Origin of the sequence: Acinetobacter haemolyticus, from assembly GCF_003323815.1 — a bacterium.
Taxonomy (GTDB): Bacteria; Pseudomonadota; Gammaproteobacteria; order Pseudomonadales; family Moraxellaceae; genus Acinetobacter; species Acinetobacter haemolyticus.
The window spans coordinates 2018498-2076168 of record NZ_CP030880.1 but is presented as its reverse complement, the minus strand read 5'-3'; the positions used below and the strand labels follow the sequence as shown (position 1 = coordinate 2076168).

Sequence of the window (57671 nt, the reverse complement as noted above, 5' to 3'; positions counted from 1 at the left end):
CATCAAATTAACCGCAGTATGATGATGAAAAAAGTTTTGTTGATTGCAATAGGTTTGGTCTTGGTTGGATGTGCAGACAAAAAGCCATTAACGCCAGAAGAGAAATGGCATGGTTTTTGTGTTAGTGTAGGTAATGCCGCGCGTTCAATTACATTAGATCGTCAAAATGCAATTGAGAAACAGCAAGCAATAGAACATGCGGGAAAAATTGAAGATAAAACCATTCATAAATTCATCTTGCAGATCATAGATGAAGTGTATGAGATACCAGTTGATCAATTGAAGTCTGATCCGAGCGCAATTCGTGATGAAATGAAGCAAAAGTTCACAGAGCAGTGTTTAGCGACACCACACGATGAGCTTCCAAACTATAAATCATTTTAATGTGTTCACCGAAAAGACAACACCAGTTGTCTTTTTTTATGGGTCTAATTTATTGTTTTACTGGACTTTGATCTAATACCAAAGCGGTATTTAAAAGGGTGCAACATTTCGCTATAAAATAATGGTCATCACGTAGATATACGGCAGTTGCATTAACTTTTATTGCGAAGTCTAGTAAAATTTTGCTGTCCACATTACTTGTAAAGCTTGTAGAAAGCTGGAACTTACAAGTAATTTTTTAAAGAAGAGGAATAACACTGTGCTAGAAGCTTACCGCCAACACGTTGAAGAACGTGCCGCACTCGGAGTCCCACCGAAGCCACTTGATGATGCTCAAACTGCTGAACTAGTCGCATTATTAAAAAACCCACCAGCAGGTGAAGAAGCATATTTAGTTGACTTGCTTGAAAACCGTGTTCCAGCTGGTGTTGACCAAGCTGCTTATGTAAAAGCTGCTTTCTTAGCTGCGATTGCAAAAGGCGAAGCGACCTCTCCACTTGTAACTAAAGAGCGTGCCGTATACTTACTTGGTACGATGCTTGGTGGTTATAACGTAGCACCGCTAGTTGAACTTTTAGACAATGCTGAACTTGCAGAATTAGCTGCTGAAGCGTTGAAGAAAACACTTCTTGTATTTGATGCCTTCCATGATGTTGCTGATAAAGCAAAAGCTGGCAATGTAAATGCAAAAGCAGTATTACAATCATGGGCTGATGCTGAATGGTTCACAAGCCGTCCAGACGTTCCAGAAGAAATCAAAATCACTGTGTTCAAAGTAACAGGTGAGACTAATACTGATGACTTGTCTCCAGCGCAGGATGCTTGGAGCCGTCCAGATATTCCGTTACACGCTAACGCAATGTTGAAAAACGAACGTGATGGTATCAATCCTGAAAAACCAGGTGAAGTTGGTCCATTAAGCCAAATCAAAGAATTGATCGCGAAAGGCAACCAAGTTGCTTACGTGGGTGACGTTGTTGGTACAGGTTCTTCTCGTAAATCTGCAACTAACTCTGTACTTTGGTTCTTCGGTGACGAACTTCCACACATTCCAAACAAAAAAGATGGTGGTGTGTGCTTAGGTTCTAAGATCGCTCCAATTTTCTTCAACACAATGGAAGATGCAGGTGCATTACCTGTAGAAATCGACGTTGCCAACATGAACATGGGCGACGAAGTTGTATTGAAAATTGATCACACTGCAGCAAAAGTTACAGCGTTCAAAGACGGTGCTCAAATCGCTGAATCTGAACTTAAAACACCTGTACTTCTAGACGAAGTACGTGCTGGTGGTCGTATTAACTTGATCATTGGTCGTGGTTTGACTGCGAAAGCGCGTGAAGAATTAGGTCTTGAGCCTTCTACTTTATTCCGTACGCCAGTACAACCTGCTGACACTGGCAAAGGCTTCACTCAAGCTCAGAAGATGGTAGGTCGTGCATGTGGTCTTCCTGAAGGTCAAGGTATCCGTCCAGGAACTTACTGTGAACCTAAGATGACGACTGTTGGTTCTCAAGATACAACTGGTCCTATGACTCGTGACGAGTTAAAAGACTTAGCGTGCTTGGGCTTCTCATCTGATTTAGTGATGCAGTCTTTCTGTCACACAGCTGCGTATCCAAAACCAGTTGACGTAACAACTCACCATACATTACCTGACTTCATCATGAACCGTGGTGGTGTATCTTTACGTCCTGGTGACGGTATTATCCACTCTTGGTTAAACCGTATGTTACTTCCAGATACAGTAGGTACTGGTGGTGACTCACATACTCGTTTCCCAATTGGTATTTCATTCCCAGCGGGTTCAGGTCTTGTAGCATTCGCAGCAGCTACTGGTGTTATGCCACTGGATATGCCTGAGTCTGTACTTGTTAAGTTCAAAGGTAAAATGCAGCCTGGTATCACTTTACGTGACCTTGTACATGCGATTCCTTACTACGCGATTCAAGCTGGTGACTTAACTGTAGAGAAGAAAGGTAAGAAAAACATCTTCTCTGGTCGTATCCTTGAGATCGATTTAACAGAAATGGAAAATGACTTGACTGTTGAGCAAGCATTCGAACTTTCTGATGCATCTGCTGAACGTTCTGCTGCTGGTTGTTCTATCACGCTTTCTGAAGAGAAAGTTGCTGAATACCTACGTTCTAACATCACCATGTTGAAGTGGATGATCGCTGAAGGTTATGGCGATGCTCGTACACTTGCTCGTCGTGCTGAAAACATGCAGAAGTGGTTAGATAACCCAAGCTTGTTAAAAGCTGATGCTGATGCTGAATATACGAAAGTATATGAAATCGATCTTGCTGATATCAAAGAACCTATTCTTTGCTGCCCGAACGATCCAGATGATGCAAAACTTCTTTCTGACGTTCAAGGTGACAAAATTGATGAAGTATTCATCGGTTCTTGTATGACGAACATCGGTCACTTCCGTGCAGCGGGTCAATTGTTAGATAAAGTACCAAGCGGTTCATTGTCTACTCGTTTATGGTTGGCTCCACCAACGCGTATGGACGAGCATCAATTGATGGAAGAAGGCATGTACAACATCTATGGTCGTGCTGGTGCGCGTACAGAGATGCCGGGCTGTTCATTGTGTATGGGTAACCAAGCACGTGTAGCACCGAACACAACATGTGTATCAACTTCTACTCGTAACTTCCCGAACCGTTTAGGTCAAGGTGCAAACGTTTACTTAGCTTCTGCTGAGCTTGCATCTGTAGCTGCTGTTCTTGGTAAATTACCAAGCCCAGAAGAATATCAACAGTACGCGTCGCAAATCGACAGCGCTTCTGCTGACATCTACAAATACTTAAACTTCGACAAGATGAGCGAATATACAAAAGAAGCTGATCAAGTTGATACTAAGAAAATCCAAGCTGCTCAATTGACTTAATGAGCTAGGATTAAGAAAAGCCGAAAGGCTTTTCCCTAGCGCAAAAACAAAGCTATGCTTTGTTTGAGCAGAAAGCTAAAATAAGGGCTGAAGATTCAGCCCTTATTTTTTATAAAATGAAAAGCATCTTAAATTTAAAAGACAATATCCTTGAGTTAGAAAATATTTTTTATAAAGAGCAAAATCTTGAGGAGTTAAAAATCTCAATCCAACAATTATTTTCTAAGATATTAAAAGCGTATCCGTATCTAAAACCTCCAACGTTTTCAATTATTCCTACTAAAAGTTTAGAATTTATCGTTTGGTATCAAGATCCGAATGCTGTTACTGAGACATTGTTAATCGAGCAAAATGGTTCAGATGCATATATATGGAAAGGTGCTGATCAGAAATGGTATTTGGATGATTTTTATTCTGAGCCACATCAAATTGCCTGCAAATTAATAGAAATTATGCCTGTATTTCATTCTCTTCCTGAAAATCCTAGAGAGGTAAAGCATCTACTTGAAATAGGTATAATGGATTTTGATGCTAATTTTTTTCCAAAGTTTTCAGAAAGAAAACTAGAAGATGATAGGGAGGTTCTTACATGGGATGATCGTTTTTTGTTGGTAGGAACTCAGCTAGAAAATCTTAAAATTTATAGTCATAAGCAATGGAACGATTTAGTTAATCGAGAAAATTATTATTCAGAGTAAGGTAGTTGTTTATGGCATTTACACATGATTTTGTTTTATTGAATAAAAATGAATTCTCTTACGATGAATGTTGTAAGCTTATAGGGAAGAATCCTTATTTTAAGTTAGAGAGGAACATTCCTATTCGCATAGAATGTTCCTCAATTTTAAATTACCAATAACCCAACACTTTCCACCAAAGTCCGCCAATCACCACAAAGATGATGATATTGACCACACTCATGACAAAGCCAGCTTTCCACCATTCACCCAGTGTGGTGTAGCCTGAGCCAAACACCACAGGCGATGTACCCGTTGCATAATGGGTCAAGGTCATCATGATACTCGAAGCAGCGGCCATCATTAAGGCAAACAACATCGGTGGCGCACCCAATGCGAGTCCAGCCGTATAAAAAGCTGCAAACATGGCAGTGATATGTGCCGTGGTACTAGCAAACATATAATGAGCATATAGATAAGCAAGCATCAATAACAAGCATGCAGGCATCCAGCTTAAACCTAGAGAGCCAATACTATTTTCGAGTACACCTGAGAACCAAGCGATCAAACCAAGTTTATTCAAATAAGTCGCCATCATCACCAAAGCGGCGAACCAAGTGATCGTATCCCATGCACTTTTTTGCGTCAGAATATCTTCCCAAGTCAGTACACCAGTGATCAGCAGCAGGCCTAAACCAATAAAGGCTGTTGTGGTTGGATCAACTGCCCAAGCAGAACCAAAGAGCATAGCTGGAATACCAGCCCATAACAGCAGCAAGATACCGAATACGCCGAGCATAATGATTTCATTTCGACTGACTGAACCCATTTCTGTTAATTTATCTTTTGCAAACTGAGCAGCATTCGGTGTTTCTTTAACTTCAGGTGGGTACATCCAATACATGATCAATGGCATGATGATTAACGCAATTAAACCCGGTAATAACATCGCCAATGCCCATGTACTCCAACTCAATGAAATTTCACTGTTGGTTGCCTTTGCCACGAGATCAACGACCAATGGGTTCGGTGCGGTTGCGGTAATAAACATCGCGGAGGTAATTGGGTTCGCTTGGTAATTGACCAGAGATAGAAATTTACCCATACGACCTTCAGTGCCTTTGGCAGGATCAGAGTCATAACTGGTAGAAATTGCACGTACAATCGGGTGAATAATCCCGCCACCACGTGCGGTATTACTTGGGGTCACAGGTGCAAGAATTAGTTCGGAAAGCACCATGCTATAACCAATACCAATGGTTTTCTTGCCCCAAACGGCGATAAATAAATAGCCTAAGCGTGCGCCCAATCCTGTTTTTTGTAACCCTTTAGAAATCATGATGGAAATACCAATCAACCAAATCAATGGATTACCAAAGCTGCTAAGCGCATCTTGAATCGCACCACTTGGACTATCATTGGTGACACCTGTCACTGCAACTAAGGTAATAGCAATAATAGCGATTGCACCGATTGGCATTGCCTTGCCAATGATGGCGGCAATAACACCAACAAACATAGCCAATAAATGCCACGCTTCAGGTTCGACACCGCTTGGCACAGGAATAACGAACCAAATAATGAGAGCAATAGATATAGCGATAAAAGTAGGGAGAGTTTTGAATCCCATGTGTTGTTTCCCCTTGTTGTCATGGGTTTAATCAAATTTATAGTTCTTTATGAATGAATCTTTAAAGAAATAACCGTTAAGTCATAATTATCGATGACTAGAGATCGGTAATTCAAAGAGTATTTTGTTGATTGCTTGTGATATCGTTCATTCAATCACCATATTTATTTTAGATCGCTGGTAATACAGCAAGAGTGATAGAAATTTTTATTAAATTCTGATCTAACATGCTACATTTTGAACTTGCTTGATAAAACTATAAGTACGGTATGACACAACTAAGACGTTTTGTGTATTGCACACTGCATGATGATGACTATCAAACTACGTTTAGCCGAGGCGTTAACTACTTTCTTATATTTTTGATTGTGGCAAATGCTATGGCAGTCATGCTGGAATCAATCGACTCTATTTTTTATCCAAATCAGATGTTATTTGAAACATTTGAGAATATTTCGATCGTTATTTTTTCGGTTGAGTATCTGTTGAGGGTATGGAGTATTGCCGAAAAAGATCCACAGTCACCAGCATGGCAGCAACGCTTTGCTTGGATGAAAAGTGGTGGAGCAATTATCGACTTGCTTGCAATTCTTCCTGCGTATCTCAATTTCTTTGTCAATATCGACTTACGTGTTCTCAGAATTTTACGCTTATTACGATTGCTCAAATTGACGCGCTATTTCGTATCGTTGCAGATATTATTACGCGTGATTCATCGAGAAAAAGGTTCTTTTCAGGCTGTTATTTTTATCTTAATTATCATGATTGTAATGACGGCATCTGGTATTTATGTGGTTGAGAATCAAGCTCAACCAGAAGAGTTTAGTTCGATACCAAAGGCCATGTGGTGGGCGGTGGTGACGTTAACCACAGTCGGCTACGGTGATGTAACACCAGTGACTAACATGGGTAAGTTTTTAGGGGCGATGATCACTATTTTAGGGGTCGGGATTGCAGCACTTCCAGCAGGTATTTTGGCTTCAGGCTTGGCTAATGAATTAAACTTACGCAATCAAAAGCTAGAACAAGAATTTCGCGAAGCTTTACAAGCAAGGGGAATTGACTTGTTACATGATCAACGTGAGATTGAAAATATTCGTTTAAAAGTAGGATTACCTAAAGAGCAAACTCATGAAATTATTATGCAATTGGTGAAGGAAAAAATTTTAGAAGATCAAGAGCAGGCTACTCAGCATAAACCAAAAAGTTTTTGTCCACATTGTGGTGAAAAATTATCTGAGTAAATATCAATTTTATTGTAATAATCAATAAAAAGTTGAGAGAGTTAACTGTTATAGTAAGTGAAAATTTGAACAAATGAATTATTTTTCTATATGAGTTTACTTACTTTTTTCTCTTTTATTGTGTATTCAACCGTTACTTCAATTACACCTGGCCCAAACAATATTATGTTGGCTGCTTCTGGCTTGAACTTTGGCTTAAAGCGAAGTATTCCTCATATTTTAGGAATTGGTTTTGGCTTTGGTGTCATGGTAATTCTAGTCGGTTACGGGATTGGTGCGGCACTAGGTTCTTCGCCTTTGCTTTATGAAATTCTAAAAATCATAGGGATTAGCTACTTATTGTATTTAGCCTATAAAATCTATCGAGCGGGTAGTATTAAAACCGATACCAAAGTTGATAAGCCATTAAGTTTTATGGGCGCTGCTTTATTCCAATGGGTCAATCCGAAAGCATGGATTATGGCAATGGGAGCAATTACGACTTATAGCTCAGCAAATAGTCGATTGGTAGAATTCGTTTTTATCGGTGTGATCTTCGGATTGGTGAGTATTCCAAGTGTTGGGGTGTGGGCGTATATGGGCGAAAAGTTGAAAATGATTGTAAATCATCCGAGGAAAGTTCAATTGTTTAATACAGTGATGGCGTTGTTATTGGTCGCATCCGTTATCGTTCCGATTAAAGATTCAGTTAAATTTTTTATCCCCTAAAGATATTAAATGTTGTCATAGCATTACCCATACTTTCTTGCGTATAACCTAAAAACACCTTGCTTTGTTGATAAGTTTTAGTCATTTGACTGGACTTATCAAAGAGTAAGGAAGCTTACTCTGTCCCAGCCTAATATTTTCAGCTACACAATGAATGAAAATAATATTTAATATAACTTAAAGTTGTTATAAGCAGGTTTAGCAAATATTAAAAAAAGATAACAATAATAATTATCATTTATGATACTTTCTTATTTGATGTTTATTGTAATTTTTAAGCATTTTTTAAGGTTGTTTATTAAATGAAATTCTCCCGCCATGATTAAACGGCGCTATTTACTGGTTTTACTCATACCTTTGGCTTTGATTTCCTTGTTTGTTGGTGTAGGGGATATGAGTCTTGAAGGATTGATTGCAGGAAATCCACAAGATTGGCAACTCTTTTGGACGAGTCGATTACCACGCCTGATGGCGATTGTTGTTGCAGGTGCTGGGTTAAGTGTCTGCGGTTTAATTATGCAGTCATTAAGTCGAAATCGCTTTGTTTCACCAACCACAGCGGGTTTATATGACTGTGCACGGCTGGGCGTTTTAATTTCGATTATTTTGCTTCCAAGTGCTTCTATTTTTGCCAAAACTGGATTTGCGATTATTGTCACGCTGATTGGTGCGATGACATTTATGAGTATTCTTGCCACTTTAAAGCACCGAGATACGGTATTTGTGCCACTCGTTGGGATGATTTTTGGCAGCATTATTTCTGCATTTACGACTTTTATTGCTTTGCAACTTGATTTGTTGCAGAACTTAGCAGGGTGGTTGCAAGGCGATTTCTCAACCATTTTGAATGGTCAATATGAATTGATTTATTTAAGTATTCCCGTTCTCGCCTTGATTTATTTATTTGCCAATCGTTTTGTCTTGGCCGGCTTGGGTGAAGACTTTGCGACAAATCTAGGTTTGAACTATAAACAGACACTTTTCTTAGGTTTGCTGCTGGTCTCAGTAATTACTGGTGTAGTGATTGTGACTGTCGGCGCAATTCCTTTTCTCGGTTTAATTGTACCAAATCTAGTCAGCCTTTATTTAGGCGATCATATTCGCAAGACGCTTTCACATACGGCACTGCTTGGTGCGTTGCTGGTCTTACTGTGTGATGTTTTTGGTCGAGTGGTGATTTATCCCTATGAGGTTTCGGTCAGCCTGATTATGGGTGTAGTCGGTAGTGTGATCTTCCTGTGGTTATTACTCAGGAGGTATCGATATGCATAATACGACGAAGCTGGTTGTGCTTGCGGTTGCTGTATTGGTCAGCATTGGATTATATCTCGGTTGGAATCTCGGGGTAGCGTGGCAGTATGCACTGGGACTGCGTTTAAGAACGGTCGCTGCAATTGTTGTTGCAGGTGTTGCAGTTGGTGTTTCAACCTTGGTTTTTCATACGATTGTGAATAATCGCGTAGTCACGCCGCAAGCTTTAGGTTTGGATAAATTATACGAACTATCTAAAACTGCGATTATTTATTTCTTTGGTGCGAGTACGTTGTTGTCGCTAAACTTTGTGACTGATTATTTGATCAGTTTGTTGTTAATGGTGACTTTTGCTTTATTACTTTATCGCTTCATTTTCCAAAAAGTAGCGCAACAAAATATTTATTTCTTACTCTTGGTTGGTCTGATTTGTTCGACTTTATTTGACAACATGACCACCTTTTTTCAGGTGTTGCTCGATCCTGATGAGTTTCAAGTCGCTGCATACGCAGGCTTTGCAAGTTTTAATGTAGTGAAGTTGGAAACGGTCGCGCTATCGCTGCTAACCATTCTCCCGATTCTTTTTTATAGTTTTAGACATTATCACATATTGAATGTGATGGCGTTGGGACGAGATCACGCGTTAAATCTCGGATTGAACTATGACAAAACCAGCCGCTTGTTACTGATCCTCGTGGTATTGGCACTAGCATCTGCAACAGCCCTCGCAGGTCCAATGATGTTCCTTGGCTTATTGGTACTCAATATTACGTTGGAACTGTTTAAAACCCATCATCATCATATTTTACTGCTCGGTATTGTTTTAGTGAGTGTGCTTTGTCTCATGCTCGGTCAATTTATCGTATTACATGTACTGAATTTCAAAACCACATTGAGCGTGATTATTAACTTTGTCGGTGGAATTTATTTCTTCTGGATATTATTGAAGGAAAATAAAAAATGGCAATAGAGCTGAAGAATTTACGAAAAAGCTATCATCAACAGTGCGTCGTCAATCAAGTCTCAGTCACGATTGCCAAAGGAAAATTTACCGCATTTATTGGACCTAATGGTGCAGGTAAAAGTACGGTACTTTCGATTATGAGTCGTCTGATTGATGCAGATCAGGGACAGGTATTGTTGGATGGTCAAGATTTACGTGACATGAAAAGTGCGGATATTGCCAAAAAAATGGCGATTTTAAAGCAGTCCAATCATACCGAATTACGGCTTAGTATTGAAGATCTGGTGGCATTTGGAAGGTTTCCATATTCTCAGGGGCGTCTGACCCAGCAAGACCAGGACATTATTGATCGTTCAATTGCTTATATGGATTTGCAATCAATGCGTCATCGTCAGCTAAGTGAGTTGTCTGGTGGGCAGCGACAACGCGCCTACATTGCGATGATTCTGGCACAGGACACCGAATATATCTTATTGGATGAGCCGTTGAATAACTTAGATATGAAGCATTCTGCTCAAATTATGCGTGTGCTGAAAGATCTTGCTGAAAATCATGGCAAATCCATCATTGTCGTGATTCATGACATTAACTTTGCCTCTGTGTATGCCGATCACATTATTGCAATGAAAAATGGTGAGTTGGTCTATCAAGGGCATCCGCAGCAGATTATGAATGAAAGCACTTTAGAAACGATTTTTGATTTTCATATTCCGATTCAACAAATTCAGCAACACAAATTAGGTTTGTATTTTATTAGTTAGGAGTTCGTTATGCTGTTCAAAAAGACGTTGCCGATCATGATGTTGAGTGCAGTATTGGCTGCATGTGGTCATTCAAATGAACCTTCTGCGGCGCAGGAAGGAACTACAAACAGTCATGAAATGAAGAGTTTTAACAGTAAAGCAGGTCAGATTTCGATCCCATCGAACTTGTCTCGTATTGCGGTATTAGATACGAATGCATTGAATACCATTCATACGCTTGGGGCAGATGATAAAGTCGTTGCTTTACCCAAAGGAACACCATTGCCTGACGTGCTAAAGAACTTCAATAATGGTCAATATCTGGATGTTGGCACAGTCAAAGAGCCAAATCTTGAGAAAATTGCAGGGAGTCAGCCTGAGTTGATCTTGATGAGTGGGCGTATGGAAAACCTAGTGAATCAGATTAAACAAATTGCACCAACTTATTTTGTAGATGTGGATTATAACGATCAGTTTAATTCGTTTAAACAACAAACCTTGAATATTGCAGAAATGGTCGGCAAAAAAACTGAGGCAGAACAGCAATTAAAAACCTTGGAGCAAGACATTGCAGCGCTAAAACAAAAAACCAAAGGTAAAACTGCATTGGTGATCTTGGTAAATAACAGCAAGATTGCAGCCTATGGTTCAGGTTCGCGGTTTGGTAATATCCATGATTTATATGGTTTTACCCCTGCAGATGCTTCGATTAAAGTGGGCTTACATGGGATGGCTATTTCACATGAGTTTATTGCCCAGAAAGACCCAGACTATTTATTCGTAATTGATCGTGGTGCTGCAATCACGGGTAATCAAGAGGGTGCAAAACGAGTATTGAGTAATAATATTATCAATCAATCTAAAGCGGCCAAAAATGGCAATATTGTTTATTTGGATTCGAGCAATTGGTATCTAATGAATAACGGTTTAGGTGGTATGCAGGCAATGGTAAAAGAAGTCGCTGATGCTGTGAAATAGCTTCAGCCATGATAGCGAGGTGTGCGCACGAAGCAGAATCTGTCGTTAAGCGACGACAGATTCTTTGTTAGCTGAGTATTTTGCGTAAGCTAAAGCGATTAATAGTACAATTAAACCACCTAAGCTTAAAACGAAACCCACCCAAATTGGGGCTAACCAGCCCATATTATGGCTCAGTACCCATCCACCTAAAAAAGCACCAAGGGCATTGGCTAGGTTGAAGGCTGAGTGATTCAATGATGCCGCCAAAGTTTGAGCATCCCCAGCAATATCCATCAAATGGGTTTGTAAGGCACTACCTAAACCAATCACCGTAAAGCCAATCAAAAATAAAGCAGCAATCGCTGTATATAGATTCGCCATCATAAAACTGGCGAGTACGAAGGTGAGTGCGGAACTGATTAAAATACCAATCATGGTTTTAAATAAATGCCGATCTGCAAGCCAACCCGCAACTAAACCACCAATGACCATACCCACGCCCCAGATCGCCAACGCAATCGGAACAACAGAAATATCGGCATGTGTATATTCAGTCAAGATCGGGGAGACGTAACTATAAACGGAAAACATACCGCCAAACCCGATTGCGCCAACGGCAAGTGTTAACCACATATTAATATTTTTTAAGCCTTTCAATTCAGCCCGAATACTTGCGGCTTTTTGTGGGCGAATATTGGGCACAAAAAGACCGATGCCGATCAAGGTAATAAAGGCAATGACAGCAGAAAATTCAAAACCAGTTTTCCAGCCGAATTGTTGACCGAGCCATGTGGCGATGGGTACACCAATCACATTCGCGATAGTCAGTCCCATCATCACTTGAGCAATTGCAATCGCTCGGCGTTGTTTACCCGCTAGCTCTGCTGCAACTAAAGCCGCTACGCCAAAGTAAGCGCCATGCGGAAAACCTGCAATAAAACGAGAGACTAACATGGCTTCTGAGCTTGTTGCTAAGGCAGTGGCAGCATTTGCTAGGCCATAAAACAACATCAATGCAAGTAGCAATGTTTTACGAGGAACTTTGGCACCCAAGATCGCAATAATGGGAGCACCAACCATAACACCAAGTGCATAGGCACTAATGAAATATCCAGCATGAGGGACACTGACATTTAAATCAGTCGCAATTTCTTGAATTAGTCCCATTGCAACAAATTCAGTTGTACCGATACAAAAACTACCAATCGCAAGTGAAAAAATCACTAGAAATAAAGAATAGTTTTTTGATGGGGAGCTAAGCGAGGGAGCGTTTGGGGAGGACATAGGGTCTCGAAGCAAATTAAGCGAAGATATTATATCGGGCAGATCACAGAAATGTGAAAAAGAGCACAAATTTTATAGATGTCACCTAAATTTGCAATCGTAAATTAGCATGATAATACTAAATCTTTATGATAATTATTTTCATTTATGTATAATGCAATGCATAAAATAATTGGCTAAACCACTACGCTTAATCAATGAGTATGTGGGGGAAAGGATGGGAAACAATTGTGAATAAATTATTGATAGCATCATTGGCACTGATCTCAGGTTACAGCACAGCACACGAACCTTATGTTGCACCAATAGCATATCAAACTACCAACACGCAGGTTGCAATTTTGGCTGGTTATGCTGAAGAAGCTTTGCATAGTGAATATGCATTAAAAAGTCCGAAGTTTGAAATCACCGATCCAAAACAAGTTAAAAGCACTGTAGAACCAGACTCAAAACTGGGAACAGCTACGGTATTTGATTTGAAATTACCTGAAGCGGGTACTTATCGTGTGCAAACCACAGCAAGCTATCCGTTGAAGTATGTGCAAGATCAAAAAGAATGGAAATTGTTCTTTGATATGGCAGCGGATAAAGCACCTGCAAAATCTGAACGAGATTATCTGATCCCTGCCGATCTTAAAACTAAGAAAATTAATCCTGTAGAAGTCACCCGTGAATGGACCTTATTGACCTACGTGACAAAGGAAAAAGCTTCACCTGTACAGCCAATCGCAGCGCCGATTCAAGTTGAGTTTTCAACACATCCGAATGAATTAAAAGCTAATCAGCCTACAAAAGTAAAAGTTGCGAAAGCAAATCAACCTTTAGCCAATGCAGAAGTTGTAGTCCGTGCTAAGGGTGCAACGGATGAACAAGCGCAAACACTAAAAGCAGGCACTGATGGATCTGTAGATTTAACATTTCCACGCGCAGGTGAGTATCTAGTAGAAGTTACAGAGTCGGTTGATAGCAAGAAAAAACCAAGTAATCAGTTTTATAGCATTATTAGTTTATCTGTAAATTAACCCTGATCATAAGCTGATCTATATATGTATGGATCAGCTTATTCATTTTATTCATCATCCATCGCATTGCTGTAAAATTTTACACCCAATTTAATGCGATCACGTCCATTACTCATACGCCAGCGATTGGTGTCTCTTAACGAGTAAACACAACCACAATATTCTTGTTGATAGAATTCTTCTCTTTTACTGATTTCTAGCATACGTACTGCACCGCCATGCTTGCGCCAATTATAATCCCAGTATTCGATATTTGGATAATGTGCAGCGGCGCGGAGACCACAGTCATTGATTTGCTGCATATTCTTCCAACGAGAAATACCCAATGAGCTGCTAATCAAGCTAAAGCCATGTTCATGGGCATATAATGCGGTTCTTTCAAAACGCATATCAAAACACATCGTGCAATGGATTCCTTTTTCAGGTTCATTCTCCATGCCTTTCGCGCGAGAAAACCAATTATCGGTATCGTAATCACAGTCGATAAACGGAATATTATGTTTTTTTGCAAAACGAATGTTTTCTTCTTTACGAATCAAATATTCTTTGACTGGATGGATGTTTGGGTTATAGAAAAAAATCGAAAAGTCGATACCAGATTCGATGAGGGTTTCCATGACTTCGCCAGAACAAGGTGCGCAGCATGAATGTAATAATAATTTATCGTGACCTTCAGGCAGTGTAAGCTTTTGGCGTTCAAGAGACATGGCAAACGAAGATAAATAAGTGAATAATCTGCTATTGTAAAAGTTTTAGGTGACACAAAACTCTGAATTTAGTGAAAGTTTTTCAGCATAAAATGAAATTAATTTAACTTAAAAAAATGCAAAAAGTTCAAAATATTTTCTCGTGTATGCGCTGTTTAATATGTGAATGATAAAGTAAAGTCATATTGAGGTAAGCTAATTAATTTTATGTTAAGATGAAATAAATTCAATTTTGGTTTTGGTCGTGTTAGAGCTTCGTCATTTAAAAACACTGATTGCTTTACGAGAGCATGGTTCATTGGTTGCTGCTGCAGCGGATTTATGTTTAACGCCATCCGCGATTTCTCATCAACTTAAAGAATTGGATCATTGGTATGGGGTAGAGGTGGTAAATCGTCGCAGTCGTCCCGTGACTTTTTCCAATGTCGGACAACGCCTACTCAAGCTTGCAGATGATATCTTGCCGCAAGTACAGATAGCCCAAACGGATATTACTCGGATTGTGCATGGGCAGACAGGACGTATTATTTTTTCTTCCGAATGCCATAGCTGTTTTGACTGGTTGATGCCGTTATTGAATCAATACCGTCACCAATACCCAGATGTGGATTTGGACTTTGCAGCAGGTTTTGAATCCAATCCACATGAATTGTTGCAAAATGCTGAATTTGATTTATTGATTACAGCTGATCCTATCGCTTTAAAAGGGATCGAATATTTCCCAATTTTTGAATATGAATCGCGTTTAGTGTTATCCAATACACATCCACTTGTGCGAGCCGAACAAGTTACAGTGCAGGATTTAGCTGAGCAAACCTTGATTACTTATCCAGTTGATAAACATCGTTTGGATATCATGGCGCACTTGTTTATTCCTGAGAATATTCAGCCTAAACATATACGGACAACAGATTTAACCCAAATGCTTATTCAGTTGGTTGCCAGTGGGCGGGGCGTAGCGGCTTTGCCTGATTGGGTCGTCAATGAATATGAACAAAAAGGGTGGGTTGTTAGTCGCCGCTTGGATTGTGTTTCACCGCAAGGTCTAAGACGTACACTGTATGCGGGCTATCGAACTGAAGAAAAAGAGAAAAATTATTTTGAGGGCTTTTTAAAGCAATTAGAAAAATTTTCAAAAAAACGTACAGTATATTACGAACGCTAATGTATGGTGGTGCTAAGCAGATCACTTAGAAACTCTAGATCATTTCTAGGTTCTAGGTGATTTTTTGTTTTTTTCGGTATATTTATTGACTGTTAAATATTGGTCAAGACTTCCCAATCAAAAGTGAAAGGATACCTGCTGCGATCAAAGGACCTACAGGTACACCACGGAGTAATGCAACCCCTGCAACTGTACCAATCAATAGGCCTGCAATGACATCGGGTTGACTGGTCATGAGCTTCATTCCACGACCGCCCAGCCATGCAACCAATAATCCTATGGCAATGGCGATTAAAGACTTCACACTGATGAAAGACTTTAAAATATTATCGCCACTGATCTTGCCACTCGCAATCGGCGCGAGGACACCAATGGTTAGAATAATAATTCCAATATTTAAACCATGTTGCTGGATATAAGGGAAAAATTGGTCTAAAGGTGTGAGTTTCACCACAATCAATACAGCGGCAGCTATCGTAACCGCCGTATTGTGACTAAAAACGCCACAAGCAAGTAAGATGATGAGTACCAATAAATTAACATCAAGCTGAGAAAACATATTGAGAAGAAAAAGCAATAAAGTTGAATTGTATCGTAATTTGTGAAGCTACTTTCCAATAATTTACATGATGGTAAAACAAGCAGGTTTCCTGATCTACTTTGTCTATGCTGTCATTAAGATTCTATGCGTGATAATTATGCATTTTGGCTTGATAAAGTTGATCAAACGCGTATGCAAGGTCAGCAAGTGTCGTTGCTTTTAATTTTGCTAAAAGAATATCTTGTGCTTGTTGCATCGCATCTTCTAAGGCCGCATTTACAACACGTTCAACACCGCATTCTGGATTTTCTCGTTCATTACCGATTGCAAAAATGGTTGGTTCGCCTACTGCATTATAAATATCTAATAATGTTGTTTTTTCTAAGTCAGCTATAAGATGCCAACCTCCTTTGGGTCCCTTTACCGATTGTATAAAACCTGCATTTTTTAATCCTGCCATTGTACGTCTGACGACTACAGCATTGGTTGAAAGCATATGTGCAATTTCTTCTGAAGTGAAAATCTTGTTTTGACGTGCCATATGGAGTAGCACATGGAGCATTCGAGAAAGTTTGCTGTCGGTACGCATAGCATGTAGGGTGATTTAAGGTTGGATATTAATGTAACATCAAAAGTTGCAAATATAAATAAAAAGTACTAGTGTAACTTTAAAAGTTACTTATTGGTGTGTGAAAATGAATTATGATGTGGTAATCATTGGTGGTAGTTATGCCGGTCTGGCAGCAGGCTTGCCACTGGGTCGTGCAAGAAGAAAAGTTGTAATAATAGATGCAGGGCAACGTAGAAATCGCTTTGCAGATCACTCACATGGTTTTCTAACACAAGATGGTACGCTTGCGAGCGAAATCGCACAGATCGCCAAGCAGCAATTACTTCAATACCCAACAGTGGACTGGATTGATGGGCAGGTAAAGCGGTTAGAAAAAAAAGATGATCTTTTTCATATTTGTATTGATGGTATACAGGCGGTAAGTGCGAAAAGAATCATCATTGCAACTGGTGTACAAGACCAACTGCCTGAGATCAAGGGGCTTAAAGAACGTTGGGGAAAAAGTATTTTTCATTGCCCTTACTGCCATGGTTTTGAGTTAAATCAAGGAAAAATTGGGTTAATTGCAAGTTCTGAGCATTCAGCCCATATGGCAATGTTATTACCCGAATGGGGGAGCGTGACCTACTTTTTGAATGGCCAGCCTTTAGCCGCTGAAGTAGAAGCACAGTTGATTGAAAGAAATGTCGTGATTGAAAAAAGGCCTATTGCAGAAATTATTGAACACAGCACAGTTGTGCTGTCTGATCAAAATCATATTACTTTTGAAGGGATATTTGTCACAACCCAATGTGTAATTTCTCAAGATTGGATACATAAGCTCGCATGTGAGTTGGAGCACAACCCAATGGGGCAAATGATTAAAACCAATGCCTTAAAAGAAACATCAATATCTGGTGTTTTTGCGTGTGGAGATGTAGCTCGATTAGGTGGATCAGTTTCATTGGCTGTAGGCGATGGGACGATGGCTGGTGTTGCTGCACATCGATCATTGGTTTTCTAAGTTAACATAGGGTTTAAAGGTCATATTCACATTAAACATGTAGAAATGACCTTTTATCCGCATTAAGCAAGTTTTCGATATGCTTCGTACTGGTAACTAGAGATTTGTTCATCCCAAAACATTTGCCAAAGGTCACAATATTCTAAGCAAAGATCACGGATTAAATCATAATCTGATTCGACGCAAGCCTGAGCCAAGACAAACCATAGATCATCTTCGTGGTCATCATCTGCAGCTTCGGCGGATGCATCATGTGATACACCATGTACATAGTAATAACCACTATCTACATTGAAACCTACCGCTTTGGTTGCTTGGCGTAATGCAGGACTAAATAGAATTACTTCTTCTTCAGCGACCGCAAGTAAAGCAGTTACAGCTTGATAATGATCAAAGGTATTTTCTAAAAATGAGCGAACTTTCTGCGCAATAATAGACGGTTGATAGTTATTACGCTCTGTTTGTGTTAACTCAAAATCATCAAGTACATCTTCAAACAAAGGATAGTGTGCGTATTCTGGATTACCAGAATAATACTGATTGTTGTCTAATCCAGGACGAAAACCGAACTCATCCAAAATATTAAGATTTAATAAAAAGCGAGGATACATTTTAGAACCTGACAGGAGTCTCGGTTCTAATTGCTTTGTCTGGAATTGAGCCATCAGTAGCGCATCAGTAAAAACTTGCACGATTGCATGTCGATATTCTAAGTGGATGTGTTTTAAGGTTTCTTTATCGATTAAACCATCATTCATAAGTTGGATGGCGGGATGTTTTGAAACAGGATGCTTTGAAATCTCCGCTCTTAAACTGTTCAGAAAGTTCAAATTCTTGTTCCAAGCTTCTGTAGAAATGCTATTTTTCATACCGTCTATAGCTTTCTGCCTTGGGTTGTCAAAGTTTTCAAATATTTTTGGCATAGTTTTTTACTCAATGAATTAATAAATATTATTGCTTTTCCAATGATATAGTTCGATTTTTTTTGGTTGTTTATGAATATAACTATTGGTCCAACCAAAGATCTTTTTATTGGATAAAATAAATATAAGGTGATTTAGAGGTGAAATCAATTTATTAAGCGAGCTAAAAAATAACCATTCAGATTGTTAATTAATCAAAAAATATATAAAAGGTGATTTATTTCACATTAATAATTGAATTTATTTTTAAATAGAAAGAAATTTTTACAAATCAGCTTGTTTGTCATCTTATTTTTGCTTAACGTATAATAGTGAACTTGATTGGAAGTGTTATATTTCCTATTATGTTCATAAAGAATATGGACAACAGCATAGTCGCCAGATTTTTCAAGCCTATAAACTATGCCTAAATAATATATTAAGTTTATATTATAATTCTAAAAGGATAATAAAATGTCAAAAAAAGAAGATATTATTGCAACGGCTCTGTACCTCTTCAATCGTCATAATTATAGCTCTGTTGGGGTAGATCGAATTATTAGTGAGTCAGGCGTTGCAAAGATGACATTCTACAAGTATTTTCCATCGAAAGAGAATCTGATTGAAGAGTGCTTATCACGAAGAAATAAAAGTATTCAAGAAGCTATTGAGCATGAGGTGAATCAGTTAAGTGAAGAAGATTATTTAGGTAAGATTAAAGCTGTCTATTTTTGGCATCTATCGTGGTTTAATTCGGATGATTTCCATGGCTGTATGTTTCAAAAAGCATCTTTGGAAATATTGCAACAATATCCATCTATTATTCGTCCGATTGTGGAGTATAGAGAATGGCTAATGGGGCTGGTTGAGGATTTGTTTGAAAAAGCGAAAGTATTTCAACCCCACGTTTTGACTGCTATGTATATTAATATATTGGATGGTATGACGGCCTATGCTAAAGTAAATAAGGATCATTCTGAAATAGAAGAGTGTTGGTATTATATTGAACGGTTGATAAATTTAGAGGCGGCTTAAAGCCGTATTTTAATTACCGATTAATCTTCAAAAAAAACCGAGTGAATTTATCACTCGGTTTTTTTAGTTTAAATATTAAAGCTTATTTTTCAACAAATGCGCGTTCAATAACATAATCACCCATCACACCCATACGTGGTGATTCAACCAAGCCGTGTTGATCGAGTAGTGCAGCAACATCTTTTAGGAATGCTGGGCTACCACAAAGCATGGCACGGTCAGTTTCACGATTGAAACGAGGCAAACCAATTTTTTCAAATAATTCGCCAGTTTCGATTGCTGTTGTTACACGACCTTGTGTATGGAATGGTTCACGCGTCACAGTTGGGTAGTAAATCAACTTGTCTTTGATTCCTAATTCTTCAAAGAATTCATGGTTAGGAAGTTCATTCAAGATGAGATCTTGATAAGCCAGTTCAGATACATAGCGTGTACCGTGAACCATAATCACTTTTTCAAATTTTTCGTAAGTTTCTGGATCACGAAGTAAAGAAAGAAATGGCGCAAGACCTGTACCAGAAGATAAAAGATATAAGTTTTTACCTGGTAATAAGTCGTCGTGTACTAAAGTACCTGTAGGTTTTTTTGAAATCAGGATTTCGTCGCCTACTTGTACTTTTTGTAAAATAGAAGTTAGTGGACCGTCCTGTACTTTAATCGAGAAGAATTCAAGTTCTTCTTCATAGTTCGCACTTGCAATCGAATAAGCGCGCATTAAAGGCTTGCCATTCACTTCAAGTCCGATCATCACAAACTGACCATTTTTAAAACGTAAGCTTGCATCGCGTGTGGTTTTAAAGCTGAAAAGTGTGTCATTCCAGTGGTGAACATGAGTAATGCGTTCAACGTTAAAAGCAGCCATTAAAGGTCTCGATCACAGATAAAAGAAACAGATTGCTATTCTAATCTAAAATCATTCTCGATAAACTGAATATATTTAATTGTGTTTATAAGAAAAAGTGATGATTGACGCTGTAACGATGCCGATTATTGGCTATATGCATTCTCCTTATCGTGAAAAATTTGGCATTCCTCGACAGCCAAATCTTGTAGAAGTCGAATGCTTTATAGAGATGGTAGAGCCCTATAATGATTTGTTGGCATTTGATGGTTTGGAGAATTTCAGTCATTTGTGGCTAGTGTGGCAGTTTCATGACAATAAAAATAGTGATAACAGTTTGAATCAACAGCCTAAATTTCGCGCACAAGTACGCCCGCCGCGTCTAGGAGGGAATCAGAAAATAGGGGTCTTTGCAACAAGAAGTATGTATCGCCCATCACCGATTGGTTTGTCTGTGGTCCGTTATCTGCGTGTTGAAAAACACGCCAAGAGCGTTCGTCTGTACGTTTCGGGAGCAGATTTGTTGAATGGTACGCCGATTTTGGACATAAAGCCCTATATACAGTATTCGGATGCAATAGTTGATTCGGTAAGTGGCTATGCACAAGAACAGCCTGTAAGTAAGTTGGTACGATGGATGGAATCTGCACAATCACAGCAGCTACTGTTACTAAAGCAAGGTATTTTAAATAAAAGAGTATTAGGCGAACTCGAACAAGTGTTATCTTTAGATCCACGACCCGCATATCAAGATGATGCGGAACGGGTCTATGGAATGTGTTTTGCAGAATTAAATATTCAATTTACAGTGGATGAAAGGAATGTGTCGATTGTAAATATAGAGCAAACAAACTTAGAAATATAAATGAGTTATAAATTTGGGGAACAGACGGTAATGCAAGCACAAGCAAAATTTGCAAATTTTTCTTTTACAGTCGATGTGACGTGGTGTTTAGAGCAACTACTAAAAGATGGACTTATTACTGAACGAGATAAATTACTTATTCAGACCACTCATCGACAAAAAGAGCAATTGAAATGGCATCCGTTGCAGTGGATTGCGAACTTCAAGCTCAAAGATCAGTTAAATCCAACCTCTACTTTGACGTTGAATCGTTTATGTCAGTGGCTTGCTGAAAAAGCGGCAGTTCCATTGTTCGTGATTGACCCTTTAAAGGCAGATGTAACAGCTCTAACTAGCGTTATGTCGCAAGAGTTTGCGGTGAGAAATCACATTCTTGCGGTTGAAGTACATGCCGATCGGATTTTGATTGGAACTGATCAACCGTTTTCTACAGAGTGGCAAAATAACTTAGAGCGAAGTTTAGCCCCGAAAAGAATAGAAAAAGTTTTACTGAATCCAGAGCAATTACAACGATACTTGCACGAATATTATCAAGTGAGTCGAGCCGTCAACTCATCACAAAATACCAGCGCATTTGATCGTGATAATAAAGGTGTAGAAGCACTTTTACAGCTAGGAGACACCCAAAATCCAGATGCAAATGATCAACACATTGTTAAATTGGTTGACTGGGTGCTGCAATTTGCTTTTGAGCAAGGTGCGAGTGATATTCATCTTGAACCTCGTAAGGATAAGGGGAAGGTACGTTTCCGCATCGATGGGGTATTGCATACGATTTATAATATGCCTGCAAATACGCTGACCGCAGTTATTTCCCGCATCAAAATCCTTGGCCGGATGAATGTCGCTGAAAAGCGTAAACCTCAAGATGGTCGTTTAAAAACCAGAACGCCAAAGGGACAAGAGACAGAATTGCGTCTTTCTACTTTGCCGACTGCTTTTGGCGAAAAGTTAGTCATGCGTATCTTTGATCCAGAAGTGTTAGTACGAAGCTTTCAACAACTTGGTTTTGAAGGGCATTTATTACAGAGTTGGCAACAACTCACCCAACATAGCCATGGGATTATTTTAGTCACGGGACCGACAGGTTCTGGGAAAACCACAACACTCTATTCATCGCTAAAACAATTGGCGACTGAACAAGTCAATGTCTGTACCATTGAAGATCCGATTGAAATGCTTGAGCCAAGTTTTAACCAGATGCAGGTCAATCCAAACATTGAGCTGGGTTTCGCTGATGGGGTACGTGCTTTAATGCGTCAAGATCCTGACATTATCATGGTGGGTGAGATTCGTGATCATGATACTGCGAATATGGCGATTCAGGCAGCGTTGACAGGGCATCTGGTGCTATCAACTCTTCATACCAATGATGCGCCCTCGAGTTTGACACGACTACATGATCTTGGTGTACAGCCTTTCTTAACTTCAGCTACGATTTTAGGGGTCTTAGCACAGCGTTTAGTACGTCGATTGTGCCCACATTGCAAGCAAGAAACAGCAATAAATGAGCAAGAGTGGGAGCATTTAACCTTTGATTATATGATGGATATGCCAACCACAATGTTCAAGGCAGTAGGTTGTGAAGTATGCCGTCATACAGGTTATAAAGGTCGTGTCGGTATATATGAATTTATGCCTGTGAGTCTAGAGTTAAAGTCACTAATCAGCGCACATGGCACACTCAATGATCTTCGAACTCAAGCAAAAAAAGAAGGTATCGAACCATTGCGAATAGCGGGTGCTCGTAAGGTGATTGAAGGAGTGACAACGCTGGAAGAGGTTTTGCGAGTTGTTCCACTTAGCTAGTTGATTTTTCCATCTTCAGATTCACCTCATCTTGGTTTGTTTAAATAACCTCATCGAAATGATGAAATTAGAATGAGGAAATCAAGATGAACGTATTTTCAAAAGTAGCAGTGATTGCGAGTTTGGTTGGTGCAACGACCATGGTTGTTGCGAATACGGGTGCGGTAAATCAACAAGCTTTGACACCAACACAGATTAGTACGGTACAGCAAGCATTGACCTTAAAGGATGATACACCTATCAAGCTCAAAGGTTATATTGTTAAAGCAATTGGTGATGAAAAGTACCAGTTTAGTGATCAAACAGGTAGTATCACCGTCGATATTGATGATGAATTATGGCAAGGTAAGCCAATCTCAGCCAAAACGCCTGTGACTATCATTGGTGAAATTGATATTGACTACAAACCGAAGAAACGTGTTGAAGTTGATGTAGATCAAGTTCAATTTTGATGACAGGTGCTCATACAAAACCACATGATATTCATGTGGTTTTTTGTTTATGCTTTAATTGAATATTAAAAATAAAATGAGAGCGTTTATTGATGCGGATTTTATTGGCAGAAGATGATGCTTCACAGGCGGAAAGCATTAAAGACTGGTTGGAAATGGATGGTTATAGTGTTGATTGGGTTGAGCGTGGTGATCATGCAATCTTAGCAGTTGAACAACATCAGTATGACTGTGTATTACTTGATCGAGGTTTGCCAAAAGCATCTGGTGATCAGATTTTAAAATCAATTCGACAACGTAACCTAAAAACACCAGTTATTTTCATAACTGCAAAAGATCATATCCATGATCGGGTTGAAGGTTTAGATCTGGGTGCAAATGACTATTTAGTCAAACCGTTTAACTTAGAAGAGTTATCTGCAAGAGTACGATCACAACTACGCCAGCATCAGGTTGATGCAGGGAAATATCTTAAATTTGCTGATTTAAAACTAGATCCACAAGCGAAAACCTTGAGTCAGGCAGAGCAGACAATAAATTTAACTGCGAAGGAGTTTCAAATTTTATATAAATTAATGCAAAAACCAGATCATATTTTTACGCGGGAACAATTAGAAGAATCTCTGTATGCATGGGGAGATGAAATTGAAAGTAATGCAATCGAAGTGTTTATTTATCAAATTCGCAAAAAAATAGGCGGACAGTATATTAAGACCGTCCGTGGACTTGGCTATCGAATGCATCAGGAATAAACAATGAAAGTAGTGTCTTTGCAGACGAAACTAATAAAAACTTCAATGATGAGTTCAATCATTGTTGGCTGCGTGGCATTACTTTTATTCCTCATTATATCTGTTTACCAGACCATGCAAGTACAAGATGAAATCATGGATGAAATTTCAGATATGTTATTAATTTCAGATTTGACGGCAACATCTGGACAGCAAATAGATGAACTTAGTGATCAGTTTGACATTCAATATCGGTTAAGCAACCAGCATTATGTGCTCACTCAATCAGAGAAATTTCAACTTGATCAACAATATTATAAGTTTGCGATAGCACGCAATGATTATGGTTTTATTTGGCAGGATCAACAATTATGGCGTAGTTATACAGCTAAAGATACTCAGTCAAATATGCACGTTTTGGTGATACAACCTTTAGCTGAACGTTTTGAAGCATTATGGCATAGCATTGTTGGGTACAGCTTAATTCTCATTTTGGTATGGCTAGTACAATGGCTTATTCTATATTTGCTTATTAAACGGCAGTTTAAAATGATTCACCAATTGTCGGCACAAATTTCTGCAAGAAATGCTGATGATCTTCGTCCTATACATTCTGGTGAAATTGAACTTAAAGAATTGCAACCTATGTTGAATCAATTGAATCAATTGTTGCAACGTTTGAATCAATCATTACAAGCTGAACAACGTTTTACGGCAGATGCATCACATGAGCTGAGATCACCACTTTCAGCGATTCAAATGCGTCTACAATTATTACAACGTAAATATCCTGAACGTGCTACAGATTTTATTCAAATACAGCAGGATGTTAGTCGAGGAATTCAGACTCTAGAAAACTTACTTTTACTGGCACGTTTAGATCCTGAACATGCTGATAATCTTCCCAAAACTCATTTTTCACTAAATGAATTGATTACTGAGGTGATGCAAGCACAAGCATTATTTGCCAATGAAAAATCAATACGATTGCATTCTCAGCTTGAAACGATAGAGAAAGATGATGTGTTTGGAAATCGTCAGTTATTGTTTAGTTGCATTCGAAATATATTGGATAATGCAATTCGATATACGCCAAAAGATGGAAATGTCTATCTTCGACTTGAGCAATATCAGAACGTATCTGAACTGATTATTGAAAATGAAGGGGATATGATAAGTGAGGAAGTATTGGCACGATTAGGTGAACGTTTCTATCGGGCATTAGGAACGAAAACACAGGGCTCAGGATTAGGTTTATCGATTTGTAGGAAGATAATTGAACTACATTATGGGCGAATGGAATTCTCCCAATCGACCTATGGAGGACTCAAAGTAAGTATTCAATTAAAAATAGAACAGTAAACGCCTAAACGTAATAATGGATAAAAAAAGCAGTACGCGCTGACATACTGCTATTCCCACGTTTATTATTATCCGATTTTTATTATATTACTTTGTTAAAATCAGGCGATTGTTGCGAGTCAAACGCAAACGGTATTCTTCTCCAGCATGCATAATCCGAATTTCACGTCCTAAGGCAAAAAGGTTGTTTGAATGTAGCATTGGCAAAGATTGAGCTGAGTCTGTGCTACGAGTAAATAAGTTAAATGGTGCGTTCATTTGTTATGCTCCGTGGTGTGTTTTTTAATGTTTTAAATGATAATCATTATCGAATACACCTGTCAACGAAATTTTTGCTAATTTACAAAATCATTTATTATTTTTTATTTGGGATATGTAATTGAAGTGTTCGGTTCCTTATACTTTTGATGAAATCTCAGGGATATTAAACTGTTATGGCTAAATCGATAGTTGAAGTTGCGATTGCAATTTTATTGCATAAATCAAAAGTGCTTGTCGGATGGAGGCAAGCAAATCAACATCAGGGCAATAAACATGAATTTCCTGGCGGTAAAGTCGAACAGCATGAAACGCCTGAACAGGCTTGTCGGCGTGAGATCTATGAAGAGGTTGGGATTGGTCTAAAAGATTGGCACAAATTCGATGTTATTCAGCATGAATATGATGATTTGATTGTGCGCTTACATTTATTTCATGCACATGTTCCAGATCAGTTCTTGGATTTAATTCATCAGCCATGGACGTGGTACAGCCGAGATCAATTACAGAATTTGAATTTTCCAAAGGCGAATAAGACAATCATCGAACGATTGGTATGGTCACATCTAATTAAGATCAGTGATCTTTTGCCTGCATTGCCACATAGTGATGCGCAATTTTATTGGCGTAATGAAAAGCTAAACATCGTGGAAGTTCAACAACAATTATCGGTATTGACTGATGACCAACTCAATAAGTTGATTATCAATTTTAGTCTTTGGCAACAACTTGATTCTAAATTACAAGCAAAAATTCAGACGATTCATTTAAAACAATCACAGCTTATGCGTTTTAAAAATGGTGAATTGATTGTTGGTAAGCGCTTTATCGCTGCATGTCATGATGCAGTGTCTTTAAAACATGCTCATGATATAGGTTGTGATGCTGTGTTTTTAAGTCCTGTGAATCAGACAGAGACTCATCTTGAAGCCAAAGTGTTAGGCTGGGATGGTTTTTCTGAATTGGCTGAGAATAGTGATATTCCAGTGTTTGCCTTGGGTGGTGTTGCACCTAAAGATATAGAACAAGCCCAAAAACATCATGCTTATGGGCTTGCTGGGATTCGTGAGTTTGAATCGATAGAATAGGTTCTGTTGGTATTTCACAGATCTTCGTTTACAGAGAACGAATCATTCTTCTCGCTTCATCGGCTTTTACGTTGTGATTTCGCGCTTCACTAGCACGAAGTACAATTGTCCAAAGTTGTTTTTTCATTACATTACTTTGGGCATAACTCAAACCACGTCGAGCAAGAGCTTCAGCATTTGCATATTGCTTACGTTGATCAGCAATCAATGCCAAATATAAGTATGTTTCAGCGGCTTGAGGTGCAATACGTTGTGCCTGAAGCGCAAAACGTTCGGCATCGCCAAACTGTTTTTGTTTGTACGCAGTTTGAGTCTTTTGCATCAATGTCTTGAAAGCGGGTAATTGCGCACCGTCATTGCTAAATCTTTGCTGTACCTTTTGTTCAGGCACTACGACTGGAACAGTTTGGCGCTTAATTTCTTTTTGCTCATAAGGTGTGATTTTGACGCCAGAAGGGGGTGGCGTAACTTTCTTCTGGCTATCATTCACCTTCGGAGGTGGTGTTTGAGGCGTAGGGCGTTCTGGTGTTGTGCTACAACCAGCAAGTATCATTACACCTGTTAAGAATAGCGATTTTTTAATCATTTCCAATCATCCGATCACTTAGTTATTGCCACTGTAACTACCGCTAGAGATAATGCGTGTAGAAGTTTGATTGGATAAATCAGTATCCATTTGATTTTCAGTTTCACGGATATAATTTCCGATACTGTCGTCATTACCATCATCATAATCATTCTGAGGGATATAGGTAGGCTCAACTTCGTAGTGTGATTGACCGCAGAGGGTTGCACGACGTGGTACAGTTTGACGAAGTAGAGGAATGTACATTGCACCCTCACAACCTTGCGCTGACAGATCACCTGTAGAGCGATCAATCCATTGCCATTGGACATTATCCGTTTGACGTAAATTTACTGGTTCTTGACGAAGTTGTCTCATGACATTGGTCCAAACAGGCAATGCACCTGACGAACCTGTAAGACCTGTAACCTTGTTGTCATCTAGACCTAACCAAACCACAGCAACATGATTTCCTGAATAACCTGCAAACCAAGAGTCGCGTGTATCGTTCGTTGTACCAGATTTACCAGCAAGATTTAATGATTCAGGTAGACTGTTATATGCAGAACGTCCAGTACCAGTACGCATGACCTGCTGCAAGCCGTAATTCAAGATATAGGCTGCTGCTGGATCAATGGTTTGTTGAACATTTAAACCAAATCGATCGAGCACGCGACCCTGAGCATCTACGACTGAACGAATTGAGCGTGTTGGATATTTAAAACCACCCGTTGCGAAGTTCCCATAGATACTGAGCACTTCCATCGGTGACATGTTTACTGCACCAAGGTAAATAGAAGGATAGGCTGGAATATCTGAGTTTACTCCAAACTGTTTCAGCTTATTACTAAATGAAGAGAGACCAAATTCATTTGCTAAACGCACAGTTGAAAGGTTATAGGAGTTAGCCAGCGCTTGTTGCATCGGCACGATACCATTTTCATTGCCACTATAATTTTTGGGTGACCAGCTTTTACCGCCATCAATTGGAATATTGACAGCCGTGTCTTCAACTGGGCTTGCCCATGTATAGCGACCAGATTCAATCGCATTTAAGAAAATGACAGGTTTTAATAGAGAACCAACTTGACGTTTTGCATCAATTGTACGGTTAAAGCCAGTAAAGTCTTGAGTTGAACCAACTGCTGCAATTAACTCACCATTTTCAGGGTGAGCAACTAAAATAGCACCTTGTAAGTCTTTAAGACGAGCAGGATTACGTTGAGCCAAGCGTTCAACTGAGTTTTTAAATACAGTTTGTACTTTGGTTTGTGCAATTGGATCAAGTGTAGTGAAAATCCTTAAACCCTGATTCGTTATGTCACTTTCTTGGTATTCCGTACGTAATTGACGGCGAACAATATCGAGGAAGTCTGGGAATTTAGCTGGTCCAACGGTTGGTTTGCTAATAACATTGAGCGGACGAGCAATCTCATCTTGATATTCTGCTTCTGTTAAATAACCCATGACCATCATATTGTTTAAAACGACATCACGACGCTTTTTAGCTGCTTCAGGATTCCGCCAAGGATTATAAAGAGAAGGGCCTTGTACTAAACCGACCAAAAATGCTTGTTGAGAAATGTTGAGCTCACGCAGAGGTAAGCCAAAGTAGAATTGTGATGCTAGTCCGTAACCATTAATTGAATAGTTACCATTTTGACCTAAATTTACTTCGTTTAAATAAGTTTCTAGGATTTCATCTTTACTGTAATGAAATTCAATCAACAATGCCATGAGTGCTTCATTGGCTTTACGTTTAAGTGTTTTTTCTGGAGATAAATAAAAATTCTTAACGAGTTGTTGCGTCAGGGTAGATCCCCCTTGACGTTTACCACCTGTAGCGTTACTCACCAAAGCACGAGCTGTACCACGTAGTGAAACACCATGGTGCTGGTAAAAATTACGATCTTCCGTTGAAATTAAGGCTTCAATCAGCGTTTTAGGCACGCGATCAAGTTTAATTAGCACACGATCTTCATTATGTTGAGGGTAAATTCCGCCGATTAGCATTGGCTCTAAACGAGCAATACCAGTACTTGAAGGTTTAGTTGAACGAATATCTCCAACACGACCATCTGAAAAACCAACTTCTAATACTTGCTCAGGTTCAGTACTGTCGCCATAGTCAAAACCACGCGTATGCACATAAAGTTTATTACCTTGTGTGACATAACTGCCTGACTTTTCATAATTGCTCGTGTTTTTATAACCCAGTAGTTTTAGTTCTTGAATGAAGTTTTCTTGGGTAATTGGCGCATTCGCATAAACCTCTAACGGGCGAGCAAATACTTTAGCAGGGATATCCCAGCGCTGACCTTCAAACTTATTGCGAATAATATTATCTAATCGGATCAGATAGATACTAAAGGCAACAAATATACCGATCACTAAAATTAAAAAGATTAGGCCTATAAAACCGATACCACGTTCACACTTCATAGATTTGCGTTAAAACAAAAACAATGTGGCTAATGATGCGTAGCTTATGAGCATTTTGCAATCACAAAACTGTGAATAAATAGCAACATGCAACAAAATCTTTCAAAACAAGTGGAGAATCACTGCATTAAAAACACAGAATCTACATTTTTATAGTTTTTAATCAATCATCAACGAATAATGATATGATATGCGAGAATCGCAACGGAGCCACATTTTTCGTGCAAATTTCACATAAATCCTTTCGAAATATTGGTCTAATTGGGCGACCAGATAAGTATTCTGTTGTAGAAACGTTATGTCTCATTCATGATCATTTAATTACTTTAGGGCTAAATCCTGTCTTTGATCAAGAAACATCACAATTGGTTCCGTACAGCCACGGACAAACCGTAAGCCGTAACTTATTGGGTGAGGTGGTTGATCTTGTCGTTGTTGTGGGCGGTGATGGATCTCTATTGCATGCCGCTCGTGCCTTAGTTCGATATAATACTCCTGTAATTGGCATTAACCGTGGTCGATTAGGCTTTTTAACCGATATCAAACCTGCGGAAGCTATTTTTAAACTTGATCAAGTGTTACAAGGTCAATTTCAATTGGATCGCCGTTTCTTGTTGGAAATGGAAGTTCGCACCAATAATGAAACGATCTATGATGCGATTGCCTTAAATGATGTGGTTTTGCATTCAGGAAGATCGGTTCATATGATTGATTTTGAATTGAGTATTGATGGACAATATGTATATCGGCAACACAGTGATGGTTTGATTGTTTCGACACCAACAGGTTCAACTGCTTATGCATTGTCAGGTGGTGGCCCGATTTTGCATCCGAGTATGGATGCGATTGCTTTAGTTCCAATGCACCCGCATACATTATCATCTCGTCCGATTGTTGTAGGTGGTCATAGCGAAGTTAAAATCACGATTCGTGAAAATCGTGTTTTACCAATGGTCAGTGCTGATGGACAACATAGCGTTGCGTTAAATGTTGGTGATACTGTACATATTCGAAAACATCCATTTAAACTAAGCTTATTACATCCACCTGGTTATGACTTCTATATGGCATGTCGTACTAAACTAGGCTGGAATCAAGATTTCGAATCTTTTCAACAGGATGAATCATGAATATTGAACAAATGCTCGCTATTTTAAATCCTGAGATTGTAGAGCGATTAAAAACAGCCGTGGAAATCGGTAAATGGCCAAATGGTGTTGCCTTGACTAAAGAGCAACGTCAAACATGTATGCAAGCTGTTTATGCATGGGAAATAGAAAATCTTCCAGAAGAACAGCGTAGTGGTTATATTGATCGTGGTAGCAAAGAAGAAGGTGAAGAATGTGATGATGATCATCATAAAAATGAGCCTGAGTTCAAGCCGATTCGTTTCGTGTAATGACGCTTAAGAAATATTAAATGTCTCGATATTCTCGGGACATTTTTTTATCGTTTGATTTAATCATGGCGAATAGCTATGAAATGAGACGATTTAAATAAATTGCAATAAAATAAGACAAAAATTGTCACAAATAGACGGGACGGTCTGAACATCTGATCGAATTTTCCTGTAAAATGCCCTCACGTTTAAAAAAACTCAATAAGAAGCGATGTTCAAGACTATTTATGCTGCATTAGAACAACTTGGCTTAACCGCACAAAAACGTGCGATACACATACAATTTGCCAATCCGAGCTTAAATCAACAAGTCTTCCTCCAAAAAATTCAAGGTCAGCATGCCATTAATCAGGGCATGACTGCAGAACTGATCTGCCTTTCTACTAATGCAACGATTCCATTAAAACAATTCATCGGTTGTCAGGCAGCGATCGACCAAGTCACCGATACAGGCACACTCTTCAGAACCACAGGGATTATCACAGAAGCCGTACAAGGACAATCTGACGGTAGCCTTACGCTCTATAAACTCAAACTCCAAGATGCAACCGCGCTGTGGCATAAACGCCGAAACAGCCGCGTGTTTATGAATAAAAATGTACTCGACATCGTACAAACCCTATTTAAAGAATGGCAACAACGCAGCCCACTATTTGCATCAAGTCTTACACTCGACCTTGGTGAGATCAAACAAGACTACGACATCCGTCCCTTTGTGATGCAAGCCAATGAAAGCGACTACGACTTCATTACCCGACTGCTCCGAAGCGAAGGCATCAACTGGCTGATCGATGAAGCTCAACTCAACGTTGCCAACAGCAACAACCCCATCCAAGCTCAAAAACTCCGCTTGATCGATGACAACAGCCAATACCAAGCCTTAAATCGAAGAACAATACGCTACCACCGCAGCAGTGCCACCGAACAATACGACAGCATGACCAGCCTCATTGCAGAACGTTCGTTACAACCCACAGCAGTCCATATCCAACGCTGGCAAGCCGATGCCTTAGAACAAGAAGATGGGGCAGGTAGCGTCCAAAGCAAACACCAACATAGCCAACAACACGACAACGCTAGTCTAGGACTCGAAGATGCATGGCACTTCACCCCCGCATGGATGCAAGACTTGAATGGTGAAGATGGCGCAACCGCATCAGGCAACACTCAAATCGAAAAACTGAACCAACACCTCAGCCACTACCACGATGCCCAAGCCAAACAATTTATCGCCAGTACTACCGTGCGAGATACCCAAGTCGGCTACTGGTTTAAACTCAACGAACACCCAGAGATCGACCAACACAGTGGTGCAGACCAAGAATTTCTAATCACCGCCAAAAGCTACTACAACCAAAACAACCTACCCAAAGACTTAAACCAACAAATCCAAAGCTTAATTGATCAAAGCCAATGGCAAGATCACCAAAACACAAACCCAGAAGAACGCCAAGCCAACCAACTGACGCTACAACGTCGCAGCATCAAAACCGTACCCGAATACCAACCCCTACAACACCGCCCAGCAGCCCATCCACAACGTGCAAGAGTGGTTGGACCCGCAGGTGAAGAAATCCATGTCGATGAATGGGGACGAATCAAAGTTCGCTTCCTGTTTACCCGCAATGACGACCATAGCCACGATGGTGGCGCAGGCAGCAACAACAACGATACCGATTCAGCTTGGGTGGATGTACTCACTCCTTGGGCAGGCGAAGGCTATGGCGCACGCTTCCTACCCCGCATTGGTGAAATCGTCGTCATCGACTTCTTTGATGGCAACATTGACCGTCCCTTTGTCACCGGACGACTCCACGAAGCACAACGCAGTCCAACTAAGTTCGATGACCAAGGCAAATTACCTGATACCAAAAAACTAGCAGGGATCAAATCCAAAGAATATCAAGGTTCAGGCTATAACCAACTGCGCTTTGACGACACCACTGGACAAATCAGTGCCCAACTACAAAGCAGCCATGCAGCCAGCCAACTCAATCTCGGCAAACTGAGCCATCCCAAAGCCCAAGCAGAAAGCGAAGACCGAGGCGAAGGCTTTGAACTACGCACAGACCAATGGGGTGCGATTCGAGCAGGGGAAGGCTTACTGATCACCACCCATGCACAAGCGCAAGCCGAAGGCGAACATCTCGAAGCACAAACAGCCAAACAACAACTGGAAGGCAACCAAAACAATGCCAAAGCCCTGAGTGAAGTGGCAAAGAACCAACAAACGGATGAATTAGAATCGGTAGAGCAATTACAGGCATTTGCAGAACAGATCCAAGAGAAGATAGCCCGCTTTGAACAAGCGATGCTGTTACTCAGCTCACCAAATGGCATTGGGCTTAGCACATCAGAAGACATTCATCTATCCGCGGATGGACAACTGAACCAATGTGCAGGCGACAGTATTAACCTGACCACACAAAAGAACCTGATTGCCCAAGCCAGTCAAAAGATCAGTTTGTTTGCAGCGCAAGGTGGAATCAAACAAGTGGCAGGCAAAGGTAAGGTTGAGATACAGGCACAAGGGGATGGTTTAGATATATTGGCGAAAGCTGGAATACAAATTATCTCAACAGAAGATACAGTTTATTTTAATAGTCCGAAGGAAATTGTATTAAAGGCAGAGAGTTCTGAGCTCAAATTGAATGGTTCGGGGATCTTTCCAACGACGGGTGGAAAGTTTGAGGTAAAGGCGGGGCAGCATTTGTTTGTGGGGGGGCAGAAAGTACCCATAGATATCCCTTTGATGCCAAATGAAATTAGAAAACAGCTGTTATTACAATACCATGATCAAGAACCAGTTCAGGGCGCAAATTTTACAATTAAATATGCAAATGGGCAGCGTTATTCTGGAATAACGAATAACAAAGGAATTGCAGATATTCAAGATGCACCAGAAGGTGAAGCGGTTGTTACTTTTGGTGAAGATCAAAGACCATATCAGGTCATAGCTATAGCACATGAAAACCCTGAACATAAAGCAGACTGGGCAATGGATGATTTTGAAGCCTCTTATCAGCAAGCACTGAAGGAAAAGAATAAATGAGTAGTGCAGAGAAGAAGATAGCAATCATTGAAATCGGCTCAGACATTTGGAGTAGAGCGACGCAAGCTGGTAACCAAATTGTAGGTGGTGCGAAACAGGTTAAAGATGGCGTAGTTGCTGGAGGAAAATGGATTGGTGGTGCTTTACAGGGAGAGTTTAACGATAAAGCAACTGTTGGTCAGATTTTTATTGATGCTGCAATAAGTATGTTTCCTGTAGCTGGTGAAGTAACTGCCGCACGGGACTTGGTTGCAATCTTGATGAAGATGGCGGATGACAAAAAAGAAGCTTCTGAAGTTATTAATTGGGTCAAAATTATTTTATGTTTATTGCCAATTATTCCGATTTTTGGAGGTATTTTAAAAGGAATTGGTCGTCTCTTAATCACAGTGATGAAAGATGCAACAAAGGTTGCTGAAGTGGCTGCTGCTATACTCGCCTTTTTAAGAAAAATGGGTTATGGCAACTCGGTTCAATTCATTCAAAAACTTAATTTCGCCCAATACCAAGGTAAAATTTTGTCTGAATTTAAGAATGGCCTCTCACGTATGAAAGATGGCTTTGCTTTTATTAGCCAGAAAATGGGTGGAGCATTACCAGAAAGTGTCAGTGTTTATGTGAATTCAATGGGGCCAAAATTAGATGAGTTGGGACGTCTTGCAGATAAGATGATTCCTTCAGCTATTAAAGAGTTGGATCAAGCATTAAATAAAGTTCGTACTGAGATCATTCGTCAAATGAATGAGGCAGGTGCGAAGATTGGCGGTACTCAGACCAAAGTGATGACCACTGAAGCTCGTCTAAGTTCGACAGCATCTAAAGCGATTGCAAGTAAAGGGCATACACCTGCACCTTTGAGTCATTATAAACATAAAGAAGGTTGGCCTGATTTAAAAGGTTATAAAAAACAAGTTATTATTAATGATGAGAAAGTTACTATTTATCCAGATATCCACTCTTTTAGTAGTAAAGCTCCGATTCAACCTAAATTATTGAAAGCAGGATCAAAAGTTCCTTTATTTCGGGTAGTGGAGCAAGTAAATCCTGGGAAATCTGGGGGGTATTGGGCAGAAAAAATGTCTGAAAATGGTAAGGCATGGCGGTTGGATTGTGCTGTAAAAGGTGCATGGAGTACTAATGGTGCATATGTGGTATTAGACCATGTGCCTACTGTTGCTGAAATGAGAAAGCTAGGTATAACTGTACCTGATAATTGGGATGGTTTACGTGTCTGGCGTGGAAAGATTGCAGAACAGCTTGATAATGAGAATAGTTTAGAAAGAGGGCATCAGGCCACTAATTTATTACTGCCAGGTGGTGATATTCAAATTTTTATTAATTTTAGAGATCCTCATCATACACCTGTAAAAGAATATATTGATAAAATGATTAAAGAAAAGGCGACAGGTTGGACGGATGCTAAAATTCCTAGTGATGTGGAAACAATGGTTGAATATCTGGAAAAGCGTGAACGATCAGCAAAAATTGTCCAGCAAGGACAAATATTACGGGGAATTTCATCAACTACACGTTCGGGTGTTGAATATCAACAGCAGAAACAATCACAATCTGAGAAACGTTAATCTATGTTAAACCCTAAAACGATGTCACCAATGCAAGAGCAAGAAGCACGAAATAAAGCATTTTATTTAATTAAAAAGTACACAAGTTATACTTTTTTAGATCAGGCACGTGTCTTATACCAGCAATTTTTAGATGCTTTTGAAAGGCAGTTACGAAATCCACCGAAAGAAGTGTTGCAACACCAATATGCAGAGCATTTACAAAAAAGGCATGAGGGTGAGTATGTTCATTACCTAAATAAAATAGTTGAGTTAGAGAATGGTTTGACACTACTTAGAACGACTAAACATAAAAGAGAAGCATATAATAGTTTTTGTAATGTCGATTTTACAGGTTGGTTATTTGATCGATATGCTGATGAAAATATAATATATGAAGATCCATTTTATATCTTATTGGGTCTAGGTATTTCCAGATCAACTGATATTTTTGAACCAGTAAATTATAAGACTGATCCACTTGGGCGAAAAGTAGAACATACAGGTTCTATACGCTTACTATTAATTGCATTAGCCTATCGTAATATTTGTATGCAGAGTTATTTAGCAGGTAAGGTAAGTGAGCCATTTGCATATATTGATAAAAATACAATACGAAAATCTCAAAAATGGTCTTATGAAACTATTTTTTTCTCTAAAGAATGGCCACCGTTAAGAATTTACCCTGAACCGATTCCAATGTGTCCACCTTTTAACCTAAATCCAATTGGGCAAATAGCTACAGGTGAAGAAGTAACAGTTACGGGTATTTATGAGCCATGGTTGCCAATTAATGGAAAAGTGGGTTGTCCTAACTATTTCTTAGATGGTTCGAGAGCAACAGATTATCAACTAGAAGGCACTGATGAGTGGGTAGATGTCAAATGGCGTTTAATTTGGGAAGATAAACGTTATTTAGATGGAACGATTCCAGAAGAAGAAAAAGCATATGTTTTTGACATTGAGAATATTGGTATAAAATGTACTCAGACCGATGCTGAGTCTATTGAAAGGTTGAGTATTCGAGCAGGTCAAGTATGCCCAAAAACTGGCTATTGGTTTACGGTGGCACAGGAAAATTCACGTCAATACTTTAAGCAAGGTGAAATCTTACCTGAGATTAAAAATCAAGATTGGGGCGAAGTGTATTGGCAGTTTGATGGCGGGTAGATGTTAAATGATCAAGTTATTTTACCAGCAGAAGAAAAATAAGCTGGTAGCGAATTATATTATTAGGTGATAAGTATGTTATTGAAATTATCATAAATAGATGGAGAGAATAATATTAATATTAATATAAGTCAAACAGTATATTTGAATAAAATGTACTCAAGTTATTCTTTTTTTAAGAAAATATATGATCTACATGCTGACTTTGTTAGAGAGTTTGAACGACTTTTAAGAAATCCTACAAATGAGATTAAAGAAAATTATAGTGAAAACTATGAGAAACAATACGTAATGTATTTAAATGTATTGAATAATCAAGAAAAAGCGTTAGAAATTTTTTTTAGAACACCATATAAAAATGAAATATATCCTTTGTTTTTTGAAGGCGGAATAAAAGGAGTAATATTTGGCCGTTATGGAGATGAGAAAGATTTAGCTAATGATCCTTTATATATTGAACTAGGTATACGTGGGAGAGATGGTAGTCTATTTGAAGAACCATATCATATTGGGGCTATTAAAAAGCTTCTTATAGCATCTGAAATGCTAGATATAGCGAAAATTACAGTTTCATCAGATTATAAGTATGCACAATATTTTCTGCCTAAAAATTTAGATAAATTATTTCAAAAATGGAGTTTTGAATCATTGTTTGAATTAAGTTATTGGCCTTTATATAAAGAAAATATTATAGATAAAGTGAGTAGCTCATTAGAATGCAAGAGTTTTGACACAATTGTTATAGAATCCGACCATGAAATATCTATAACTGGCATTTATGAGGCAAAACTAGATGGTGGGGGTAAAGGCTGTCCTAATTACTTTTATCAAGGAACCATTGCACCAAAATATAGTAATGGAGATATACAGAAATCTAAATCTACCGAATGGAACTTAATTTGGGAAGATAAACGTTATTTGGATGGAACGATTCCAGAAGAGGAGAAAACATATATTTTTAATATTGAAAATATTAATGCCAAGGCTGATACCAACGTAGAAGCTACCGAGAAACTGAGTGTACGAGCAGGTCAATTATGCCCAAAAACTGGTTACTGGTTTACAGTCGCACAAGAAAATTCACGACAATATTTTAAGCAAGGTGAAATCTTACCTGAGCTTAAAACTCAGGATTGGGGTGAGGTATATTGGCAGTTTGATAGCGAATAGATGGAATGTTGGTTGAATTTGGGATGGAAATAATACACCAATTTTAAATTTGCCCTCAAAAAATATTTAATTGAATTTTATTTTGGGGGTAAGTCATGCCTATAATTTATTTTATGTGTTTTTTATTAAGTGTGCTCAGTTTTCTCATTTTAACCCGTTCATATTGTTGATTTTTAGTGTCATTACACTCAGTTTTTATTGGTTTTGTTATTACTTAAAATTGAGCAAAATTTAGATTTGTTTGTCTTATATTTATGGAGGTCTAGTAATAGGGTTGCTTTTAAGGTTAACTATCTATTTTTGGCTAAGTAAAAATTATCATTTGTTTATATTGCTGCCAATTATTGCAGTTATTCTAATTATTGTTTATGAAGAGTTATTTAAAAAGAATTATTCACTGAATCCTAGTTTTTTTTCTGAGGATAAAAATTTTGAAATAGTCAAAAATAAACAACAGATTGAAGAGTTTTTTAGTAATCCAGAGCGGCTTATTGGTACCTCTATAAACGAAATAGAAAAACCCCATAATGCAGGACTTTGCAATCTGTTTGGGAGTTATGACTTTGGCATAGCTTATCATGAGTGGTATACAGAGAAGCATAAGATAGAAGTGATAACCAAAAATGAGATCTGTATTGAAATTTCAGTGATTAAAGGCGACTTCACTGAGAAATCGCTTCACTTATCTTAATTTAAACGACTATCCCAAAGAACTTTAGCTTTCACCATGGCTTCATCGTAGCTGTTGACAGCGCCCATTGTATAAAGTGCGATTCCCATAGTCTCTATGATTGCCATTTCACCATATTCATGTGTTTGCTCACCGAGCCAAACAGCTTTAAATACTGCTAGATCAAGTTCTTCTTCGATTGGGCTGCGATCAGGTGTCAGTTTTGGTAATTCGTGCTCATATAACTCCCCATTTTTTATTCCACAAATAAGTGTCTTGGCATCAGGATTACGCTCAAACTCACCACCTTCACCTTTAATCACTGCACTATTTTGATAACCTAAACGAAAAGCGGTTTGCTGGTGTGAAGTGCGATAAGCAGGATGGAAAATAGCTTGCAAAGTTGCTTTTGCATTGAATGGATTAATTAAACGGGCAAGTGTGTGAATTGGAGAGCGTAAGCCCATCACGTTTCTCAGTGAAATAAGCTCACTTAGAATTGGTGAGATGACTTCCAGTGGCAGATAGGCAAAATTATGTTGATTGAGTTGAGTGCTGACATCTTGTTCATTTTGGCAAATAGAATAGCCTAAGTATTGAAGAACTTGCTCAGTATAAACACGGTTAATCGTATGACCTGATGCACCATGCATAACGATCTTGTAACCATGATGTGCCAAAGTTAGTGCTGCTAATAAAAACCAAGGATAGTGTTTACGTTTACCTGCATAAGATGACCAGTCTAAATCGACATCAAGTGGGGCAAAGTTCAATTGATCACGGGTTGCTTGAACAAAACCAGCAAGTTCATCTACGGATTCCTCTTTAACACGTAAAAGCATTAAAAAGGCACCAAGCTGTACATCAAGCACTTCATCTTTCAAAATCATGCTAAATGCTTGATAAGCTTCTTCATAGCTAAGTGAGCGAGAACCTGTCTTGCCTTTCCCTAAAATACGGACATATTGTGCAAAGGGATGTTCAGCAGTTTTATAGATATTTCGTTTTGTGTTCATGATCGGATTTAAGACGTCGCTAGCAGTGAAATTAATATGACATAAAAGCAGCATGTTTAGCGGAAAAATTCAGTTGTGCTGTTTAATCATTAATCAATTGTGCGTCAATTTGCATGATTGCAAATAAAATAACTGACCGAATGAGTCTAGTGATTTGATGCAAACGGAACATGACATCTAGCCTAAAAATCATTAGCATGACTGCGAAGTGATTTTTTAAGAAAAATGAAATCGAAAGGAAATAATGATGTTAGCTTACGATGCAGATTTGGAACTCTTCCGCGATAACTTTAAACGTTTTATGAGCGAGCATATTGCACCGCATTATGAACAATGGGAACGAGAAGGGCTTATGCCTCGTTCTGTTTGGAACTTATTAGGTGAAAATGGTTTCTTGTGTGTAGATGTACCAGAAGAATATGGTGGTTATGGTGTACCAACACATTATTCATTGATGTTAGTAGAAGAATCTGCACGTGCGGGTTATTGTGCATTATCTACCGCGATTTCTTGTCACTCTGAAATTGCAGCACCATATATTCAACATATTGGTACAGAAGAGCAAAAGCAATACTGGCTACCTAAAATGGTATCTGGTGAAGCTGTTGGCGCGATTGGGATGACTGAACCGGGTGCTGGTTCAGATTTACAAGCAATGCGTACGAGTGCCATTTTGCAAGATGATCATTATTTATTGAATGGCTCTAAAACTTTTATTTCAAATGGTCAACATGCGGATGTTGTGGTACTTGCGGTAAAAACCGATCCACAAGCACGTGCTAAAGGCGTATCTTTATTGTTGGTTGATACCCATCTGGATGGATTTAAGAAGGGAACAAATTTAGACAAGATCGGTTTACATTCGCAAGATACTTCAGAATTGTTCTTTGATAATGTAAAAGTACCTAAAGACCAATTACTTGGTAACGCAGGTTCAGGTTTTGCTTATTTGATGCAAGAGTTACCACGCGAACGTACTGCAATTGCATCAACTGCTTTGGGTGCCATTCGCGGATCAATTGATTTAGCAACGACCTATGTAAAAGAGCGTCAAGCTTTTGGTCAAGCAATTGCACAATTCCAAAATACACGTTTCGTGTTGGCTCAAGCAAAGATTGACGAATTAGCAACGGCAGCGTTCTACAACCAAAATGTTGAATTGTATATGCAAGGTAAATTGGATGTTGAAACTGCTGCGGCATTGAAGAGCTTCAGTACTGATATGCAGATGAAAGTTGCAGATAACTTACTTCAACTCTTCGGTGGTTATGGTTATATGACTGAATATCCGATTTCTCGTTTCTTTGTAGATGCACGTATCCAACGTATTTACGGTGGTACTAACGAGATTATGAAAGAAATCGTAGCACGTGGTTTGATTGGAAAATCTTAATCTAAGAGCTAATTCTATTTTAAAGATTTGAAAACCATATAAGAAAAGTTGAATCGGTTAATCTGATTCAACTTTTCCTGTTTATATAAAATATTTGATATGAATTTATACGAAAATAAGTCATTTATCTCAGCTTTAGCCAATCAAGATATTTATTTGCAAGTATTATGTCTAGAAGATGCTGAAGATATATATTCCGCAATTACTTACTCACTTGAACATTTGATGAAATATCCAGCGACAATACCATGGATATTGAATGAACAAAGTTTAGAAAATACAAAACTATACTGTCTAAATGTCATTAGCAATTTACCAAAGAATCAAGACATTGTTTTTGTGATTAGACAAAGTCACACTCATAATTTTATCGGTTTAGTCGGGTTGCATAATATTTGTTGGGAGATCGCAAAACTTGAGATTGGTTTCTGGGGAAATAGTGCGTTTAGCAAAAGGGGATTAATGAGGAAAGCTATACAATTATTGATATGCATGTTGCAAGAATATTATGATTTTACTTGTATTGAAGCTCATGTTGACCAAGAAAATAAAGATGCAAGAATGTTGTGTGAAAAAAGTGGATTTGAATTGGATACATTAATCCAAAATGGATTGAAGAATCCTATTGATAGTACCTTTCGCAATTTATGTGTTTATCGAGTTTTAAGACTACAAGCGTATTCTCCTTAAGAGATTTAGTTGATCTCACCTTGGATCTTTTTATGTTTGCAATAATGTATTGATTTAATAAATTATAAAATTAAATAGTTAGCCATTATTTAGTCATGGCATTATCAAACAGTTCCGAGCATTTTTGAATGTGGCAACCCGCTAACATCACAGCTTTGGGTAAACTTGCATACATATTGGTGAGATGCTGTTCTGCTGGGTGTTTATAGTCCCAGTACATAAATTGATGAGATCGCTGATCTAGGAAGTTTTGATAAAATGCATTTTGTTTTTGCATCGAGTTTGCGTCAGGTGCAGCATTTTTTCTGTGCTCGTGCGTACCCACTGTAGTCATTAACATGAGTGTTTGATCGCTATTTTCTCTATGATTTAACCAGTCGTTTTGTCGATTTAACAGAGCATAGTGATCAAACCATAATGATGGGCTTGCTGCGAAATAGCGTTGGAAAGTTTGTGGCTGAGTAAAGAAGGTATGTAAAACGAAGAGTCCGCCAAAGGAATGACCAAATAAGCTTTGTTGTTGGGAATTGACCTTGATTTTGGAATGAATGACAGGTTTAAGTTCTTGCTCAATAAACTTGATGAATTGCTCTGCACCTCCATATTGGTATTTTGACTGTTTTTGAAATTCAGTTGATGCTTTTGGGGTATAATCCAGAGCGCGTTTTTTTGTATCGAAAGTACTTTGCATTGGATAGCCAATTGCAACGATTGCGATGGGATCTAGACCTAAACGATTAGCACCTGCACCTACAGATTTAGCAATATTGGCAGCACTGTCGAAGGCTGCATTACCATCGAGTACATACAGTATTGGAAAACCACCATTTGGTGCTTCACCAGCAGGAACAGATATCTGTATCAAATAATCATGTTTAGTATATTTCGAATTCAGTACGAAACTCTGTTGTGTTTGAAATTCTGATTTTGATGTGTTGTTATTTTTATTCAATGATACCGATTGAGCAAAAGTTACGTCTAAGCTGATGAATAAAGAAAAAGTTAAAATACTAAAGTGTCTCAGCATAATGGATTCGATCAGGTTTTTACTTGAATGTAATATATAATGAAACTCATTATCAATAAAGGTCAATTATAAAAAGAGTTAAAACACAGCGTGTTTAATAACATAAAGTCTTGTTATACTAGCTCGGGAAATCAATTCATAGATGAATTGTAATCCATTTTTATAGATGATTTTGCTGAGGCTACATTCAATGGTAAACGATGGACAGAACACATCGACGTCACTTAACTTAGAACAAATTCGTAATGATATTGATAGTGTTGATCAACAAATCCAAGAATTACTAAATCGCCGCGCTTCGTTGGCTGAGGCAGTAGCTAAGGCGAAATTTGCAGCAGAAGAGAATCCATTATTTTATCGTCCAGAACGTGAAGCGCAGGTATTACGTAAAGTCATGGAACGTAATCAAGGTCCTTTATCTGATGCGACGATGGCTCGATTATTCCGAGAGATTATGTCTGCCTGTTTGGCGCTTGAAGCACCACAGAGCATTGCATTCTTAGGACCTGAAGGAACATTTACGCAATCGGCTGTTTTGAAGCATTTTGGGCAAGATGCAATTGTGCGTCCGTTGCCAACCATTGATGAAGTGTTCCGTGAAGTTGAGGCAGGTAGTGCACATTATGGTGTGGTGCCAGTTGAAAACTCATCTGAAGGAATCGTAAACCATACCCTTGATTGTTTTAAAGCATCGACGTTAAATGTCATCGGTGAGGTAGAACTTCGGATTCATCATCAATTTCTTGTGTCAGAAAATACTCGTAAAGATAGTATTAAACAAATCTACGCCCATCAGCAGACTTTAGCACAGTGCCGTAAGTGGTTGGATGCTCATTATCCCGGTGTAGAGCGTGTTGCCCTAAATTCTAATGCAGAGGCTGCACGTCGTATTCGTAATGAATGGCATTCTGCTGCGATTGCATCTGATATTGCGGCGAATATGTATAATCTTGAGATTTTACATAGCAATATTGAGGATAACCCAGAAAATACGACGCGATTCCTTGTGATTGGTCGTGAAAAAATTCCTCAAAGTGGTAATGATAAAACCTCTTTATTGATCTCAGCACATGATCGTGCAGGTGCTTTATTAGAGATCCTTGCGCCATTTGCGAAGCATAAAATCAGCTTAACTAGTATTGAAACGCGCCCAGCTTTACCTGAAAAATGGGCATACGTATTCTTTATTGATTTAGAAGGTCATATTGATCAAGCTAATGTAGCTGCAGCTTTAGACGAAATTCGTCCGATGGTTAAAGAGCTGCGAGTACTGGGTTCTTATCCAATTGCTGTTTTGTAATTTTTGACCGTATGGGTAGGTGGTTTATACATCTATCCATATCAAAATCGTCTTATTAGGCAAATATGTTTTATGTCTCAACCATTATTTAAAAAAGTTGCATTTATTGGACTTGGACTGATTGGGTCTAGTCTTGCTCGTGTGATTGTGGCAGAACAACTTGCATCTGAAATTGTCGCTTCAACACGCTCAAAGAAAACTTTAGATGACGCAAAAGCATTGGGTATTATTCAGGAAGGTTATGCAAATCCTGAAGAAGCTGTTGTAGGTGCTGACTTAATTGTTTTGGCGCTACCTGTGCGTGCAACTCAAAAGGTACTCGAACAGATCAAACCTTATCTGGACCAAAATGCCATCATTACCGATGTGGGAAGTACCAAAGGCAATGTTGTTGAGGCTGCAAAAGCCGTGTTTGGTGAGCGTCTACCGGTTGGTTTTGTTCCTGGACATCCGATCGCAGGTGCTGAACATACAGGTGTGCATGCAGGCAAAGTCGATTTATTTGCAAATCATAAAGTGATTTTGACACCAGTTGCTACAAGTGCGGATTGGGCGGTCGAAAAGCTGATTCAGCTTTGGTCTGCTGCGAAAGCTGAAGTCATCTGTATGGATGTGACCAAACATGATGAAGTATTGGCACACACCAGTCATTTACCACATTTGATGGCTTTCAATCTAGTAGAGCAATTGGCGAACCGTGAAGATAATTTAGATATCTTCCGTTATGCTGCGGGTGGTTTTCGAGACTTTTCTCGAATTGCAGCCAGTGATCCACAAATGTGGCATGATATTTTTTTCGCCAACAAAACTGCGATTTTGAATGCTGTAGAAGGTTTTGAACAGCAACTTTCAGTGTTGAAAAAACTAATCGAACAGGAAGATTCACAAGCGTTAATGGGATTGCTTGGGCATGCTCAAGCTGCTCGTCAACACTTTAACCATATGTTAGCCAAAAAACCTTTGATGGAGAAAAACAAGGTGACACAGCAATTTAGTATTTTACCGGGAAAGAAAACATTTACAGGTAAATTCACCGTACCAGGTGACAAGTCTGTGTCGCATCGTTCAATCATGTTTGGCGCGATTGCTGAAGGCACAACGCATGTGACAGGTTTCTTAGAGGGTGAAGATGCATTGGCAACTTTACAAGCTTTCCGTGACATGGGTGTAAGCATCGAAGGTCCGAAGAATGGTGAAGTCACGATTCATGGTGTCGGTATGCATGGCTTGAAAGTACCTGCAAGCGCTTTATATATGGGTAACTCAGGCACAAGCATGCGTTTGTTGTCTGGTATGTTGTCTGCGCAAAAGTTTGATTCTGTGATGACTGGCGATGCGTCATTGTCTAAACGTCCAATGGAGCGTATTGCCAAGCCACTTCGTGAAATGGGTGCTCAGATTCAAACCACCGGTGAAAAAGGTACACCACCAGTAAGTATTACAGGTAACCAAGCGCTTAAAGGGATTCAATACGATTTACCAATGGCTTCTGCGCAAGTGAAATCTGGAATTTTATTAGCAGGTTTATGGGCTGAAGGTGTAACTTCAGTGACTGAACCTGAACCAACACGGGATCATACTGAACGTATGTTACGTGCCTTTGGGTATGATGTGAAAACTGAAGGCAATAACATTTCTCTTGTGGGCGGTGGTAAGTTAGTCGGTACGAATATTCAAGTTCCTTCTGATATTTCTTCGGCTGCATTCTTTATGGTTGGCGCTGCGATTACTGAAGGTGCTGATGTTGTACTTGAAGCGGTTGGTATCAACCCAACACGTACTGGTGTGATTGAAATCCTGAAACAAATGGGCGCTGATCTGACCGTTGAAAATGAACGTATCGCTGGTGGTGAGCCGATTGCAGATATTCATATCAAAGGTTCTCGTACACTCAAAGGCATCCATATGCCAGAAGATCAAGTACCATTGGCGATTGATGAGTTCCCCGCATTATTTATTGCGGCTGCATGTGCTGAAGGTCAAACTGTGTTGACTGGAGCTGCTGAGTTACGTGTGAAAGAATCAGATCGTATCCAAGTGATGGCAGATGGTTTGAAAATCATGGGTATCGATTGCACGCCAACTGAAGATGGTATCATCATTGAAGGTAAAGGCAAATCTGGCGATTGGTCAGCAATCTTTAATGGTGGTGAAATTGAATCTCACCATGATCATCGTATTGCAATGAGTTTTAGTATTGCAGGTCTGAGAACTGCTGGTGCGATTACGATTCATGGTACTGAAACGGTTGCAACAAGTTTTCCGACGTTTACGGAACTTGCAAATACCGCAGGGCTTGATTTGAAAGTTGTAGAAGCTTAAGCAATTTTTGATTGCACTATAACTTAAAATGAAATCTATTTAAAAACGAGCCAAGCTAAACTTGGCTCGTTTTTATCATATGTAGTAAGAATAGCTTAGAGTTGAAAAAAATAAGTTTAATAGGTCAGTATGTGGGAAATAATCTGAAGTTATGACTTTTTATTCAAATATAATTGAATAAAATCTTTAAAAATTGGAAATTATTGTCAAATACACTTTTAAAAAAATGCAAACAGGGAAATAATAGGTGACTAAATTTCATTACATTGAAAAAGGAATAATAAGATGGAGTTAGATCGTTTCGATAAGCAGATTCTTGAGATCTTAACGCATGAAGATGTGAACCTGAATGAGCTATCAGAACGTATTAATCTGTCTGTGAGTTCGGTGCATCGTCGGATCAAAAATTTGATTGAATCTCAGGTGATGGGACAGCTAAAAAGAGAAATTAACTTTAATAAGCTTGGATTCAGTTTACATATCTTATTGCAAGTTTCTTTGAGCAAGCATGATAGTGAGACTTTTGATAAGTTTTTAGAAGAGCTAGAAGATATTCCAGAAGTAACCAATGCTTTTTTGGTCACAGGGCAGAGTGCAGATTTTATCTTAGAACTTGTTGCGCGTAATATGGATGATTACAGTGAAATATTATTACGCCGTATTGGTAAAATCGACAGTGTTGTCGCGCTACATTCCAGTTTTGTGATCAAAGAATACAACGTCTTTAACTGTTATAAACTTTTAAATAAGCTATAAAAAATGCATCTAAAAAGATGCATTTTTTACTCATCTTGATTGCTTATGCATCAAGCTGTTCTAAGACTTCTTCAGAGAATTCAACGTTGGTATAAACGTTTTGAACATCATCAAGATCTTCTAACATATCAATCATTTTCATGATTTGTTTTGCTTGATCAACATCCGTGATTTCAGCCTTAGTTGATGGGCTCATAACAACTTCGGCATTATCAGATTTTAAACCTGCCGCAGCTAGCGCATCTTGAACCTCACCAAAGCTCTCTGGACTGGTAATGACGAGAATGCTGTCTTCATCAACTTCGATATCATCAGCGCCCGCTTCTAAAGCGACTTCCATGATTTTGTCTTCTAATGAGACATCTTCGAAAGAAATTTCACCACGTTTAGTAAACAGATATGCAACTGAACCATTCGTTCCTAAGTTACCATTGGTTTTACTAAAACAGTGTCGAACATCAGGTACAGTACGGTTTAAATTATCAGTCATCGTTTCAACGATAACAGCAACACCACCGACACCATAACCTTCATAGGTTACTTCTTTTAAATCATCATTTTCTTCACCACCAGCGCCGCGTTGGATTGCACGATTGATGGTGTCACGTGTCATATTGACAGAAAGTGCTTTTTCAACAACAGCACGTAAACGAGGGTTACTCGCTGCATCAGGACCGCCTAATCTTGCTGCGGTAACAATCTCGCGGATATATTTAGTAAAGACTTTACCGCGACTGGCATCTTGTTTCGCTTTACGATGCTTAATATTGGCCCATTTAGAATGACCCGCCATGGAAGTAACTCCAAAAAAATAAAACTCAAAAAGTGCGTGAATATTAGCATAGCAAGGGTTTTGTTGAAAACTCTCACCGCTAACATTCAAAATATAAAATTATGATGAAATCACAAAACTTGATCAGCTAAACTTTTTCTAATTAATTTTGACATCAATATCATATTCAGCATACATCGCTTTAATTTTCTCTAGATCTTGTTGTAGATCAGTAGGGTAGATTTTCCCTAAAATACCACCTTTTTTGGTCCGTGCATTGGCATACATTAAAATGATTGGGACGTTCGCTGCCTTGGCAATATGCCAAAAACCTGTACGGATTGGCTTACGTTCTTCACCATCTTTTGCTCGAGTGGCCTCAGGTGCGATGACAAGATTAAACTGCTCATTCTGATTAAATAGATCAACCATTTGAGTCACGATATCTTTGCTTGCCTTACGATCAACAGGGATACCCCCTAGACGTTCTAGGACAGGTTTTAAGGGCCCTTTAAACAACTCTTTTTTGATCAAAGTATGGATTTTTAATTGCAAAATCTCAAATAGGGCAAGTGATAAGATTGTATCTAGGTTAGATGTATGCTCAAAACCTATAATCACTTGTTTCTTTTCTAAAATGCTAGGATCTACTTCATATTCCCAACCTGTTGCTTTAAATATAGTTTTTCCTAAAAATTTTCTCATGGTCACAACCATTACAACTGAATGACAGCAGTGTAATACGAGTTTTGTAGAAAATACATATCCGCAAATTCCAGATTGAATGAAAATTTGGATGTCTTATAAATGATCAAAAAACGTAATATATGCTTTACTCAATACGCAAAGATCAGATAGAATCAGCGCAGTTAATGATTTTACTTACAATTCTGTATGTTTGATAAAATCATCTGCTTGTAATTTAAGTTAAATTTAACTAAAATTCCGCAGAATTTAATCATAATAATATGATTTAAAGTTATAGGGCCTATAGCTCAGTTGGTTAGAGCAGCGGACTCATAATCCGTTGGTCCCGTGTTCAAGTCACGGTGGGCCCACCATATAAAACAACCACTTAGGTGTACTAATCCTAAGTGGTTTTTTAATGCCACCATTTGTTTAATCACTATAGTTTGGTATCTATCAAATTTGATTTGATAATAATTGTGCTATCACAATATTGTTATAAAATTATTATAATTATTAATAACTTATTTTTTATAGTTACGTAGTCGTTTGGTAAGACTGTTGTGCTTCTCAATTCTTCTTGGCTACTTTTTATGATTTAATAAATACATGAACAACAAGACAAAAAGAGAGAAAAACATGAAAATAGCGTATTTAGGTGGCTTTAAGGATGGAGAGGTTCTTACAGTGCCAATTGATCATGGTGATCCTTTGCAATTAAATTGGCTTATTCAGCATGAAGATATTGAAAAAGCAGAGCAAGATTTAACTGATCATTCACAACGAGATTTTGCGGTTACATTGAAAAAATGTGTAGTGAATTATCATTTGATGATGCTTAAAAAGAGTAAGGAAACTCGGTTTTTTTATGTTGAAGAAGGACTCCCGAGAGAGAAAGTTTCAGAGCAAATGAATCAGCATTGGAATAAGTCAGATACTGTAGGTTTTGACTTTGAATGATAGATGTTTGACATAAATCTATTGATATGTAATTTATATCACATTATGTTTTGGTGATGTGTGCCCATTTTATTTAAAACTGTGCTATAAAACATTATTTTTTGGGTGTTAAATAATTATTTAATAGCACAGTAGTATTAAGTTTTATTTTTCTATATTAATAATAACTAATAATAATTACACTATTATTGTTTTCGGGTCTCCTTTCAATATTAATTTCAATCATATTGTTTTTTTGTGAATTAATTAACAAATCATTTAAATTTGTTGATTCCTTATTTATTTTTTTATTTAAATTGTTGATTAATTCACAATCTTGATGCTGATGTTGCTGAGAACAAGTGTCTTCGACAATTTGTCCAGTTATTTTTATCGTATTGGCTGCATAGCTGGTAGAGGCTATGATTGCTAACGACGCAGATAATATGAGTCTATATATTGTTTTATTCATATTTATGATCCTTTTATAATGAATTAATTATTTATTAACATATAAATTATTATAAAGGCAATCTTAAATATAAGGTGTTGATTGAAATAATTTTTAAAGTGTGAATTAGTTATAGTTTTATTTTTATTTTGATAAGTGTTATATTAATTTTGGTTTGTTATCTTAATCACTTATTTCTTTTATAATGTGAATTTTGTTTAAATTTATTTTTGAGAAGAGAATGATTTTTTTATTTGGATTTAAGCATTGAACAGTGCTTAAAAAAGAAAAAGCCTAATCTCAGGATTAGGCTTTCGTATTTACGCTCTAAATAATATTGCCACAGATATCAGTCGTACCTTGTGGGTAAGTGAACTGTAGAGCATTGCGGTCAGTGATTAGCTCCGATGAGAATTTTTGTTCGTTTTCTGGGTCAAATTCTATTGCCACACCGCTTCGAACATTAAAGCTAATATTCTCCAATATCGCTGGTAGGTTAGATTGATATCCTTTATCTATTCCGTTAAGAATAAAACCGACTTGCTTGCTTTCTTGGTTAATATATATACCTAAGCGTTGATAGCTTATTGGATTATTAGTCATGTTGATGTATTGGAAGTAAGTTGAGGTAGGGCCAGTTCCATCACTAAGTCGAGATGACAAACTATAATTTAAATTTGAAGGGTTTTCCCCAAAATCTGGATCATAAGTTCCTGATTGAAAGCCAAAATTTGAATCCACTGTATAGCCATTTCCTGTTATAGCTCTTAGAGAAATGTCAGAGATGTAGGAAGAATTTTCTGAAAGTTTTTTAGGAACTTTAAGCTGCATTTCTAGTGCTATAATACCTGATTTAGGTAAAGTAAAATCGCCATCATTATTCGTACCACTTAATTGTGCTTTAGTGGTTGAGATGTAGCTGATGTACGAAAATTCTTCCTTTGTAAATGGTAATACTGAAAAACTGAATTTTTGACCATCAATAATCGGAAAGATGGTTATTGGTATATATCCAGAATTTTGATTGTTCCAATTATCGTAATCTTGTTGTGTTGCATCAAAGTTATACTGACACGTTTGACTCTGATTTAAACTACGTAAACTTAAGCTAGTTGATGTTGTTGCTGTAGATTGGGATGTAGTACTGCTACTTTGTGAGCTATTTTGATTTTCACCACAGCCAAGCAGGGCTAAGCTAAGCGTCAATATACCAATTTTTTTCATTGATAGTTCCTATAAGTTAAGTGGTTTTAAATTTTTTAAAAAGCTAAAAGTTCATACTTTTGAATGGATTTATTTTTTATCAAGTGAAAATTTCAGAATTTATAGTTTGATTTTTTAGAAAAAAAGACCTCTTTTAAAAAAAGAGGTCTCGTGAAAAATCAATCATATTCGATAGTTACAGTTGCCATTGCTCGAACTTTTCCTGCTGTTACGTTGGCATTTGTTTGATAATATCGCGCTGTAAGTGGTACGTTATATTCAATAGTCTGGTTAGATTTAACTGTACCTAATTCTAATTTGTCACCTAAACCAATCACGCGATTCTGATTATTATAATTCCATAGAAGTTGAACACCTACACCGTTTGCTTTTGTTGCATTTGGTTCGAGATTTCTTAGGACTTGAGTGTTTGTACCTTCGGTTTGATAATCAAAACTCAAACTTATCAGGTTTTTCTCTTCATAACCTGTTGGGTTTTCACCACCGTTACAAAGGATATTTAGATCAAAGCTTTGCTCACCTTGCGTGGATCCAACACCAGTAAAACCTGATTTTGTGACAGTTGGTAGTGTGACAGCTTTGTTAATATTACCTCGCCATTCACAAGAAGAAGATGCAATAGTAATTGCATTTCCATAAACTGTGCTGGTTAAGAAAGGGCGATCACTTCGACTTCCAGCATAATAAGTACTATATTGTCCAGGAACTAATGTTCCAGAGCCTGTATTTTCTGCGGTTTTAATAATTTCAACTACAAAATAACCCTCAGCAAGAATAACACGAGTTCCAGGTACAGGACGTGTATAGGGGTAATAGCCTGAAAAGTTCGTCGCATTAAATGCTTCACGATAAAGTCGAATACCAATTCCAGGAATATTTGTTGAGTAAATACTATTGCCTAGTGAACTTATTGGACGATTCTGTATTAGCCTCGCTACCATCATTTCGTTACTATTACAATTGATGTACATAGTTTGAGAGTTAGGGCGGATTTCAAATAAAGATTTATTTAGAATTTTGCCAACAGGATCACTAGGTCGAACAACGACACGACCTACAGCCATACTAATGTCTATAGTTGTAAATCCTGATGCTGGTGTACAAGCTGCATTTGCCTCACCATACAAACCAAGACCAGCGGTGAGCAAAACACTGTTTAAGAGTAATTTTTTCATTTACAAACCGCCTCAGTCATTATTAAGTTTTGTTGATCTTGTGCAAGCTGAGCTGTTACATCATAAGTAATCTCACATTGCTCAGTGCTATCATCACCCCATTTTACATACAGTTGATCTTGTGCTTTTTGGGTACGTAAATACACCATGCTGCCTTGAGCAACAATACCAACAGACTCATTATTTTGATCAAATACTTGAGCTGCAAATGGTAGATTTTCACCAGTCGAAGTTTTAGCAGCAATGTAAATTGCATAACCTTTCTTCGTAGAAAAGTCTACTTTCGTAATAGACCCTGCGAATGGGGCAATTCGTTGGCTAGTTTCTTCAAGTTCGACATTTGTAGACATTTCTTGTGGATCTAGTGTGATGTCGTTTAAACGATATGGTGTTACATAAGGAATAACAGCATAGCCATCCTTATTGACACTTAAACCTGTTGTATTATTGACTTTGGCACCTGCTGCATCAGGAGCATAAACCAATACCATGGTTTGACCTTGTTCAGGGCCGAATAAGATACCATCGCGATGCGCAACAATATTTCCTGTTAAACTTACCATCGCTTGTTGATAGGTATCAGCAATACTATAAGATCCACCAACGGTCGTGAAATTGGTGCGATAGCGACCATTTACGTTGAATGTTGGATTGTTATAGTCTTGATGTGACATGGATGAACCATAGCTAAAGCGATCGCCAACAGTACCACTAACACCAACAGTTCTGTTGTTTTGTGATGCATTTGCATTCACATTCATCGAATGTTTCTTAAAGCTCAATGGGAAGGAGAGCGTCATCAAGTATTCAGTGTCACGTGTACGATTATTAGAGCTATAGTCAACTTGTCGTTTGGTTGCAGATAAACCATAAGTTAAACCATGGTAGTTATTACTATAACCAAACTGGTATTGTTTACCGCTTTCATTGCGATTCCAATAATCAACCCATGAACCGACCATGTAGAAGTTACCCCAACCATCAGGAAGACCCTGATTCAAGGTAATTTGAAATTCACTACGTTGTTTACCCACAGCATAGCTGTTGATACCTTTATCTTCCAAATCACGGATTAAAAGTGCATCACGTAATTTGTAATAATTTTCAGTCGAGTATCGATATGCGGCTAAGGTTAAATTGGTACTTGTCGGAGAGATCAGCTTACTATAGCTCAAGCGATAACTTTGACCAGATTGAGACGCTTTTTTCTCAAAGTCAGCTTCAGAATGGGTTACGTCAACTGAAATAGCACCTAGAGGTGTCGCAAAAGCTGTACCTAATAGTGCAGATGCATATCGTTCAGTAGCTTGAAAACCTGTATAACCAGTCAGGTAGTTGTTAATACCGAGTTGGTATTTACCTTGTACAACCCAAGGGTCTAAATCAATATCACGATCTCGGAACTCACCAGCAGTGACCGAGTAGCGACTCATGCCAGGTCTTAGCATTTGAACGACAGAAGCGTAGGGGATTGAAAATGTTTGAATATCACCATTTGATTCAATCACAGAAACTTCGAGTTCACCACCGAAACCTGTTGGGTAGAGATCATTAATTTCAAAGCTACCTGGTGATACAGTCGTTTGGTAAATCAATTGCCCTTGTTGACGTACTTCAACTTTAGCATTTGTTTTTGCATTGCCACGAATACGAGGTGCATAACCCAGCATACTATTTGGCAACATCCGGTCATCACTAGAAAAATCAATACCACGGTATCCAAATGAATCGAAAACTTCACCATTGGTAAAACTATCACCTAATGTAAGTACACCACGATATTGAGGAAATGCACGTTGCAAATAGGTACTTGTAGATTGATAGTTTGATTTACTTTCATTCTCGTTAGGCTGATCTTTCCACTGCCATTGACCATTGTGACGTAATTGCCAGCCAGCAAGATTCGCTCCAGCTGTTAATGCCATAAATGCATTAGTGGTTTCTTTATTGTCATTGCTTCTATTAAATGTTTTATATGCACTACCGCTATAAGATAAAAAGCCAGCATTTACACCACGATCCCAAACACTTGGATCGACATAGCCTTGAGCATTTTTTTGTATCGCAACCTGAGGAATAGAAATATCTACACGCAACTTAGACGTATCAAAATCATAGTATGCATCTTCAATCCATTCATCTATTTTTAGGCAGCTATTTTGTGAAATAGCAGACTGATGGATCGCTAAAGCATCTTGCTTAACACCGTACTCGAGTAAAGTATTAGAGTTGAAGCAGGTAACGGCATTTTGTTTAGGATCGACAGCTTTAAATTGCATACGGCGTTTGCCGAACCATTTACCATTAATATATACGTCTACATTATATTCACCTGGTAATACAGGGTTACCGTACTTAAAGCGTGAAATATCGATCTTTTGCGCATCACCAATCAAAAACGAAGAGTCGAACTCGGCTTCCATCGCATTATTGTTTTTGAGTTCGTCTGCATACACCATCACTGGCACAGTCATGCTGATTATGCCAGAGGTTAGGTAAAAACAAATATGACGCTTTAATAATCTATATGGTGCGTGCTTTTTTGACATAATAAGAATCGCCTATATTGTATAGGTACTTAAAATTATTGGTTATCTGGATGAAAAATGATTATTGAAACTTAATTGGTTTCTCGACACGTCCGCCATAATCATTCACATTGATAAAGCTCATTTTTTCAGTATTGGAGATTTTTAATTGAACACGATCTTCAGAAAATGGCTTTAACATTAAACCTTTGGGTAATAAATCAACTTTTTTATCACCATTGACTTGATAGATTGAAGTCATCGTAATGTGAAAAGGTGTTGGGTTTTTGATGACCACACTTTGACCTGCTTTTTGCCATTGCAGCTTATCGGCTGCTAAATTAGCATCTTCTTTAATACTCGCAGGGCGGTAGAAGAATTTAATTCTTGAACGAATTGCAAGTTGTAAAAAATTATCTGGTACTGATTCGGCACCTTTACCTGTTGGTCGAGGTGGAATATCCAATACGTTTAACCAAAGTACAGATTCTTGCTGTTGATTTAGCTGTGATGCATTTGGTAAAGCTGTAATCCGGAGAGTTTGGCTTTTTGTTGCTTCAACACGCGAAATCGGAGGCGTGATCATAAAAGGAACTTTTGATTGATCAGGTGTACTTTTTGGATCTCCTTCATCAATCCATGCTTGGACTAATGCAGGTTTAGAGCCATTATTACTGAGCTGTAAAGTGACTTCACGTGCATCGGAAGGATAAATAACGCGCGTGCCGTGAATGACAATCTCTGCATGAGTAGCAGTTGCTAACATTGAACAGAGTGCAAAACCAGACAAGAATTTACTACCGTTAAATGACATGTGAAACATTCTCAGAAAAAGGCGAAAGTGATGAAATACAGAGGAGTTTCTATGTTCGAAAACATAGAAACTCAGTTATCAATAGATTATTGATAAATAATTGTGTATTGAACTGAAGTTGTTACTTCACCAGCAGTTGAAGCGCCAGTTGCATAGTATTCAGCATAGTAGTTAAGATCAGCGCTACCGCCTTCTACAACGTCAACCCACTGAGAGTTAGCTTGAGCACCAGTAGCGCCAGCAGCTAATACAGGGATTACTTGGTTGTTGTCACCAAGTAATTGAACGTCAACGTTTTGAGCACCAGCAGCAGCTTGGTTGATTAAACGACCAGTATTGAAATCAACAGTTGCACCTGGTTCGAAGTAAGTTGCAACTTTACCAGCTGAACAGTCTTCCAAGTTGATTTGGAATGGAGTACGACCTGCTACATCACCAGCATTTGCTAGAGTTTGTCTAGAAACAGTAGGAAGAGTAACTGTGAAGTCTTTACCTGCTGGAGTAACGATGTTACAAGTTTTGTCAGTTACTAAACCATTGATTGTAATTGTTCCGTCAGCAGCTTGTACATTTGCAATACCAACAACTGAAAGAGCAGCGATCAAAGCAAGTTTTTTCATAATAATTTCTCAAATACATCAGCTAAAAGTTTGAATTATATTACCTTTTCAGTTAAATTTTTGCGCTGAACAAGTAATGTGCGAAATATACCATTAATTAAACAAAATGCAAACTGTGTCACAAAATGCTTAATTTTTGTTTAAATTTTCCTGCGATCAAATTTAACTGTTTGTTTAATTTTATTTTTTGGTCAAAAAAATCTTCAATATACGGGTTGAGAAATATAAAATTTGGTAAAAATTACAAAAAATTTATTAGCAATAATTGATTGTTTGTTTATTTTTTGTTCAAAATTGGCGGAATTTTATATGAATTTTTTATGACAAATGATTAGGTATTCTTAAAATTAAAATTTTGGGTCATCAAAATGGTTAACAAAAAGCTCAAACTTTTTTTAAGAGTTTTTTAAGATTGTGGGACTAATTTTTAAGCATGAATTGATGAAAAAAACATCGCAAGGAGATATCCATGAACATGCTTTATACCCACAAACCAGACTATTATTTCTTCGCACACAAGTTTGTTCTGTTTTTGCAAGATTATTTAAAGTCTCATCCGACAGAACTCCAAACCAGTTTTAATTTACAAACGATCTATGATTTGTTTGGACATGACCGTGCTTCGAGTACGACTAATCTTGAAGGTATCCTAAACATTGTGGATGAATACGTACTTGAAACCGATCAAGGGAAGCAGGCATTGATTAGTGCTTATCATGTTCATCTAGATAGCCATATTTTGACTTTGCAATTCAACCCTAAAGCAATGCAAAGTCTAATAACAGGTATTCAAATTGAACGACCACTTGCAGCTTAATGTTAGGTGTCTAA

At 38.3% G+C, this 57671-nt stretch carries 53 protein-coding genes and 1 tRNA gene (1 of these 54 cut by a window edge); 34 read left to right on the top strand and 20 right to left on the bottom strand.

The window, feature by feature from the left end:
* The 3 genes from DS737_RS09540 to DS737_RS09530 all read left to right on the top strand — a co-directional run.
* On the top strand, window positions 1–384 hold the 3' portion of the coding sequence (locus tag DS737_RS09540) for a hypothetical protein (protein WP_004638645.1). 3 nt of this gene lie to the left of the window's left edge; only the last 384 of its 387 coding nucleotides appear in the window; its start codon lies beyond the left edge, outside the window; the stop codon is at window positions 382–384.
* A 259-nt stretch (window positions 385–643) separates the two neighbouring features.
* Window positions 644–3283, top strand: a complete 2640-nt coding sequence (locus tag DS737_RS09535) for a bifunctional aconitate hydratase 2/2-methylisocitrate dehydratase (protein ID WP_004638647.1) — start codon at window positions 644–646, stop codon at window positions 3281–3283.
* Between the two features lie 116 nt (window positions 3284–3399).
* Entirely contained in the window at window positions 3400–3981 is a 582-nt protein-coding gene (locus DS737_RS09530) for a hypothetical protein (protein WP_005081115.1), read from the top strand.
* 151 nt (window positions 3982–4132) lie between these two features.
* Here the strand turns inward: DS737_RS09530 and DS737_RS09525 are convergent, their stop codons facing one another.
* Window positions 4133–5590 (bottom strand): DASS family sodium-coupled anion symporter, encoded by a 1458-nt coding sequence (locus DS737_RS09525; protein WP_113997392.1) that lies wholly within the window; start codon window positions 5588–5590, stop codon window positions 4133–4135.
* 269 nt (window positions 5591–5859) lie between these two features.
* Here DS737_RS09525 and DS737_RS09520 point away from each other — a divergent pair, with 269 nt between their 5' ends.
* The 6 genes from DS737_RS09520 (at window position 5860) to DS737_RS09495 (ending at window position 11478) form a co-directional block, all read left to right on the top strand.
* A complete protein-coding gene (locus tag DS737_RS09520) occupies window positions 5860–6834 on the top strand; it encodes an ion transporter (protein WP_113997391.1) in 975 nt (324 codons plus the stop codon).
* 90 nt (window positions 6835–6924) lie between these two features.
* Complete coding sequence (locus DS737_RS09515; RefSeq protein ID WP_004638651.1) at window positions 6925–7542, top strand: LysE family translocator; 618 nt, start codon at window positions 6925–6927, stop codon at window positions 7540–7542.
* Between the two features lie 318 nt (window positions 7543–7860).
* Window positions 7861–8814, top strand: a complete 954-nt coding sequence (locus tag DS737_RS09510; RefSeq protein ID WP_113997390.1) for an ABC transporter permease — start codon at window positions 7861–7863, stop codon at window positions 8812–8814.
* Window positions 8807–9763, top strand: a complete 957-nt coding sequence (locus DS737_RS09505) for an iron chelate uptake ABC transporter family permease subunit (RefSeq protein WP_005081105.1) — start codon at window positions 8807–8809, stop codon at window positions 9761–9763. Before DS737_RS09510 ends, DS737_RS09505 begins: the two co-directional genes overlap by 8 nt.
* The gene (locus DS737_RS09500) at window positions 9754–10518 is read left to right on the top strand and encodes an iron ABC transporter ATP-binding protein (protein ID WP_005081102.1); all 765 of its coding nucleotides are present in this window, start codon (window positions 9754–9756) and stop codon (window positions 10516–10518) included. Before DS737_RS09505 ends, DS737_RS09500 begins: the two co-directional genes overlap by 10 nt.
* Window positions 10519–10527: 9 nt before the next feature.
* Window positions 10528–11478: a siderophore ABC transporter substrate-binding protein gene (locus tag DS737_RS09495; RefSeq protein WP_113997389.1), complete on the top strand. Its 951-nt coding sequence runs from the start codon at window positions 10528–10530 to the stop codon at window positions 11476–11478.
* Window positions 11479–11523: 45 nt separating this feature from the next.
* Here the strand turns inward: DS737_RS09495 and DS737_RS09490 are convergent, their stop codons facing one another.
* Window positions 11524–12744 carry an MFS transporter gene (locus DS737_RS09490; protein ID WP_113997388.1) on the bottom strand — a complete coding sequence of 407 codons (1221 nt, stop codon included), beginning with the start codon at window positions 12742–12744 and terminating at the stop codon, window positions 11524–11526.
* Window positions 12745–12974: 230 nt separating this feature from the next.
* Here DS737_RS09490 and DS737_RS09485 point away from each other — a divergent pair, with 230 nt between their 5' ends.
* On the top strand, window positions 12975–13766 hold the full coding sequence (locus tag DS737_RS09485) for a DUF4198 domain-containing protein (protein ID WP_208464689.1): 792 nt from the start codon (window positions 12975–12977) through the stop codon (window positions 13764–13766).
* A gap of 47 nt (window positions 13767–13813) precedes the next feature.
* Here DS737_RS09485 and DS737_RS09480 read toward each other — a convergent pair whose 3' ends face one another.
* Window positions 13814–14473 carry an epoxyqueuosine reductase QueH gene (locus DS737_RS09480; protein ID WP_113997386.1) on the bottom strand — a complete coding sequence of 220 codons (660 nt, stop codon included), beginning with the start codon at window positions 14471–14473 and terminating at the stop codon, window positions 13814–13816.
* A 244-nt stretch (window positions 14474–14717) separates the two neighbouring features.
* Between DS737_RS09480 and DS737_RS09475 the strand changes: the two genes are divergently transcribed.
* Window positions 14718–15638 carry a LysR family transcriptional regulator gene (locus DS737_RS09475; RefSeq protein WP_004638659.1) on the top strand — a complete coding sequence of 307 codons (921 nt, stop codon included), beginning with the start codon at window positions 14718–14720 and terminating at the stop codon, window positions 15636–15638.
* A gap of 103 nt (window positions 15639–15741) precedes the next feature.
* Here the strand turns inward: DS737_RS09475 and DS737_RS09470 are convergent, their stop codons facing one another.
* Window positions 15742–16197 carry a DUF441 domain-containing protein gene (locus DS737_RS09470; RefSeq protein ID WP_004638660.1) on the bottom strand — a complete coding sequence of 152 codons (456 nt, stop codon included), beginning with the start codon at window positions 16195–16197 and terminating at the stop codon, window positions 15742–15744.
* 124 nt (window positions 16198–16321) lie between these two features.
* Window positions 16322–16768: an Rrf2 family transcriptional regulator gene (locus DS737_RS09465; protein ID WP_100833575.1), complete on the bottom strand. Its 447-nt coding sequence runs from the start codon at window positions 16766–16768 to the stop codon at window positions 16322–16324.
* A gap of 106 nt (window positions 16769–16874) precedes the next feature.
* On the opposite strand from DS737_RS09465, the gene DS737_RS09460 reads away from it, so the two are divergent.
* Entirely contained in the window at window positions 16875–17753 is an 879-nt protein-coding gene (locus tag DS737_RS09460; RefSeq protein WP_113997385.1) for an NAD(P)/FAD-dependent oxidoreductase, read from the top strand.
* 62 nt (window positions 17754–17815) lie between these two features.
* Here the strand turns inward: DS737_RS09460 and DS737_RS09455 are convergent, their stop codons facing one another.
* The gene (locus DS737_RS09455) at window positions 17816–18676 is read right to left on the bottom strand and encodes a hypothetical protein (RefSeq protein WP_113997384.1); all 861 of its coding nucleotides are present in this window, start codon (window positions 18674–18676) and stop codon (window positions 17816–17818) included.
* Window positions 18677–19129: 453 nt separating this feature from the next.
* Here DS737_RS09455 and DS737_RS09450 point away from each other — a divergent pair, with 453 nt between their 5' ends.
* Window positions 19130–19690 carry a TetR/AcrR family transcriptional regulator gene (locus DS737_RS09450; RefSeq protein WP_004638664.1) on the top strand — a complete coding sequence of 187 codons (561 nt, stop codon included), beginning with the start codon at window positions 19130–19132 and terminating at the stop codon, window positions 19688–19690.
* A gap of 82 nt (window positions 19691–19772) precedes the next feature.
* Here DS737_RS09450 and DS737_RS09445 read toward each other — a convergent pair whose 3' ends face one another.
* The gene (locus tag DS737_RS09445; RefSeq protein ID WP_004638665.1) at window positions 19773–20552 is read right to left on the bottom strand and encodes a ferredoxin--NADP reductase; all 780 of its coding nucleotides are present in this window, start codon (window positions 20550–20552) and stop codon (window positions 19773–19775) included.
* A gap of 100 nt (window positions 20553–20652) precedes the next feature.
* Here DS737_RS09445 and tsaA point away from each other — a divergent pair, with 100 nt between their 5' ends.
* From tsaA to DS737_RS09420, 5 genes are all read left to right on the top strand, one after another.
* Complete coding sequence (gene tsaA / locus DS737_RS09440; protein WP_113997383.1) at window positions 20653–21396, top strand: tRNA (N6-threonylcarbamoyladenosine(37)-N6)-methyltransferase TrmO; 744 nt, start codon at window positions 20653–20655, stop codon at window positions 21394–21396.
* 30 nt (window positions 21397–21426) lie between these two features.
* On the top strand, window positions 21427–23205 hold the full coding sequence (locus DS737_RS09435; protein ID WP_075316513.1) for a GspE/PulE family protein: 1779 nt from the start codon (window positions 21427–21429) through the stop codon (window positions 23203–23205).
* Window positions 23206–23291: 86 nt separating this feature from the next.
* Window positions 23292–23657 carry a NirD/YgiW/YdeI family stress tolerance protein gene (locus DS737_RS09430; protein ID WP_113997382.1) on the top strand — a complete coding sequence of 122 codons (366 nt, stop codon included), beginning with the start codon at window positions 23292–23294 and terminating at the stop codon, window positions 23655–23657.
* Between the two features lie 92 nt (window positions 23658–23749).
* Window positions 23750–24409, top strand: coding sequence for a response regulator transcription factor (locus tag DS737_RS09425; protein ID WP_113997381.1), 660 nt, complete (start codon window positions 23750–23752; stop codon window positions 24407–24409).
* 3 nt (window positions 24410–24412) lie between these two features.
* A complete protein-coding gene (locus tag DS737_RS09420; protein ID WP_113997380.1) occupies window positions 24413–25750 on the top strand; it encodes a sensor histidine kinase in 1338 nt (445 codons plus the stop codon).
* A gap of 87 nt (window positions 25751–25837) precedes the next feature.
* Here DS737_RS09420 and hemP read toward each other — a convergent pair whose 3' ends face one another.
* Window positions 25838–26008, bottom strand: coding sequence for a hemin uptake protein HemP (gene hemP, locus DS737_RS09415; protein WP_004638676.1), 171 nt, complete (start codon window positions 26006–26008; stop codon window positions 25838–25840).
* A gap of 176 nt (window positions 26009–26184) precedes the next feature.
* Here hemP and DS737_RS09410 point away from each other — a divergent pair, with 176 nt between their 5' ends.
* Window positions 26185–27096 carry a thiamine phosphate synthase gene (locus DS737_RS09410; protein ID WP_005081073.1) on the top strand — a complete coding sequence of 304 codons (912 nt, stop codon included), beginning with the start codon at window positions 26185–26187 and terminating at the stop codon, window positions 27094–27096.
* Window positions 27097–27124: 28 nt separating this feature from the next.
* Here DS737_RS09410 and DS737_RS09405 read toward each other — a convergent pair whose 3' ends face one another.
* A complete protein-coding gene (locus tag DS737_RS09405; protein ID WP_005081070.1) occupies window positions 27125–27682 on the bottom strand; it encodes a tetratricopeptide repeat protein in 558 nt (185 codons plus the stop codon).
* Between the two features lie 18 nt (window positions 27683–27700).
* Complete coding sequence (gene mrcB / locus DS737_RS09400) at window positions 27701–30103, bottom strand: penicillin-binding protein 1B (RefSeq protein WP_004638681.1); 2403 nt, start codon at window positions 30101–30103, stop codon at window positions 27701–27703.
* 221 nt (window positions 30104–30324) lie between these two features.
* On the opposite strand from mrcB, the gene DS737_RS09395 reads away from it, so the two are divergent.
* The 7 genes from DS737_RS09395 (at window position 30325) to DS737_RS09365 (ending at window position 39147) form a co-directional block, all read left to right on the top strand.
* Entirely contained in the window at window positions 30325–31233 is a 909-nt protein-coding gene (locus tag DS737_RS09395; protein ID WP_005081066.1) for an NAD(+) kinase, read from the top strand.
* Window positions 31230–31502, top strand: a complete 273-nt coding sequence (locus DS737_RS09390; protein WP_004638685.1) for a YeaC family protein — start codon at window positions 31230–31232, stop codon at window positions 31500–31502. The genes DS737_RS09395 and DS737_RS09390 overlap by 4 nt, the downstream gene beginning before the upstream one ends.
* A gap of 211 nt (window positions 31503–31713) precedes the next feature.
* On the top strand, window positions 31714–34554 hold the full coding sequence (locus tag DS737_RS09385; RefSeq protein ID WP_113997379.1) for a type VI secretion system Vgr family protein: 2841 nt from the start codon (window positions 31714–31716) through the stop codon (window positions 34552–34554).
* The gene (locus tag DS737_RS09380) at window positions 34551–36137 is read left to right on the top strand and encodes a hypothetical protein (RefSeq protein WP_113997378.1); all 1587 of its coding nucleotides are present in this window, start codon (window positions 34551–34553) and stop codon (window positions 36135–36137) included. The genes DS737_RS09385 and DS737_RS09380 overlap by 4 nt, the downstream gene beginning before the upstream one ends.
* A 3-nt stretch (window positions 36138–36140) precedes the next feature.
* On the top strand, window positions 36141–37286 hold the full coding sequence (locus DS737_RS09375) for an Imm72 family immunity protein (protein WP_008941542.1): 1146 nt from the start codon (window positions 36141–36143) through the stop codon (window positions 37284–37286).
* A gap of 153 nt (window positions 37287–37439) precedes the next feature.
* On the top strand, window positions 37440–38456 hold the full coding sequence (locus tag DS737_RS09370) for an Imm72 family immunity protein (protein ID WP_265735948.1): 1017 nt from the start codon (window positions 37440–37442) through the stop codon (window positions 38454–38456).
* Between the two features lie 241 nt (window positions 38457–38697).
* Window positions 38698–39147, top strand: a complete 450-nt coding sequence (locus tag DS737_RS09365) for a hypothetical protein (RefSeq protein ID WP_008941539.1) — start codon at window positions 38698–38700, stop codon at window positions 39145–39147.
* On the opposite strand, the gene DS737_RS09360 is transcribed toward DS737_RS09365, so the two are convergent.
* On the bottom strand, window positions 39144–40142 hold the full coding sequence (locus DS737_RS09360) for a glycosyl transferase family protein (protein WP_109440342.1): 999 nt from the start codon (window positions 40140–40142) through the stop codon (window positions 39144–39146). The two genes, DS737_RS09365 and DS737_RS09360, sit on opposite strands and share 4 nt — an antisense overlap.
* Window positions 40143–40389: 247 nt before the next feature.
* Between DS737_RS09360 and DS737_RS09355 the strand changes: the two genes are divergently transcribed.
* A complete protein-coding gene (locus tag DS737_RS09355; protein ID WP_017395703.1) occupies window positions 40390–41535 on the top strand; it encodes an acyl-CoA dehydrogenase family protein in 1146 nt (381 codons plus the stop codon).
* A gap of 99 nt (window positions 41536–41634) precedes the next feature.
* Window positions 41635–42225, top strand: a complete 591-nt coding sequence (locus DS737_RS09350; RefSeq protein ID WP_008941536.1) for a GNAT family N-acetyltransferase — start codon at window positions 41635–41637, stop codon at window positions 42223–42225.
* A gap of 85 nt (window positions 42226–42310) precedes the next feature.
* Here the strand turns inward: DS737_RS09350 and DS737_RS09345 are convergent, their stop codons facing one another.
* Complete coding sequence (locus tag DS737_RS09345; RefSeq protein WP_113997376.1) at window positions 42311–43252, bottom strand: alpha/beta hydrolase; 942 nt, start codon at window positions 43250–43252, stop codon at window positions 42311–42313.
* A gap of 190 nt (window positions 43253–43442) precedes the next feature.
* Between DS737_RS09345 and pheA the strand changes: the two genes are divergently transcribed.
* The 3 genes from pheA to DS737_RS09330 all read left to right on the top strand — a co-directional run bounded on the left by pheA (window position 43443) and on the right by DS737_RS09330 (window position 47630).
* On the top strand, window positions 43443–44552 hold the full coding sequence (gene pheA, locus DS737_RS09340; protein ID WP_008941534.1) for a prephenate dehydratase: 1110 nt from the start codon (window positions 43443–43445) through the stop codon (window positions 44550–44552).
* A 72-nt stretch (window positions 44553–44624) separates the two neighbouring features.
* A complete protein-coding gene (locus DS737_RS09335; RefSeq protein ID WP_008941533.1) occupies window positions 44625–46874 on the top strand; it encodes a bifunctional prephenate dehydrogenase/3-phosphoshikimate 1-carboxyvinyltransferase in 2250 nt (749 codons plus the stop codon).
* A 285-nt stretch (window positions 46875–47159) separates the two neighbouring features.
* Window positions 47160–47630 carry an Lrp/AsnC family transcriptional regulator gene (locus DS737_RS09330; protein ID WP_004638699.1) on the top strand — a complete coding sequence of 157 codons (471 nt, stop codon included), beginning with the start codon at window positions 47160–47162 and terminating at the stop codon, window positions 47628–47630.
* A gap of 43 nt (window positions 47631–47673) precedes the next feature.
* Here DS737_RS09330 and DS737_RS09325 read toward each other — a convergent pair whose 3' ends face one another.
* Entirely contained in the window at window positions 47674–48423 is a 750-nt protein-coding gene (locus DS737_RS09325) for a YebC/PmpR family DNA-binding transcriptional regulator (RefSeq protein ID WP_004638700.1), read from the bottom strand.
* Window positions 48424–48561: 138 nt separating this feature from the next.
* Window positions 48562–49119 (bottom strand): 1-acyl-sn-glycerol-3-phosphate acyltransferase, encoded by a 558-nt coding sequence (locus DS737_RS09320; RefSeq protein WP_008941531.1) that lies wholly within the window; start codon window positions 49117–49119, stop codon window positions 48562–48564.
* Between the two features lie 267 nt (window positions 49120–49386).
* Between DS737_RS09320 and DS737_RS09315 the strand changes: the two genes are divergently transcribed.
* Both DS737_RS09315 and DS737_RS09310 read left to right on the top strand, forming a co-directional pair.
* Window positions 49387–49463: transfer RNA gene (locus tag DS737_RS09315), tRNA-Ile, on the top strand.
* A gap of 265 nt (window positions 49464–49728) precedes the next feature.
* Window positions 49729–50049 (top strand): hypothetical protein, encoded by a 321-nt coding sequence (locus DS737_RS09310; RefSeq protein ID WP_005081038.1) that lies wholly within the window; start codon window positions 49729–49731, stop codon window positions 50047–50049.
* Window positions 50050–50206: 157 nt separating this feature from the next.
* Here DS737_RS09310 and DS737_RS09305 read toward each other — a convergent pair whose 3' ends face one another.
* From DS737_RS09305 to DS737_RS09280, 6 genes are all read right to left on the bottom strand, one after another.
* Window positions 50207–50500, bottom strand: coding sequence for a type 1 fimbrial protein (locus tag DS737_RS09305; RefSeq protein WP_113997375.1), 294 nt, complete (start codon window positions 50498–50500; stop codon window positions 50207–50209).
* A gap of 306 nt (window positions 50501–50806) precedes the next feature.
* Window positions 50807–51703: a DUF4882 family protein gene (locus tag DS737_RS09300; RefSeq protein ID WP_113997374.1), complete on the bottom strand. Its 897-nt coding sequence runs from the start codon at window positions 51701–51703 to the stop codon at window positions 50807–50809.
* A gap of 158 nt (window positions 51704–51861) precedes the next feature.
* On the bottom strand, window positions 51862–52878 hold the full coding sequence (locus DS737_RS09295) for a fimbrial protein (protein ID WP_005081032.1): 1017 nt from the start codon (window positions 52876–52878) through the stop codon (window positions 51862–51864).
* Complete coding sequence (locus DS737_RS09290; protein WP_086384328.1) at window positions 52875–55427, bottom strand: fimbria/pilus outer membrane usher protein; 2553 nt, start codon at window positions 55425–55427, stop codon at window positions 52875–52877. Before DS737_RS09290 ends, DS737_RS09295 begins: the two co-directional genes overlap by 4 nt.
* 61 nt (window positions 55428–55488) lie before the next feature.
* Window positions 55489–56220: a fimbrial biogenesis chaperone gene (locus DS737_RS09285; RefSeq protein WP_004638785.1), complete on the bottom strand. Its 732-nt coding sequence runs from the start codon at window positions 56218–56220 to the stop codon at window positions 55489–55491.
* A gap of 86 nt (window positions 56221–56306) precedes the next feature.
* Window positions 56307–56840 (bottom strand): fimbrial protein, encoded by a 534-nt coding sequence (locus DS737_RS09280; RefSeq protein ID WP_005081028.1) that lies wholly within the window; start codon window positions 56838–56840, stop codon window positions 56307–56309.
* A gap of 469 nt (window positions 56841–57309) precedes the next feature.
* Between DS737_RS09280 and DS737_RS09275 the strand changes: the two genes are divergently transcribed.
* On the top strand, window positions 57310–57657 hold the full coding sequence (locus DS737_RS09275) for a hypothetical protein (RefSeq protein WP_113997373.1): 348 nt from the start codon (window positions 57310–57312) through the stop codon (window positions 57655–57657).
* Window positions 57658–57671: the final 14 nt, after the last annotated feature.

What these genes read in the sequence shown, in the direction of transcription:
- hemP (WP_004638676.1), bottom strand. Translation starts at nt 26,008, where the DNA reads ATGAACGCACCATTTAACTTATTTACTCGTAGCACAGACTCAGCTCAA.
- DS737_RS09320 (WP_008941531.1), bottom strand. Translation starts at nt 49,119, where the DNA reads ATGGTTGTGACCATGAGAAAATTTTTAGGAAAAACTATATTTAAAGCA.
- DS737_RS09385 (WP_113997379.1), top strand. Translation starts at nt 31,714, where the DNA reads ATGTTCAAGACTATTTATGCTGCATTAGAACAACTTGGCTTAACCGCA.
- DS737_RS09290 (WP_086384328.1), bottom strand. Translation starts at nt 55,427, where the DNA reads ATGTCAAAAAAGCACGCACCATATAGATTATTAAAGCGTCATATTTGT.
- DS737_RS09295 (WP_005081032.1), bottom strand. Translation starts at nt 52,878, where the DNA reads ATGAAAAAATTACTCTTAAACAGTGTTTTGCTCACCGCTGGTCTTGGT.
- DS737_RS09530 (WP_005081115.1), top strand. Translation starts at nt 3,400, where the DNA reads ATGAAAAGCATCTTAAATTTAAAAGACAATATCCTTGAGTTAGAAAAT.
- DS737_RS09500 (WP_005081102.1), top strand. Translation starts at nt 9,754, where the DNA reads ATGGCAATAGAGCTGAAGAATTTACGAAAAAGCTATCATCAACAGTGC.
- pheA (WP_008941534.1), top strand. Translation starts at nt 43,443, where the DNA reads ATGGTAAACGATGGACAGAACACATCGACGTCACTTAACTTAGAACAA.
- DS737_RS09355 (WP_017395703.1), top strand. Translation starts at nt 40,390, where the DNA reads ATGTTAGCTTACGATGCAGATTTGGAACTCTTCCGCGATAACTTTAAA.
- DS737_RS09300 (WP_113997374.1), bottom strand. Translation starts at nt 51,703, where the DNA reads ATGAAAAAAATTGGTATATTGACGCTTAGCTTAGCCCTGCTTGGCTGT.
- DS737_RS09435 (WP_075316513.1), top strand. Translation starts at nt 21,427, where the DNA reads ATGCAAGCACAAGCAAAATTTGCAAATTTTTCTTTTACAGTCGATGTG.
- DS737_RS09450 (WP_004638664.1), top strand. Translation starts at nt 19,130, where the DNA reads ATGTCAAAAAAAGAAGATATTATTGCAACGGCTCTGTACCTCTTCAAT.
- DS737_RS09330 (WP_004638699.1), top strand. Translation starts at nt 47,160, where the DNA reads ATGGAGTTAGATCGTTTCGATAAGCAGATTCTTGAGATCTTAACGCAT.
- DS737_RS09370 (WP_265735948.1), top strand. Translation starts at nt 37,440, where the DNA reads ATGTACTCAAGTTATTCTTTTTTTAAGAAAATATATGATCTACATGCT.
- DS737_RS09505 (WP_005081105.1), top strand. Translation starts at nt 8,807, where the DNA reads ATGCATAATACGACGAAGCTGGTTGTGCTTGCGGTTGCTGTATTGGTC.
- DS737_RS09345 (WP_113997376.1), bottom strand. Translation starts at nt 43,252, where the DNA reads ATGCTGAGACACTTTAGTATTTTAACTTTTTCTTTATTCATCAGCTTA.
- DS737_RS09360 (WP_109440342.1), bottom strand. Translation starts at nt 40,142, where the DNA reads ATGAACACAAAACGAAATATCTATAAAACTGCTGAACATCCCTTTGCA.
- DS737_RS09525 (WP_113997392.1), bottom strand. Translation starts at nt 5,590, where the DNA reads ATGGGATTCAAAACTCTCCCTACTTTTATCGCTATATCTATTGCTCTC.
- DS737_RS09280 (WP_005081028.1), bottom strand. Translation starts at nt 56,840, where the DNA reads ATGAAAAAACTTGCTTTGATCGCTGCTCTTTCAGTTGTTGGTATTGCA.
- DS737_RS09275 (WP_113997373.1), top strand. Translation starts at nt 57,310, where the DNA reads ATGAACATGCTTTATACCCACAAACCAGACTATTATTTCTTCGCACAC.
- DS737_RS09410 (WP_005081073.1), top strand. Translation starts at nt 26,185, where the DNA reads ATGGCTAAATCGATAGTTGAAGTTGCGATTGCAATTTTATTGCATAAA.
- DS737_RS09405 (WP_005081070.1), bottom strand. Translation starts at nt 27,682, where the DNA reads ATGATTAAAAAATCGCTATTCTTAACAGGTGTAATGATACTTGCTGGT.
- DS737_RS09310 (WP_005081038.1), top strand. Translation starts at nt 49,729, where the DNA reads ATGAAAATAGCGTATTTAGGTGGCTTTAAGGATGGAGAGGTTCTTACA.
- DS737_RS09390 (WP_004638685.1), top strand. Translation starts at nt 31,230, where the DNA reads ATGAATATTGAACAAATGCTCGCTATTTTAAATCCTGAGATTGTAGAG.
- DS737_RS09470 (WP_004638660.1), bottom strand. Translation starts at nt 16,197, where the DNA reads ATGTTTTCTCAGCTTGATGTTAATTTATTGGTACTCATCATCTTACTT.
- DS737_RS09445 (WP_004638665.1), bottom strand. Translation starts at nt 20,552, where the DNA reads ATGGCTGCTTTTAACGTTGAACGCATTACTCATGTTCACCACTGGAAT.
- mrcB (WP_004638681.1), bottom strand. Translation starts at nt 30,103, where the DNA reads ATGAAGTGTGAACGTGGTATCGGTTTTATAGGCCTAATCTTTTTAATT.
- DS737_RS09465 (WP_100833575.1), bottom strand. Translation starts at nt 16,768, where the DNA reads ATGCGTACCGACAGCAAACTTTCTCGAATGCTCCATGTGCTACTCCAT.
- DS737_RS09350 (WP_008941536.1), top strand. Translation starts at nt 41,635, where the DNA reads ATGAATTTATACGAAAATAAGTCATTTATCTCAGCTTTAGCCAATCAA.
- DS737_RS09510 (WP_113997390.1), top strand. Translation starts at nt 7,861, where the DNA reads ATGATTAAACGGCGCTATTTACTGGTTTTACTCATACCTTTGGCTTTG.
- DS737_RS09520 (WP_113997391.1), top strand. Translation starts at nt 5,860, where the DNA reads ATGACACAACTAAGACGTTTTGTGTATTGCACACTGCATGATGATGAC.
- DS737_RS09305 (WP_113997375.1), bottom strand. Translation starts at nt 50,500, where the DNA reads ATGAATAAAACAATATATAGACTCATATTATCTGCGTCGTTAGCAATC.
- DS737_RS09380 (WP_113997378.1), top strand. Translation starts at nt 34,551, where the DNA reads ATGAGTAGTGCAGAGAAGAAGATAGCAATCATTGAAATCGGCTCAGAC.
- DS737_RS09325 (WP_004638700.1), bottom strand. Translation starts at nt 48,423, where the DNA reads ATGGCGGGTCATTCTAAATGGGCCAATATTAAGCATCGTAAAGCGAAA.
- DS737_RS09285 (WP_004638785.1), bottom strand. Translation starts at nt 56,220, where the DNA reads ATGTCATTTAACGGTAGTAAATTCTTGTCTGGTTTTGCACTCTGTTCA.
- DS737_RS09430 (WP_113997382.1), top strand. Translation starts at nt 23,292, where the DNA reads ATGAACGTATTTTCAAAAGTAGCAGTGATTGCGAGTTTGGTTGGTGCA.
- DS737_RS09460 (WP_113997385.1), top strand. Translation starts at nt 16,875, where the DNA reads ATGAATTATGATGTGGTAATCATTGGTGGTAGTTATGCCGGTCTGGCA.
- DS737_RS09495 (WP_113997389.1), top strand. Translation starts at nt 10,528, where the DNA reads ATGCTGTTCAAAAAGACGTTGCCGATCATGATGTTGAGTGCAGTATTG.
- DS737_RS09335 (WP_008941533.1), top strand. Translation starts at nt 44,625, where the DNA reads ATGTCTCAACCATTATTTAAAAAAGTTGCATTTATTGGACTTGGACTG.
- DS737_RS09455 (WP_113997384.1), bottom strand. Translation starts at nt 18,676, where the DNA reads ATGCCAAAAATATTTGAAAACTTTGACAACCCAAGGCAGAAAGCTATA.
- DS737_RS09420 (WP_113997380.1), top strand. Translation starts at nt 24,413, where the DNA reads ATGAAAGTAGTGTCTTTGCAGACGAAACTAATAAAAACTTCAATGATG.
- DS737_RS09515 (WP_004638651.1), top strand. Translation starts at nt 6,925, where the DNA reads ATGAGTTTACTTACTTTTTTCTCTTTTATTGTGTATTCAACCGTTACT.
- DS737_RS09375 (WP_008941542.1), top strand. Translation starts at nt 36,141, where the DNA reads ATGTTAAACCCTAAAACGATGTCACCAATGCAAGAGCAAGAAGCACGA.
- DS737_RS09480 (WP_113997386.1), bottom strand. Translation starts at nt 14,473, where the DNA reads ATGTCTCTTGAACGCCAAAAGCTTACACTGCCTGAAGGTCACGATAAA.
- DS737_RS09425 (WP_113997381.1), top strand. Translation starts at nt 23,750, where the DNA reads ATGCGGATTTTATTGGCAGAAGATGATGCTTCACAGGCGGAAAGCATT.
- DS737_RS09490 (WP_113997388.1), bottom strand. Translation starts at nt 12,744, where the DNA reads ATGTCCTCCCCAAACGCTCCCTCGCTTAGCTCCCCATCAAAAAACTAT.
- tsaA (WP_113997383.1), top strand. Translation starts at nt 20,653, where the DNA reads ATGATTGACGCTGTAACGATGCCGATTATTGGCTATATGCATTCTCCT.